The sequence below is a fragment of the Aeromicrobium erythreum genome (assembly GCF_001509405.1).
Taxonomy (GTDB): Bacteria; Actinomycetota; Actinomycetes; order Propionibacteriales; family Nocardioidaceae; genus Aeromicrobium; species Aeromicrobium erythreum.
The window spans coordinates 1,466,455-1,522,495 of record NZ_CP011502.1 but is presented as its reverse complement, the minus strand read 5'-3'; the positions used below and the strand labels follow the sequence as shown (position 1 = coordinate 1,522,495).

The window sequence follows — 56,041 nt, the reverse complement described above, 5'->3', positions numbered from 1 at the left end:
GCACCATCGCCGCGTAGCTGGTCGCGACGGTCGCCACGACGGCGGCGACGAGCAGCACGGCCAGGGCGCCCTGGACCGCCCGGGCCCGGGGCCACCTCGCCACCAGGCGGACGCCCGGGATGGTGCACAGCCCCGCCACGACCGCGTACCCGCTGACGAGCAGCCCGACCCGCCCTTGGGAGACGTCGAGGTCCTCCGCGATGTCGCCGATCAGGCCCACGGGGAGCAGCTCGAAGGTGACGTAGACGAACGTCGCCACGCCGAGCAGGCCGAGCCGCAGCGCGGTCACCGCGTGAGGTCCTCGACGGCCTCCAGGACCTCGGCCAGCTCCGTGAAGCCCTCGTCGGCGAGGAAGTGACCGCCGCCCGGGACCTCGCGGGTGCGCGCGCCGAGCTGTGCGGCCAGCGCCTTCGACGCCTCGGGAGGGACGATCGAGTCGTCGTCGGAGTAGATGCCGACGCGCGCGTCGACCGCCTCGCAGACCCGCGCGACGTCCGCCGGGTCGAGCGGCTCGGCGAGGTAGTCGTCGAGCTCGGGGACCGCGGCGATCGGCCCCTGGAAACCCGAGACGGCGACGAGGCCCCGCAGGCGCCAGGGCGCGGGGCGCGCGGCGAGCCAGCGCAGCACGGTGACCGTGCCGAGGCTGTGGGTCACGAGCAGCGTCTCCTCGTCGACGTCGCCGACGCGCTCGTCGAGGGTGCGCTCCCACGCGTCGCGCGACGGGTTCGTGGAGTCGGGCATGGGCACGACCTCCACGACGTGGCCCTCGGCGCGCAGCTTCTCGGCGAGCCAGGGGAACCAGTGGTCGTGCGGGGCGGCGGAGTAGCCGTGGACGACGTAGATCTTCATGAGGTCCTCCTCAGGACAGGTCGGTGGTGGGGTGGGTCATGAAGTCGAGCAGCACCTTGGGCCTCACCCGCAGGGGGTCGGCCAGGCGTTCGTAGGCGGACCGCACGTCCTCCAGCGGTACCACCCGGTCGACCATCGCGTCGAGGTCGACGTGCCCGGCGACCACCAGGTCGACGAGCTCCTCCCAGTGCCCGACGCCGGACAGGACGCCGACGACGCTCAGGTCACGGACGACGAGGTCGGCGACCGGGACGCCGTCGACGGCGTGGTGCGGGGTGCCGAGCTGCGCCACCCGACCGCCGGACGCGGCCAGCCCGATGGCCGACACCAGCCCCACGGTCGAGCCCGAGGCCTCGACGACGACGTCGAAGGACTCGCCGTGCGACCCGTCCGGGCGCTCGACGGCGACGAGCCCGAGGCTGGCCGCGAGCTCGCGCGCCTCCTTGCGCGGCTCGACGACGAGCACGTCGGCGCCTCGTGCGCGGGCGGCCTGGGCGGCCACGAGACCCAGGGTCCCCGCGCCGACGACAGCCACCCGGTCGACCGCGCGGACGTCGACGCGGTGCATCGCGTGGACGGCGGCGGACGCCGGCTCCAGCAGCGCCGCCGAGGTGTCCGAGAGCGCGTCGGGCACGGCCACCACGGTCGAGACCGGCACGACGACGAGGTCCGCCGCGGCACCAGGGCCGTCTCCGAGCACGCCGATCTCGCGGCGCTCGGGGCAGTGCGTGATCCGTCGCGCCGCGCAGTGCTCGCAGCGCCCGCAGGCCCTGATGTTGTGCCCGGCGACGCGGCGTCCGACCCAGGCGTCGTCCACGTCCGCGCCGACGGCGACGACCTCGCCGGTCCACTCGTGGCCGGGTACGAAGGGATACGAGGCGAGCCCGTCGTGCAGGTAGGAGCTGCTGCCGTCGTAGAAGCCCAGGTCGGTGCCGCACAGGCCCAGCAGGCGCACCCGCACCAGGAGGTCGCCCTGCCCCGGCACCGGGGCGGGGCGCTGCACGAGCGTCACCTCCCGCGGTCCCGGGAGCAGGACGCTGCGGACGGACGTCGGTCCGATCGGCTCGCCCGACGCCCGCACGGCCGGCGACTCGATGCTGCGGCGAGGACGCAGGCCGCGCACGGTCCGGCCGCCGTAGGCGCGGACCAGGGGCATCTCGACCCAGTGGTACAGCGCTCCGGCGCCGAGGACCGTGAGCGCGACCGCACCCAGCAGGTACGCGACCGCTGCCGCGACGGAGTCGGTGGGTCCGTGCAGCACGTGCACGTCCAGCGCGTCGAGGACGATGAAGTGCAGCAGGTAGAACGCGAAGGAGACCTCACCGAGCCAGCGCAGCGGCCTGGCACGCCACACCGAGGGTCGACCGGCCAGGTCGCGCTGGGCGGCCGCGGCGATGATCAGCGCGCAGGGCACGACCAGCACGGCGCGCTGCGCGAGCAGGACGGGCGCGGACAGCGCGAGCACGTAGGCCCCGGCCAGGGCGGCGAAGGACCAGCGCAGGGACAGCCGCGGGAGCGCGTCGCCACGCACCAGCACCGCGAGCGCCATGCCCACGCCGAAGTCGGGGAGTCGGGTCAGCGGCAGCACGTAGGCGAACCAGTACTGCAGGCCCGAGACGTCGGGCTCGTTCGAGAGCCGCTGGCTCCCCTCCGGCAGGAGGGTCGCCACGAGCGGCACGGCCACGACGGCCAGCACCGACACGGCGAGCACGGTGGCGGCCCGTCGGGTCCCCCGGCCGACCACCAGGCCGACGAGGAGGGGGAAGGTGAGGTAGAAGAAGGCCTCCGTCGCGAGCGACCAGCCCGGCGCCAGCACGGAGAAGTTGAGCGGGTAGTCGGGCGGCCAGACCTGCGTCATGGTCAGGTAGGACGCCAGGTCGCGCCACGGCACCGACCCCGCGTGCATCACCAGCACGGCGAGCAGCGCGGTGACGTAGTACAGCGGCAGGATCTTGACGAACCGTCGGCGGTAGAACGACGCGGGACGGTCACCGGCGCTCGCCGACCACGTCAGGACGAAGCCGCTGAGCAGGAAGAAGAACGTGACGCCGAGGCCGCCCGCCTGGGAGAGCCAGTGGTAGTAGCCCTCCTGGACCCCGCGGTCGGCGAACAACGGCAGCTCGGGCAGCGCGCTGTGGAACAGCAGCACGGCGAGCGCCGCGGGGAAGCGCAGTCCGGTGAGCGAGTCCAGGCGGACTCCTGGGCGCGGACGCTCCTGGGCGGCTCGGGCGTCGAGCAGGGCGGTGGCGGTCATCGTGACGCTCCTTGGGTCGGGCGGGTGCGCCGGAGGGTCGGCGGGTCGAGGGTCGCTCCGGCGAGAGAGTGCCGGCGGGCGGCGGCGCGGTCGTAGGCGGCGGCGACGTCGGCGGCCAGCAGGTCGGGGCGACCGCGATAGTCGTTCTCGAGCAGGACGTCACCGTCGCCGACCTGCGCGAGGATCGTGCGGGTGCGGGCCGCGACCTCGTCGGCTCGCACGTCCGTCGGTACCTTCACGTGGACCGAGGGCGCCAGCACGCCGTGCGCGCGGCAGGTGTCGACGAAGGCGAACGGGTCGCGGCCGGCGTCGAGCAGGTTGCCGGTGTCGGCGACCACGCGGACGGTCGACGCGCCGGTGGCCGAGACCAGCGCGACGGCATCGGCGGCGTCGAGCGTCGACTCGGTCAGCACGAGCAGGTCGGCCCCGCCCTCGCCCGCGCAGCGCGCCAGCACCTCCGCCGTCGCGTCGCGCGACGGCGCGTCGACGATCGCGCTCGCCCGGAAGCTGGGCACGTGGACCGCAGAGACCCCGTGGCGGCGGGCGAGCCCGACCGTGGCGAGCAACAGGTCGAGGCACTCCGGCGTCGGACGCCCGTCGCGGTGCAGACCGAGGTCGTTCGCGCGGTTGACCGCGAGGGCGTCGACGACGACGCCCAGACGGCACAGCTCGGCGAGCACCGCGTCGTCGAGGACCGGACCGCGACCGGGCCCGCCGACGTCGAGCTGCACGTGCCGGGTCCCCGCCGCGAGCACGCCGACCACGGCCTCCCGGTGGTCGGGGGCGACCCGCCACTGGGCCACGGCCACGACGCCCGCGCTCACCGCGAGATCCTCATGGCGAGCTTCAGGACCGGTCGACCGTCGACGTGTCGGTCGCCGTCGACCATGGCACGGATCGCGCGGACGGCGTCGTCGAGCGTCACGTGGTGCGTCACAAGGTCGGCCCAGGCCGTCGGGTCGCCGGACACCACGTGGGCCGCCCGCTGGAGCGTGGCCGGGGCGACGCCGCGGTGGCCCACGAAGGTCACCGGTGCCGCGCCTCGGCGGCCCACCGTGCGAGCGACCGGCACGACGGGACGCCCGGCGCGGTTGCGCGCTCGCAGCGCAGCGAGGTCGACGACGTCCTCGACGCCGTTCCAGCGCACCGGCCCAGCGGGCAGGCCCGCGTGCAGGTCGATCGTCAGAGCAGCGCGGCACAGTCCCACCAGCGCAGCCACGGCCTGGAGCGATGCCGTGCGCGGGGTGGCGACGACGGCGGTCACGGGACCTGTGAGCCCGACCAGGACGGCCGGGAGGTCCTGGTCGTCCGCGGCGAGGGCCAGCGTGCCCGGCTCCGGCAGGAGCGGCGGCTCGCCGGGGCGGTGCACGTGGAGGACCCGCAGGTCGGGACGGCGGTGCCGCCACCACCGCACAGCCAGGCGGCCGACCACCCCGCCACCCCAGACCACGAGCGTCGACGGTGCGCCGGCGGCCACGTCGGTCGCGACCCGGTACCCCTCCAGCACGGACGACAGCGGCTCGGCGAGCGCGGCCACGACGGCCGCGTCGTGGTCGGGGCCGGCCGGTGTGGCGGGCCCGGGGCCGGGTGCCCGCACCACGAGCCCGTCGCGCACGGCCGTGGCCGGCACGACCACGCGCTCCGCCCAGAGACCGGCCACGTTGTGGCCGAGCAGGAACGTGTCGTCCCTCGGGTGAGTCGGGTCGACGAGCACGCGCTCCCCGACGCGAGGTGCAGGTCCGGCGACGGCCGGTCCGACGGCGACGACGCGAGCGACCCCCTCGTGCCCGAGCACCTCGGCGGGGTCGGCGCGGAGCCCGCGCAGGATCTGCAGGTCGGTGCCGCACACGCCCACGACCTCCGGGGCCAGCAGCAGCTCACCCGGTCCGGGCGTGGGGGTCGGAAGGCTGTGCAGCCGCAGGCCGGCGGGCGTGCGGACGAGGGCGCGGTGCCGCTCGACGCGCACCAGTGCCGCGGGGCGCCCCGACGCGACGGCTCCCCTGGTCATCGGACCGCCTCCGCTGCTCCGGACACGGCTGCGGCGGCGCCGGCCAGCAGGTCGACGTCACCCGGCACGCAGCACCGCAGGTGCTCGTCGAACCACGCGTCGTCCCGCGGCGGGTCGGCGTACGACGCGGGCACGGCCAGCAGCCCGCGGAGCGTGTGCTCGTAGACGGCGCCGAGTCCCTCGACCACACCGCCGCCGAGGGCCAGCAGGTCGAGGTGCGGGTCGAGGGTCCACAGGGTGCGGACCAGCGCCGCGACCGGGGCCACGGCGGAGCGGAGGACCCCCTGGGCCCAGTCCTCCCCTGCGCCGAGGCCCGCGCGAAGCCTGGCGACCGGGTCCGACGTGGCACCCGCGCGCTGCACGACCAGCCGCGCGATGCCCGGACCGGAGGAGATCGCGGCGAGGTGGGCCGCTCCCCCGCACTCGCAGCGCAGGCGCAGCAGGTCGGCGTCCTCGGCGTCGACCTGGGCCACGAGGTGGCCGACCTCGCCCTGCAGCCCGCGTTCGTCGATCTCGATCCGTGCGCGCGGGACGTCGAGACACCGGTAAGCAATGCCGCTGCTGACGGTCAGGTAGCCCACGTGCCGCACCCCTGCGGGTGCGTGACGCACGGCGAGGTCGGTGACGGCCGCCGTGACGTCGTTGACGAGGTGCCAGGCGACATCGGGACGGCGTCGGGCGAGCGCGGCGCCCAGATCGACGGGGTCGTCGGCCGCCCCCCACAGCGGCGCCGAGCCGTGCACGATGCCGGTGCGCTCGTCGAGGGCGGCGCCGAGCGAGACCGCCACGCACGCACCCGGCGGCGCGAGACGGGCGAGCAGCGCGACGAGGTCGTCCCGCAGCACCGCCACCGGGACTCCAGGGCGCCGCAGGATGCTCGGTGTGGGCACGCGCTCGGTGGGTGCGCCGTCCTCCAGGGGCCGGCTCCTCGTCCAGGTGCCGCCGACGTCGACGGCGAACGTCGCGGTCGCTCGCGTGCGTGCCGTAGGGCCGCGGGTGTCGAGCGCCGTCACGACGGGACCCTCGTGGCGGCGACGGCGCCGGGGACGTCGGGACCGCTGAGGTCCACGACACGTGGCAGCGTCCCGTCGTGGGACGACAGCGTGCCGACCACGACCGTGCGCGCGCCGCTCGCGACCGCGGCCCGGACCCCCGCCTCCGAGTCCTCGAAGGCGACGCACGCGTCGACGGGGACGCCGAGGAGCCGTGCAGCCAGCAGGTAGCCCTCCGGGTCGGGCTTGGGCCGTGCCACGTCGTCGGCCGTCACGAGGACGGCAGGACGCGGGACGCCGGCGGCGTCCAGGCGCCGCTCGGCGAGACGTCGGCCGGCCGAGGTGACGACGGCCCACCGGTCCTCGGGCAGCCCGGCGACGAGGGCCGCCGCGCCCGGGACCTCGACGATGCCGTCGACGGTCTCCTCCTCCAGGGCGGCCAGCCGGATCGCCTCGTCGGCAGCCACGTCGGCGTCCTCGAGGAAGTGGGCGGTCGTGCTGGCCGTCGGACGACCGTGCGCGTAGGCCAGCACCTCCTCCACGTCGAGGCCGTGCCGCCGGCTGAAGTCGGCCCAGGTCCGCTCGACCACCGACGTGGAGTCCACGAGCGTGCCGTCCATGTCGAACAGGTACGCGTCCGCCTCCGCGTGCCGCACGCTCATGCCGACACCCCCGCCGGTCGGCTCTGCGACGTCGGCAGCGTGTCGCCGAGCGGACGGTAGGCGCCGCCGTGGTCCACCACGAGGACCTCACCGGCGAGGTCGGCGGCACGTCGCTCCACGAGGTCGCGGGCGAGCGGGCCGAAGTCGTCACCCGTCATGTAGTCGGCGTAGTCGAAGTCGTCCGGGCGGCGCGCCCTGATGCCCGGCGAGTCCACCATCTGCGCCGGCAGTGCCTGGACGACGCGCACGACGTCCGGGTCCTCCTCCTGCGCGAGCGACTCGACCAGCCCACGGGCCGCGGCTTTCGTGGCCGCGTAGCCGGCCCGCAGCGGGCCCGCGTTGTAGACGACCTCCGAGGAGATGCTGAGCACGACCGAGGGCGCCGCACGTCGCAGGGCGGGCAGCAGGCTGTGCAGCGCCAGCCACAGCCCGTGCACGTTGATGCGCCACTGGTCCTCCCAGTCGCGCTCGGTGGTCTCGGCGAACGGCGCACGTCCGGCGGTGAAGTAGACGGCCGAGTAGCAGAGCAGGTCGACCTCGTCGGGCAGCGAGCGCAGGACGACGCGCGCGGCGTCGGGATCGGCGAGGTCGACCGCGACGTGCTCCAGCAGCTCGGCCCCGGGCCCACCGGACGGGACCGGTTGAGCGTCAGCACCCGGCAGCCGGCAGCGGCCCACGCGTCGGCGACGCCGCGACCGACGCCGGTGGAGCCGCCCACGACCACGGCCGTCGTCATCGCGTCTCCTGCGCGTGGTCCCGGGAGCGCGAGCGCAGCAGCTCCAGCGCCCTCTGCAGCTCGGCGTCGGTGACGTCGTTGACGAAGCGGTGGCCCCCGATCCCGACGGGCAGGGGTAGCCGCTGCTGGCCGTCGCGGTGGCGCACGGTGTCGCGCAGGGCGGACGCCAGCAGCCCCGGCTCGGCCAGCACGTCGTCCCAGGTGGGCAGTCCCAGCTGGCGCATGACGGCGAGGACCCGCGCCGACTGCTCGATCGAGACGTAGCCGCGGAGCTCGCCGATCACGGTGGTCAGCGCCATGTCGACGGCAACGGCCTCGCCGTGAAGCAGGGAGGGGAGCGCGCGCATCTCGATGACCGGGCTGAAGGTGTGCCCGTAGTCGACGCAGCGCTCGAGGGTGGACTCCCAGAGGTTGGGCTGCAGCTCCTCCAGCATCAGGTGGATCGACTCGGCCACGACGGTCGCGGCCGCGGCGTCGAGCTCCGGCGTGCTGCCCAGCAGCCGGTCCTCGAGCAGGTCGCGACCCGAGCGCTCGAGCAGCTCGAACAGCTCTGCCGACTTCATCAGGGCGACCTTGAGCACCTCCGCGAGGCCGTTGGACACGTGCCGCGGGTCGAGGGTGCTGAGCCAGGTGCGGTCCAGGAACGTCGCCTTGGCCGCCGCGTAGGTCCCGACCCGGTTCTTGCCGGCCGCGTAGTTCACCCCCGTCTTGACCCCGACACCGGCGTCCACGAGACCGATCAGCGTGGTCGGGATGCGCAGGTACGGCGTGCCGCGCCGGTACAGGCTGGCCGCGAAGCCGACCACGTCGGTCAGCACACCCCCGCCGACCGCGAGCACCGGCTCACGGCGCCGGTCGATCCCGAAGGCGTTCATGGCGTCGATCACCGCCGAGACGGAGTCCCACTGCTTGACCTCCTCGTCCGCGCGCAGGGCGACGATCGTCGCGGCGACGTCGTGGGCGTCGAACCAGGTACGGATCCGGTCGCCGTGCAGGGCGTCGACCGCGCTGTCGACGACCACGAGTCTGCGCTCCCCCGCGGCCATGGGCGCGTCGGCGCAGCCGTCGAGCAGCGTCGTGTTGTCGACGTCGAACAGGCCCTGGGACCGCACGACGTGGTAGCGGACCTGTTGCACCGCCTCGACCGTCCACGACGCGTCGGCTCCGAGCCGTGGCGTGCGGGTCGGGTCGGGGACGGCGGTCGAGGGCGACGGGAGGTCGCCCCGCGTGCGGTGGACGTGGTGGTGGAGCCCCTGGGTGAGGGCCGTGGCGCTGCGCATCGGTGCTCCTGCTCCGGCCCGAGGGCCCGTGGTCGTGGCGTCGGTTGGTGGTGGTGCGCTGCCGCCCTGCAGAGATCTGCGGGCGACCACACCCGGTCAGTTCATCGTCGTGTGTGCCACTATAGTGGCACACAGCAGTTATGGATGGCGAGTGTGATACTGTCAACACAGGAACGCCACTCCCTGTCGTTCCCCCACCGTGTCCCCGCCGCTGTCCCCGCCGCTGTCCCCACGGCGACCTCTCACCCCGGGAGTGACCATGTCGACCCTCGCCGAACGCCTGAACGCCTGGTTCGCCGACGCCGCCACGCGCGATCCCGTCGGTCGCATGCGCGAGCCCTCCACCGCCGAGGTCGCCCAGGCCATCAGCGAGAGCCCCGAGCACGACGTCACCATCTCGCGCAGCTACCTCGCGGCGCTGCGCAGCGGCGCGCAGACCAACCCCACGGTCTCCGTCCTCTCCGCGCTCGTGCACTACTTCAAGCCGCGCGCGGCGTCGCTGCCCATCTCGATGGCCGCCCTCACCGGCGAGGAGGAGGACGACGCCGGTTGGGCGCAGGCGCTGGCGGACCGCCAGGTGCGCTCGATCGCCATGCGCGCCGGCGAGCTCACGCCGGAGGCACGCAGCCAGCTCCTCACCATCATGGACGCGCTCGACGCGTCCCGACGCGAGACCGGTCAGCCGTGAGGGCCGTGGGCTTCCACGCCCCCGGCGGCCCCGAGGTCGTCGAGGTGCTCGACGTCCCCGAGCCCGACCGGGACGACCTGCTGGTCGTCGACGTCGCCGGCGCGGCGGTCAACCCGGTCGACCTCGCCACCCGCTCGGGCCAGATCCCGACGGAGGGCACCACGCTGCTGGGCTGGGACCTCGCCGGCACCGTGCTCCGCGCGCCGCACGGGTCGGGGTTCGCGGCCGGCGACCGCGTGGCGGCGATGACCGCACCCCTGGGCACCGGGATCGCCTCGATGGCCGAGCGTGTTGCGCTCGACCCCGCCTTCGCCGTCGCGGTGCCGGCGTCGCTCGACCTGCTGGTCGCCGCCGCGCTCCCGCTCGCTGGCGTGACCGCCGTCCAGACGCTGCGCCTCGCCGGCCTGGGCGCGGAGGACCGCGTGCTGCTCGTGGGCGCCCAGGGCAGCGTCGGCTCCCACGTGGCCGGTCGGCTCCTCGCACGGCAGGGACCTACCGACCTCGTGGTCCGACCGGGCGACGCGGACGTGTGGGCCGTGCGCCTCGAGCAGTCCGAGGCCCTCGGCACCGTGCGCACGAGCCCGGACACGATCGGTCCCGGCACCTACGACGTCGTGATCGACACCGCGGGCGTCCCGACGCTGGTGGACGCGGTACGCGAGGGTGGTCGCTTCGTGACCATCACGCCGTTCAGCGCCCCCACGCCTGAGGACCACCCCAGCGTCGACGTGCGGCTCACGAGCGTCGAGATCTCGCGCGAGGACCTCCAGGACGTCGTCGCCCGCGCGGCGAGCGGCGCGGGCGTGCTCCCCGACGTCGAGAGCCTCCCGCTCGAGGCGGCCGGCCGGGCACACGCGCGACTCGAGGCAGGCGGCGTCCGCGGCAAGCTCGTGCTCGTGCCCTGACCTCTGGGTCACCGGGCCAGGGCCGGCGCCCGGCTCCGCAGCGAGCGCAGGGCGCTCGAGAGACGCACGAGGGCGTCGACGTCGTCCTCGTACCTCTCGTGCACGCCCCAGACCACCGGCTCCCCCACGGGAGCTCCTCGCAGCACGGCGTCGAGCGCCTGGGCAGCCTCGGCTGGTCCTGCCGAGTCCTCCGGCGCCCCCGGCACCAGCGCCCCCACGCGGACCAGCCCGTCACGGCACTCGACGTAGCGCCGGTAGGTCGCGAGGGCGTAGCCCGTCGCGACCGCCGGGCCGCGGTAGGTGAGCCCGTCGAGGACGAGGTCGGGATGGATCTCGACCAGACGGGTCCAGAGCTCCCGCAGTCCGCGGCAGCGACGGCGGTGCCCGCGCACCTCGCCCAGCATCGCCACGACGCTGCGCACGGCCGGGAGGCTCATGCCCACGCACACCACGATCGTCGCCACGAGGGCGAAGGCGAGCACGTCCTGGTCGTCGAAGACCTCCTCGCCCGGTCGGGTCGCGACGACGTCGACCCACACCAACCGTGCCACGCAGCTGAGCGCCAGTCCCGCGAGGCCGACCGCGATCGTCGCCAGGGCCACCCGCACCACGCCGGCGGAGCGCCGGGTCTGGCGCCCGGCGAGCACGGCGCAGGCCGCGTAGCCCGCCAGGAGATAGGTGTTGCCGACGTTGTAGAAGGCGCGGACGTGCTCGTCCTGCAGGAACGGGGCCGCGAGGGTGTGGTTGCGCAGCGACGGGTCGATGCCTGCCGTCACGACGAGCAGGCCGCCGACGCAGGCGACGCACAGCAGGACCTCCCAGCGGCGCAGGGCGCGCGCCCCGACGAGCGGCCGTTCGCGCAGGAAGGCGATCATCAGGCACAGCCCCACCAGGATCAGCACGTTGTAGGTGAGCTTCGTGGCGCCGACCGTCGTCCTGGCGTCCACGACCGCGATGACCGGCGGGCGGGAGAGCAGGTTGCCCAGCCCCAGCAGCAGCATCGAGGCGAACAGCGTGAGTCGCATGGGGTCCCGGAAGCTCTGGCGCGCGAGCGCGGGCAAGGTCCAGGCCGCGCCCACCAGCAGGGTCACGACGGCCACCCATCCGAGGTCGTTCACGACCAGCCGTCCCACAGCACGAGGCTGCTCTGCACGGACCGTCCGCCGACCTGCGCCACGTGGTCCAGGCGGCGGGTCATCGACAGCGCCCGGTGCATGATGGTCGACGCGATGACCTCGGCGTCGCGTTCGTCGCGAGCGGTGTAGGAGGTCCTGAGCAGGGGCTGCGGCAGGGCCACGCCGTCGAGGTCCTGAGCCACGATGTGGCCGACCTCGTGCAGGATGATGTGTGCCTGGTGGGCCCGCGAGGTGCGCGACTGGAAGACGATGACGTCCTCGTCCACGCGCGAGACGAGCATCCCCGACGGCCCCGTCGGCTCGAGCTCCCACTCCAGGAGGGCGATGGGCGTCCCCCGCAGCTGACCCAGCCGCTCGCACAGCAGCCCGACCTCGAGGGGAAGCGGGAGGTCGAGCCGGCGCAGGAGACCCCGCAGGTGACGACGCAGGCGTGCGTCGCGCAGCCGTGAGCGGACTGCCCGCACCACTGCCGTCGACGCGTCCTTCACCCTCGTCCCCCAGACGTCTCGTGGACGTTCCCCTGCCGGCACAGGGATGTCGCGACTATAGGACCGCTCACGTGCGCTCGGCGGCGCACGTGCACAAGGTCACAGCGCAGCCGGTCGATCGTCCACCCGCGACAGGAACGCCTCGACGTCGCGCGCCCAGACGACACCCTCCTTGGCCGTGAACGCGTGGCCCGCCGCCGGGTACTCCAGCAGCTCCGCCCCCGGGATGCCAGCCGCGAGCTCGCGCGTCGTGGCGGGGAGCACGACCCGGTCGGCGCCCGCCACGACCACCAGGGTGGGCACGCGGACCTCGGCCAGCCGGTCCTGCAGGTCCACCTGGGTCGCCGCGCGCAGGTGTGCGAGCCCCGACGGGTTCACCCCGCGACCGGCGTCGAGCGCGTCCGACGCGAAGGTGCCGGCGCGGTCGAGCTCGGCGAGCCCGTCGGGCGAGCCGAGCTGGGAGAGCAGGAACGCCCCGAGCCGCTCCGGCGGCCCGCCGGCCAGCTGCTCCCACGTGCCGAGCATCTGACGCAGCTGCACGTCGGGCCTGGCGAAGCCGACCGTGAGGACCAGGGCCGACACACGGTCCGGGTGGCGCAGCGCGGCCTGGATCGCGACCGAGCACCCGAAGGACACGCCCGCGACCGGGACGCGCTGGTGGCCCTCGGCGTCGAGCGCCTCGACGAGACGGTCGGCCAGCACCTCCGGACGCAGGACCGACGGCAGGTCGTCGAGGGGTCCGGACCCGCCCGTGCCGGGGTACCGCGAGCCCACGAACGACCACCGGTCCCCCAGCGCGTCGAGCAGCGGCGAGAAGTTGGCGTCGACGTCGCCGGACGCACCGTGCGCGAGGCCCATCGCCCGACCACGCCCCGCGCACACGTACTCGGCGTCCCCGAGCCGCTCGACGCGCAGCGCGACGGCCGTCACCGGGCCACCGCCGCCGCTGCCGCGCGGGCCTGGTGCCGGGTCCCGAGACGACGCATCGCCGGTTCCTCCACGAGGCGGTGCAGCGCCGTCGCGAAGCCGAGCGTCAGCGCGAAGACCAGCAGCCAGTCCGCGATCGCGAGCGGCACCGAGTACGTGGCGCCGTGCTGCCAGGTGATGCGGACCGTGTACATGACGATCTGCTGCGCCATGTAGAACCCGAAGGACACCTCGCCGAGCCAGACCATCGGCCGCGACGAGACCCAGGTGCCACGGCCTGCGAGGTCGCGCTGGACGGTGGCCACGACGACCATCATGAGCGGCACGAGCATGACGGCCACGAAGCCGAGCACGAAGGGGCCCAGCGAGGCCACCACGTAGCCGACGAGCACCGCCGTCCACGCCACCCACGGCGCGATGGTCGGCACCCGACGCTCCGCGACCAGGCGTGCGAGCAGCATCCCCGCCACGAACTCGAGCAGACGAGGCAGCGGGAGGTTGTAGCCGAACCAGAACTGCAGGTTGGTCACGGGCATGCCGTCGACCCCCGGCCCGTCGGGCAGCGACATCGTGACGAGCGCGACGACCACGGTGCCCGCGACGCACGCCGCGAGGGCGAGCGCGAGGCGGTCGGCCCGAAGCCGCCTGACGAGCGGGACGAGCGCGGGGAAGGACAGGTAGAACAGCAACTCGCTGCAGAGCGACCAGCTGGGCAGGTTGACCGACAAGTAGACGTCGTGGACCGGGATCCAGGAGCTGACGAGGACGAGGTTGGGCAGGTACTCCCACGGCGACCCCGCGAGGGCGAACGCGTACAGGACCATCGTCACGGACCAGGTCACCACGTGCAGCGGGAAGATCTTCGCCAGTCGCTTGCGCACGAAGGCTGCGGTCCCCCGGCTCTCCGAGCACCGCCAGGTCAGCAGGAACCCGCTCAGCACGAAGAAGAACGACACCCCGGTCCAGCCGCCCTGGCCGAGCAGCGAGGCGTACGTGCGCGCCCACCGCCCGTCGGCGAAGGGGTTGAGCCCGAAGTCGACGAGCGAGAGGTGGAACGCGAAGACCGGCAGCGCCGCGAGCCAGCGCAGCCCGGTCAGGCCGGGCAGCGGACTGCGGCGGTCGACGGCGACCGGAGTGGTCGGGCGGAGCACGGGACGCGACACGTCAGTGCGTCGCCCGCTTTCCGCAGGACGTCTCGTGCTTGCATCATCATTCACGCCGATATAGTAGCGAGACCTCTCGCACAAGAGCCAGGGTGACCGTAGACACCCTGGCTCCCGTGCCGTCGAGGATCTGTCAGCCGGGGATGCGGCGCATCCACCCGTGGCGGTCCTCGGCTCGGCCGTACTGCAGGTCGACGAGCGCGGAACGGACGTCCATCGTGATCTTCCCGGCCTCGCCGTCGCCGGCCACGGCCTCGCCACCGTCCCACTTGAGCACGCCCACGGGCGTCACCACGGCGGCGGTGCCACAGGCGAAGACCTCGGTGATGGTGCCGTCGGCGGTGCCCTCGCGCCACTCGTCGATGCTGACCCGGCGCTCGACGACGTCGTGCCCGAGGTCGCGGGCGATGGTCAGGATCGACTCGCGGGTGATGCCCTCGAGGATCGAGCCCGACAGCTCCGGCGTGACGATCGAGCCGTCGGACTGCACGAAGTACAGGTTCATGCCGCCGAGCTCCTCGATCCAGCGCTGCTCGGTGGAGTCGAGGAAGGCGACCTGCTGGCAGCCGTGCTGCGCGGCCTCCTGCTGCGGCAGCAGGCTCGCGGCGTAGTTGCCGCCGCACTTGGCCGCGCCGGTGCCCCCGGCGCCCGCCCGCGAGTACTGCGTCGACAGCCAGATCGAGACGGGCTTGACGCCACCGGGGAAGTAGGCGCCGGCCGGCGAGGCGATCACGCAGTACGTGACGTGCTGGCTGGGGCGCACGCCGAGGAAGGCCTCGGAGGCGAACATGAACGGCCGCAGGTACAGGCTGGTCTCGCCGCCCTCGGGCACCCAGGCGCGGTCGGCGGCCACGAGGGCGTCGACCGACCCGAGGAACCAGTCCTGCGGGAGCTCGGGCAGGGCGAGGCGGTGCGCCGAGCGTTGCAGACGCGCGGCGTTCTCCTCCGCCCGGAACACGCGGACCGAGCCGTCGGCCCAGGCGTAGGCCTTCAACCCCTCGAAGATCTCCTGCGCGTAGTGCAGGACGGCCGTGGCGGGGTCCAGCTGCAACGGTCCGTAGGGCACGACGCGGGCGTCGTGCCAACCCTGCTCGGGCGTCCACTCGGCCAGGAACATGTGGTCGGTGAAGTGGTTGCCGAACCCCGGAGAGGCGAGGATCGCCTCCCGTTCGGCGTCCGTCCGCGCAGCCGGGTTGGTCTCGACGGTGGGGGCGAACGGTGCGGAGGTCATGCTGGACACGGTAGTCCTTTCGAGGTCGTGGAGGCGGGAGGTCAGACCGCCGCTACGCCCTCGGCCGCGGCCGCGCTGGCGCGCGCGGCGATGGCCTCCCCCACCTCCTCGGTGCTGCGGGACTGGGCACCGGCGGCCGTGTCGCGCTCGGCGATGTCGGCCTCGACGGCCGCGCTGATCTGAGCGGCCGCCTGCGGGTGGCCGAGGTGCTCCAGCAGCAGCGCTCCGGACAGGATCGCCGCCGTCGGGTCGGCCTTGGACTGGCCCGCGATGTCGGGCGCCGAGCCGTGCACGGGCTCGAACATGCTCGGGGCGGTGCGGTCGGGGTTCACGTTGCCGCTCGCCGCCAGTCCGATGCCGCCGGTGACGGCCGCCGCGAGGTCGGTGAGGATGTCGCCGAACAGGTTGTCGGTGACGATCACGTCGAAGCGGCCCGGGTCGGTGACGAGGAAGATCGTCGCCGCGTCGACGTGCAGGTAGTCGACGCTGACGTCGGGGAACTCCTCGCCGACGGCCGCGACGGTGCGCGCCCAGAGGTGTCCGGCGTGCACCAGCACGTTGTTCTTGTGCACCAGGGTCAGCTTGCGGCGCGGTCGCGCCTGGGCCCGGGCGAACGCGTCGCGCACGACGCGCTCGACGCCGTACGCCGTGTTGACGCTGACCTCCGTGGCCAGCTCGTGCGGCGTGCCGACGCGGATGGCGCCGCCGTTGCCGACGTACGGACCCTCGGTGCCCTCGCGCACGACCACGAAGTCGATCGGGCCGCGCTCCGTCACGTGCGAGCCCAGCGGCGTCGGCACCCCCGGGTAGAGCGTGCTCGGTCGCAGGTTCACGTAGTGGTCGAGCTCGAAGCGCAGCCGCAGCAGCAGACCGCGCTCGAGCACGCCCGACGGCACGCTGGGGTCGCCGACCGCACCCAGCAGGATGGCGTCCTGGCCACGGATCTCCTCCAGCACGCTGTCCGGCAGGGTCTCCCCCGTCGCGTGGTAGCGACGGGCACCCAGGTCGTAGTCGACCGTGTCGAAGGACAGGTCGTGCTGCGCGGCGACGGTGTTCAGCACCGTCAGCGCCTGGGTCGTGACTTCGGGGCCGATGCCGTCGCCGGGGACGACGGCCAGCGTGTAGGAGCGCGTCATGAGGCTCATCCTAGGAGGCGCGGTCTCAGGATCTGAAACCGCGGTCTCACTCGATGGACGCTCTCAGTTGTCGTCCGGGCGCTCGGCCGGCTCCACGGCGGGCGTCACGGCGTCGTCGCGCAGGTGGGCGGGTCCCCACTCGATCGGGTAGGTGTTCATGGTCTCTCCTGAGGTGGTGCGAGGGTCGGTCCGTCGAGTGACGGACGCTGGACGGTGCGGGCACAGCACCGACCCGACGGCTCCAGGAGGTCGTGTCACCCGGTGATGACCGGATGGTTCAGGAGAGGGGACCAGGTCGTGGTCCCGACGAGAGATGAAGCTGACCTGCTGCGGAACGGTCGGGCCAACGCCTGGACTCCGCGGCAGGGTGTGGCCCTAGGAGGCCCCGCCGCGGCAAGCGATGACTACGAGCTGCTTCCGCATGATGTCGACCACCCTACCCGCCGTCCGTCGCCGCGTCGGGAGCGCCGTGCGGTGTGTCTCGGTCGGTGAGACGTCGCCGCTGGGGCGACGTGACGGCGGTGACACACTGACCGGGTGAGTGCGCCTGCGGAGATCCCCGACCTCGTCGCCCGGTCCCTCGATCTTGCGCGACAGCGAGGGTTCATCACCTCGACGCGGCACGAGACCGGCCGGCTCCTGGCCGCGCTCGCCGCCTCGCGCGCCGGCACGCTGGCCGAGCTCGGCACCGGCACGGGCGTGGGCTCCGCGTGGCTCTCCAGCGGTGCCCGCAAGGAGGCGCGCATCGTGAGCGCCGAGCTCGACCCCTCGCTCGCCGGCGACGTGCAGCAGATCTTCGCCGACGTCGACAACGTCGAGATCGTGGCGGGCGACTGGTCGGCGCTCGAGGAGCACGCCCCGTTCTCCCTGCTGTTCGTCGACGTCCGCGAGGTCATGGAGCAGATCGACGTCCTCGCGAACCTCCTCGAGCCGGGCGGCATCGCGGTCCTCGACGACTTCGTCCCGTCCGTCCACTGGCCGCCGATCGTCGACGGCCAGGTCGACGTGGTGCGCGAGCAGTGGCTCACCGACGAGCGCTTCGCCGCGGTGGAGCTGCTCATCGACGAGGGTGCGTCCCTCGTCATCGCGACGCGACGCTGAGCCCGCGAGGCTCGCGGACGCGGCGCACCTGCACCAGCGGCAGGAACATCTGCACGACGGGCCCGATCACGAGGGCGTAGACCACGGTGCCGATCCCCACGGTCCCCCCGAGCGCGAAGCCCACGAGGAGCACGGTCAGCTCCAGTGCCGTGCGCACCAGCCGCACACTGCGGCCCGTGCGACGCACGAGCCCGGTCCAGAGCCCGTCGCGCGGGCCGGTCCCGAGGTCGGCGCCGATGTAGAGCGCGCCGGCCAGGCCGTTGCCCACGACGCCGAGCAGCAGGAAGGCCACCTGGATGGCGAGGTGGTCGGGCGTGGGCAGCCACGCGAGCGTGACGTCGACCGCGACACCGACGAGCAGCACGTTGAGCACGGTGCCGATGCCGAGGCGCTGGCGCAGCGGCACCCAGAGGAGCAGCACGACGGCACCGACCAGGATCACGACCTGCCCGAAGGTCAGCGGCAGGTGGTGGGTCAGTCCCTCGTGGAACACGTCCCAGGGGTCGAGGCCGAGCCCGGACTCCACCATCAGCGCCATGGTGGCGCCGTAGAGCCACAGGCCGAGGACGAGCTGGGCGAGGCGGCGGGTCATCGCGGCCATGTGCGCGTCCCCTCCTGGTCGTGGCGCGAGGCCGGGGGCGGACGCATGCCGTAGCCGTCGCGGGACACGGCGCGCAGACCGAGCCCCGACGGCACGCACGCCAGGAGCAGCAGGAGGACGAGGAGCATGGGACCAGGGTCGAGCCCGGGTGGCCTCGTGCGACAGAGCCACTTCAGACACGGTGGCTGCGGCCACTTCGGCTGAAGTGGCCCTTTCGCCCGGGTCCATTGAGGCGGCATGCTGGGCGCGTGGACCCCCGTACCTCCGCCTTCCGGCTCGCGGCGCTGATCGGCACGCTCCCCGACGGTCCCGCGTACCGCACGCTCGCCGACAGCATCCGCCTGCTCGTCGTCGACGGTCGACTGCTCGACGGCACCCGGCTGCCGAGCGAGCGCGCCCTGGCCCAGGCGATGGGCCTGAGCCGCACCACCACGACGCGGGCGTACGACGAGCTGCGCCGCCGCGGGGTCCTGCACTCGCGCCAGGGCAGCGGCAGCGTGCTGAGGGTGCCCACCACGTCGGCCACCGCGAGCAGCCTGATCGTCGACCCCGACGACCCCGACACCATCGCGATGACGTTCTCGGCACCGACCGGGCCCTCCGGGCTCACCCGTGCCTTCCAGGCGGCGGCGGAGCAGCTGCCGTCGCTGCTCACGACCACCGGCTACCTGCCCGACGGCCTTCCCGCCCTGCGCGAGCTCGTCGCCGCCGAGTACGCCCGGGCGGGCATCCCGACCGACCCGGACCAGATCATCGTCACCAACGGCGCCCAGGGCGCGATCTCGCTGGTGGGGCGCACGTTCGGTCGACCCGGGGCCGGACTCCTCGTCGAGGGCACGTCGTACCCGCACGGGGTCGAGTCGCTGACCGGGTTCGGCTACCGGACCGCTCCCCTGCCGATCGGTGACGACCCGTGGGACCTGGAGGCGGCGAGCACGAAGGCCCCGCACGTCGACGCCGCGTACCTGATCCCCGACTTCCACAACCCGACCGGTGCGGTCATGCCGGAGGGCACGCGGCTGCGGCTCGCCCGGACGCTGCGACGGCACGACGTGCTGACGGTCGTCGACGAGTCGATGCGTCGCCTGGACCTCTCCGGCGACGGACTGCCGACGTCGTACGCCGCCCACGACCCCGACGCGATCGTCGTCGACTCCCTGTCGAAGGTGCTGTGGGGCGGCCTGCGGATCGGCTGGATCCGCGCTCCGCGGCGCCACGTCACCGCGCTGCTGCAGTCGCGCATGCGTCACGACCTCGGGACCGCTGCGTTCGACCAGCTGGTGGCCGCGGAGGTCCTGCGGCACCACACGCACCTCTTCGAGGAGACCGTCGCCCGGTTGCGCGGTCAGCGGGCGGCGCTGGTCGGCGCGCTGAGCGAGCGGCTGCCCGACTGGGAGGTCCCGGTGCCCCCGGGCGGGCCGAACCTGTGGGTCGGCCTGCCGAGCCGCTCGTCGAGCCTGCTCGTGGCCGCGGCGGCGCAGGAGGGGCTGCACCTCACGCCCGGCCCGCGGTTCACGCTCGGCGCACCGAGCGCCGGCGAACGTCGTCTGCGCCTGCCGTGCACCGCCCCCGAGCACGTCGGCGTCGAGGCCGTCGAGCGGCTCGCGCGTGCGTGGTCGGTCGTGGTGTCGGGGCGGCGTTGCCACACCGCCGGGCCGGCCGTCGACCTCATCGCCTAGTCCCGTCGGGGGCGCGCCACGAGGCGTCCCAGAAGTGCCACTCGCGGTCGGTCGCGTCCGCGTACGCCTCGAGCATCTCGGCGACGTACCGGCTGTCGGCGGCGAGCCGGTCGGCCGTCGCCTCGGCCCGGGCGACCGACGCCTCGAAGGCGGGGTCGTCGTACGTGGCGATCCACGCGCCGTAGGGATGGGCGTCCAGGTCGCCCGCGGTCGACGCGAGGTGCCGCCCGACCTCGGCGTACACCCGGAAGCACGGCAGGACCGCCGCCACCGCGACCTCGACCGGCGACTCCTCGGCATGACGGGCGAGCGCGTCGACGTAGTCGCGGCACGCGCTGGTCGGGACGTGCGTGGCCGGCTCGACGCCGCGCCGGGCGAGCTCACCCACGTGCAGCGAGCGCTCGGCCTCGACGGCACCGGCGGCGAAGCCGGCCCACGCACCGACGTCGTCGACGTCGGGCAGGCGCGACGCGATGCGCGCGAGGGTGCGGGCGTAGCCGACGAGGTAGTGCGCGTCGTCGGCCAGGTAGTGGGCGAAGACGGCGTCGGGCAGCGTGCCGCCGGCCAGGCCGGTGACGAACGGGTGGCGACAGACGTCGGCGTAGCGGTCGGCCACGTGCGCCCAGGCCCGTGCGGAGAACGCGGTCGTCATGCCGTCGTCTCCCGGAGCCGGACGAGGTGGTCGACGGGACCACGGCCGCGACCGACCTGGCGGGCCGCGCCGGACGCGAGCGCCTCGCCGAGGTAGGCCTTGGCGGCCCCGACGGCGTCGGCCAGCGGGTCGCCCAGGGCCAGCCGCGTCGCGACCGCGGCCGAGAGCGTGCATCCCGTGCCGTGGGTGTGGGGCGTGTCGATCCGGGGCGCCCGGAACCACGTGCTGCCGCGACGGTCGACCAGCAGGTCGTCGCTCGCCGGACCGTCGCCGTGACCGCCCTTGAGCAGGACGGCACCAGGCTCCAGCGCGAGCAGTGCCCGCCCCAGCTCGCCGGGGTCGGTCTGCGCGGCGAGGCCCGTGAGCACGGAGGCCTCCGGCAGGTTCGGCGTCACCAGCGTCGCGCTCGGGAGGAGGAGGTCGCGCAGGGCCGCCTCGGCGTCCCGCGGCAGCAGCCGGTGGCCCGACGTCGAGACCATCACGGGGTCCACGACGAGCGCGGGCACGTCGGCGAGAAGCTCGGCGACCAGCTCGACCAACGCCGGCGAGCCCAGCATGCCGACCTTGACCGCCCGGACGTCGAGGTCCTCGAGGACGACCTCGAGCTGGCCGCGGACGACGTCGAGCGGCACCTCGTGCACGGCGCGGACCCCGGTCGTGTCCTGCACCGTCACGGCGGTGACGACGGTCGCCGCGTACGCGCCGAGCGCCGTGGCCGTCTTGAGGTCGGCCTGGATCCCGGCTCCCCCCGACGGGTCGGAGCCTGCGACGGTGAGCACCACCGGCTCGCGACCCGTCATGCCGACACGTCCTCGCGTCGGGCTGCGAGTGCGACGTCGACGACCCGACGCAGCCGGGCGGCGGCCGCACGCGGGTCGGGGTCGGCGCCGACCGCACGCACCACGGCCACGCCGTCGAGGCCGGCCCGCACGGCCGGGCCGGCCGTGGTCTCGTCGAGGCCACCGATGCCGACGACCGGCAGCCGTCCGCCGACCCGTGCCGTCACCGAGGCCACGCCGGCGAGGCCGAAGGCCGGTGCCGTGTCGTGCTTCGTCGGCGTGTCGTGGACGGGGCTCACCGCGAGGTAGGTGCACGCGGCGAGGGCCGACGCGTCGTCGAGCTGCGCGAGGGTGTCGACCGACCAGCCGACGACCGCGTCGGGACCGGCCGCCGACCGCAGCACCGTGGGGTGCGCGTCCGCGCGACCGCCGTGCACCCCGTCGGCCCCCGGGACGACGTGGTCGTTCGCGAGCACGGGCACCCCCGAGCCGACGAGGGCGTCGCGCAGCAGCTTGACCTGGGCCTCGACCTCGGCCGGGGTGGCCTGCTTGTCGCGGACCTGCACGCAGGTGACGCCACCCTCGACCGCGGGGACGACCACGCGACGCAGGTCGGCGCCGAAGGACGGGTCGGTCACGAGGTAGAGGCGCAGGTCGGGGACGCCGCTCATGCCGGCACCGGACGGACGCGCCCGACGAGCTCGAGCCCGTCGGGGTCGGCCAGCCGGTCGACGAGCGCGACCCGCAGGCTGGCCGGACCCTGTGCGACCGCGGCGGCCGACGTGCCCGCAGCAGCCAGCAGTCCCATGGCTCCCGCAGCCGCATCGAGCGGGTCGTCGACGACCGCGCAGGCCGCCGCGACGAGGGCGCTCGAGGAGCAGCCGAGCGCGGTGATCATCGGCATCCACCGGTGCCCGCCGACCACGTGGAGCGTGCGGTCGCCGTCGGTCACGACGTCGACCTCGCCACTCACCACGACGACGCACCCGTGCTCGCGGGCGACGAGCGCGGCCGCGTCGTGCGCGTCGTGCGACGCGGCGAGGCTGTCGACGCCTCGCGAGCCGCCGACGGCGCCGGCGAGAGCCAGCACCTCCCCCGCGTTGCCCCGCACCACGGTGGGCCGCAGCTGCAGGAGGTCGACGACGAGCTCGCGGCGGTATGCCGTCGCGCCCACGGCGACGGGGTCGAGCACCCAGGGCGTGGCGTCGACCTGCGCCCGCTCGGCGGCCAGGCGCATGCCGTCGGCCCACGACGGCGACGGGGTGCCGATGTTGACGCAGACGGCGTCGGCGAGCGCCGCCATGTCGGCGGACTCGTGGGGGTCGTGGACCATCGCGGGCGACGCGCCCGCGGCCGACAGCACGTTGGCTGCCAGGTCCATCGAGACGTAGTTGGTGAGGCACTGCACGAGCGGGCTGCGCTCGCGCAGGGCCGTCGTGACGGCAGACGTCGGATCCATGTGTCTCCCTCGCGCCGGTGCTAACCGGATCAGGTTCGGCGGGTGTCATCTCAGCCCCTGCGGGGCACCCCGGACACGTCGACCATAGCGAAGGCCCCCGTCCGGTGGACGGGGGCCTTCGTGGGTCAGGCGTCAGCGAGCTGCCCCGACGCCGGAGGCGTCAACGAGCTGCCCCGACGCCGGAGGCGTCAACGAGCTGCCCCGACGCCGGAGGCGTCAACGAGCTGCAGAGCCCTCGACGTAGTCGGCGTCCTGCTGCTTCCACGAGAAGTGGGAGCGCAGGACCTTGCCGGTGGCCTCGATCGGGTGCTGGGCCTCCTGCTCGCGCAGGGCGAGGAACTCGGCGGCGCCGTTGTCCTGGTCGTCGATGAACCGCTTGGCGAAGGTGCCGTCCTGGATGTCGGCGAGGACGGCCTGCATGCGCTCCTTGACGGAGGCGTCGACGACGCGGGGTCCGGAGACGTAGTCGCCGTACTCGGCCGTGTCGGAGATGCTCCAGCGCTGCTTGGCGATGCCGCCCTCCCACATGAGGTCGACGATGAGCTTGAGCTCGTGGAGCACCTCGAAGTAGGCGATCTCGGGCTGGTAGCCGGCCTCGGTCAGGGTCTCGAACCCGGCCTGCACGAGGTGCGACATGCCACCGCAGAGCACGGCCTGCTCGCCGAAGAGGTCGGTCTCGGTCTCCTCGGTGAAGGTCGTCTTGATGACGCCGGCGCGGGTGCCGCCGATGGCCTTGGCGTAGGAGAGGGCGAGGTCCCAGGCGCCCTGGGTGGCGTCCTGCTCGACCGCGATGATGTCGGGGATGCCGCGCCCGGCGACGAACTCGCGGCGCACGGTGTGGCCGGGTGCCTTCGGGGCGACGAGGAGCACGTCGACGCCTGCCGGGGGCTTGACGTAGCCGTAGCGGATGTTGAAGCCGTGGCCGAAGACGAGCGCGTCGCCGTCGACGAGGTTGGGCTCGATCGACTCGGCGTACACGTGACGCTGGACCTGGTCGGGGGTCAGCACGACGATGACGTCGGCCTCCTCCACGGCGTCGGCGACGTCGAGGACGCGCAGGCCCTCGGCCTCGGCCTTCTCGCGGCTCTTGGAGCCCGGGGCGAGGCCGATGCGGACGTCGACGCCCGAGTCGCGCAGGTTGAGGGCGTGCGCGTGCCCCTGGCTGCCGTAGCCGATGACGGCCACCTGCTTGCCCTGGATGATGCTGAGGTCTGCGTCGTCGTCGTAGAACAGCTCGGCCACTGGATTCTCCTGGTGTCGTGGTGTGGGTCGGGGGGTCAGGCGCTGTGGTGCCCCGGCACCGTCCGCAGCGTGCGGTCGGTGATGGAGCGGGCGCCTCGTCCGATCGCGACGCGACCGGACTGGGCGATCTCGCGGATGCCGAACGGCTCGAGCACGTTGAGCATGGCCGTGAGCTTGCCGGAGTCGCCGGTGGCCTCGATGGTGACGGCGTCCGTGGACACGTCGACCACCTTGGCGCGGAACAGCTGGACGGTCTCGAGCACCTGGCCGCGGGTCTGCGCGTCGGTGCGGACCTTGATGAGCATCAGCTCGCGCTCCACCGCGGAGGAGGAGTCGAGCTCGACGATCTTGAGGACGTTGACGAGCTTGTTGAGCTGCTTGGTGACCTGCTCGAGGGGCAGCTCGTCGACGTTCACGACGATCGTCATGCGAGAGATCTCGGGGATCTCCGTGGGGCCGACGGCGAGGGAGTCGATGTTGAACCCACGCCGCATGAACAGGCTCGAGACGCGCGCGAGGACGCCGGGCGTGTTCTCGACCAGGACGCTGAGGGTGTGCTGGGTGGTCATGCCGTGTGCCCTGCCTCTCGGTGCCGGTCGCTCACAGGTCCTCGTCCTCCCACTCGGGCGCGAGGTCGCGCGCGATCTTGATGTCGTCGTTGCTGGTGCCGGCGGCCACCATCGGCCAGACCATGGCGTCGCGCTCGACCACGAAGTCGATGACGACGGGCCGGTCGGTGATGGCCATGGCCTGCTCGATGGTGGCGTCGAGCTGGTCGGGGCTGTCGCAGCGCAGACCGACGCAGCCGTAGGCGTCGGCGAGCTTGACGAAGTCGGGGATGCGGCGCGCGCCGATCGACTCCGGGCCCGTGTTGAGGTCGGTGTTGGAGTAGCGGCCCTCGTAGAAGAGGGTCTGCCACTGGCGCACCATGCCGAGCGAGGAGTTGTTGATGACGGCGACCTTGATCGGGATGCCCTCGAGCGCGCAGGTGGCGAGCTCCTGGTTGGTCATCTGGAAGCAGCCGTCGCCGTCGATGGCCCACACGACGGAACCGGGCAGCCCGACCTGCGCGCCCATGGCGGCGGGCACGGAGTAGCCCATGGTGCCGGCGCCACCGGAGTTCAGCCACTGGCGGGGACGCTCGAAGTCGATGAAGTGCGTGGCCCACATCTGGTGCTGTCCGACGCCCGCCACGTAGGTGGCCTCGGGGCCCGCGATGGCGCTGATCCGCTCGATGACGGTCTGCGGCGCGAGACCCTCGCCGGGCGTGTCGTACGCGACCGGGAACTTGTCCTTGACGGCGAGCATCTGCTGGCGCCAGGCCGTGTAGTCGCCCTTCGTGCCGGTCTCGTCGGCCTGCTTGCGCAGCGTGACGACGAGGTCGGCGATGACCTCGCGGCAGTCGCCGACGATCGGCACGTCGACCTCGCGGTTCTTGCCGATCTCGGCCGGGTCGATGTCGGCGTGGATGACCTTGGCGCCGGGCGCGAAGGTCTCCAGCTGTCCGGTGACGCGGTCGTCGAAGCGGGCGCCGAGCGAGATCAGCAGGTCCGACTTCTGCAGGGCGGCGACGGCGGCGACCGTGCCGTGCATGCCGGGCATGCCGAGGTGCAGCTCGTGGCTGTCGGGGAACGCGCCGCGCGCCATCAGCGTGGTGACGACGGGGATGCCGGTGAGCTCGACCAGCATGGCCAGCTCGGCCGCGGCGTCGGCCTTGATCACGCCGCCGCCCACGTACAGGACGGGCCGCTCCGCTGCGGCGATGAGGCGTGCGGCCTCGCGCACCTGCTTGCCATGGGGGCGCGTGGTGGGCCGGTAGCCCGGCAGCGCGAGCTCGTTCGGCCAGTGGAAGGTGGTGGTGGCCTGCAGCGCGTCCTTCGCGACGTCGACGAGCACGGGTCCGGGGCGGCCGGTGCTGGCGATGTGGAACGCCTCGGCGACGACGGTGGGGATGTCGGCGGGGTCGGTCACGAGGTAGCTGTGCTTGGTGATCGGCATCGTGATGCCGCGGATGTCGGCCTCCTGGAAGCCGTCGGTGCCGATGAGGCTCGACGACACCTGGCCGGTGATCGCGACGATCGGCACGGAGTCCATGTAGGCGTCGGCGATGGCGGTGACGAGGTTCGTCGCGCCCGGGCCGGAGGTGGCCATGCACACGCCGACGCGGCCCGTGACCATCGCGTAGCCCTGCGCCGCGTGGCCCGCGCCCTGCTCGTGACGCACCAGCACGTGGCGGATGCTCGAGTCGAACAGCGGGTCGTAGGCGGGCAGGATCGCGCCGCCGGGGATGCCGAAGATGACCTCGACACCCGCGTGCTCGAGCGACCGGACGAGGCTCTGGGCGCCCGTCAGCGTGTCGCTGCTCGGCCTCGTGACCACTTCCGTCATCGCTTCGTCCTCATCTCGTCTGGTCGTGCCCGGTGGGTGTGCTGCGTGCTCGTCGGCCCCGGCGTGGCGCCGGCCGGCGTCCTGTCCCCTCGCATGAAAAAACCCCCCGGCCAATGATGGCGCACGGAGGGTGACGCGAGACGGCGGGTCGTCGCGTCAGTCGTCTACGACAAGGCGGGTGAACGGCACCTCGACAGTCTCGCCCTCCCACGGGGCGTGGTCAAGTTCTGAGACAGGTCGTACCAGCATCCGGACGGCATGGGTGGGGATCAGTGGTGGTCGTGGCGTCATGGGTGCACTACCGCAGGTGGTCTCGTCGTGCTGGTGCGCTGCCGCAGGGGTCGTGACCTTGCTGGTGCGCTGCCTCGGCTGGCGCTGGGTGTGGTCTCCGAAAGGGCCTCGACCGGGCGGTTGGCAGCAGCGTCGGGTTGGGCACTCGGGCTGTGGGTCGCGTGGGACGCAAGGATCTGCGTTCGTGCGTGAGACTCCAAGGCTTCTGCGTTTCCTACGGGATCCCGTCACCAACGCAGAAGCGTTCGACCTTCTACGCGCGAATGAAGAATCTTGGGTGCCCTTTGCGTCGGGGTGGGCAGCGCTTCTCCCTTCTCGTGGCACGGTCCACGAGAAGGGAGAAGCACTGACACGCCTGACCCCGCCGGCGGTGGATATGCCACCTGTAGAGCGCTCCGAAGGTGGCAGATCCACCGATGGGACGCAGAAACGCAGATCCTTGAGTCCATCCCGAGTGCAACCCGCAGCCCGAGACCCCAGACCAGCACGCTCGCCAACCGCCCGGTCGAGGCCCTCTCGGAACGCAGCTCCACGAGAAACCGCGCCGACGCAGCCCCACCTCGAGTCGAAGCCGCGCGGACGCAGCCCCACCCGAGGGAGAACCCACGCCGACGCACCCGCAGGTCGAAGGAAGTCCCACCCTCACCAGGGCGAGACGGCGTAGTCCTTGAGGAAGACGCCGTGCACGTCCTCGCCCGCCTCTCCGCGGACGATCGGGTCGTACACGCGGGCGGCGCCGTCGACGAGGTCGAGGGGGGCCTTGAAGCCCTCCTCGGCCAGCCGGACCTTGGTGGTGTGGGGGCGTTCGTCGGTGATCCAGCCGGTGTCGACGGCCGTCATGAGGATCCCGTCGGTCTCGAGCATCTCCCCCGCGCTGGTGCGGGTCAGCATGTTCAACGCCGCCTTGCTCATGTTCGTGTGCGGGTGGCCCGGTCCCTTGTAGCGGCGGGAGAACTGGCCCTCCATCGCCGAGACGTTGACGACGTAGGTGCGGCGCGCGGGTGAGGCGGCGAGCGAGGGGCGCAGCCGGCTGATGAGGATGAACGGGGCCGTCTGGTTGCAGAGCTGGACCTCGAGGAGCTCGAGCGCGTCGACCTCGGAGACCGTCTGCACCCAGCTGTTGGTGTCGACGACGTCGGGCACGAGGCCGCCCGCGTCGATGCGGTCCAGGTCGGCCGACCCCGCCGTCATCGCCTCCTCGAGCCGCTCGGAGAGCCGGTCGGCGGTGGCCGCGTCGGCTGCCAGCACGGGGTGCGACTCGACCGAGCCGACCAGGGCGGCCGGGTGCAGGTCGCTCGTGTGCCCGAACGTGACGAGCTCCGGTCCCCCGGTCTCCTGGCTCAGCCCGGGCGGCAGCGGCACGCCCTCGGACTCCGCCAGCGGGCCGTAGGCGCCCGGCGACCGCCGGACCGTCTGCGCCGCGTTGTTGATGATGATGTCGAGATGGCCGCGCGCCGCGAGGTCGTCGGCCAGCCCGACCACCTGGGCGGGGTCGCGCAGGTCGATGCCGACGACCCGCAGCCGGTGCATCCAGTCGGCGCTGTCGGGCAGGCTGGCGAACCGACGCACGGCGTCGCGCGGGAAGCGGGTGGTGATGGTGGTCTCGGCACCGTCGCGCAGGAGGCGCAGCGCGATGTACATGCCGATCTTGGCCCGGCCGCCGGTGAGCAGCGCCCGACGCCCGGTGAGGTCGGTGCGTGCGTCGCGCTTGGCGTGGCTCATGGCCGCGCAGTCGGGGCACAGCTGGTGGTAGAACGCGTCGACCAGCGTGAACTTGCGCTTGCAGATGTAGCACCCGCGGGGCACCTGCAGCACGCCTGCCGTCGCCCCGCGCGCGGTCGACGTCAGCGCGATGCCGGCCGTCTCGTCGTCGATGCGCTGCGCCGAGCCGGTCGCCGTGCGCTCGACGACCTCGCGGTCGGCGGCGGCGGTCGCCGCTCGCGCGGCCCGACGCCGCTGCTTCTTGACGTCCTTGTAGAACGCGCCGCAGGCACGACGCAGCGCCACGTACGCCTCGTCGTTCTCGCCCAGGAACTGCGCCTCCCCGAGGACCTTCAGGGCGGTCGCGAGCTCCTCGTCGGTGAAGTCGGGCACTACCCGGTGACGGCGCCGTGCGCCGCGGAGCTGACGAGCTTGCGGTACTTCGCGAGCACGCCGGAGGTGTACTTGGGCGCCGCCGGCTCCCAGCCGACCTTGCGCCGCTCGAGCTCGTCGTCGTCGATCTCGACCTCGAGGGTGCGGTTGGCGACGTCGAGCGTGATCGGGTCGCCGTCGCGCACGAACGCGATGGGGCCGCCGTCGACGGCCTCGGGGGCGACGTGGCCGACGCACAGGCCGGTGGTGCCGCCGGAGAAGCGGCCGTCGGTGAGCAGCAGGACGTCCTTGCCGAGACCGGCGCCCTTGATGGCCCCGGTGATGGCGAGCATCTCGCGCATGCCCGGTCCGCCCTTGGGGCCCTCGTTGCGGATGACCACGACGTCGCCGGAGGTGATCGTGCCGTCCTCCAGGGCGTCCATCGCGGCGCGCTCGCCGTCGAAGACGCGCGCGGTGCCGCGGAACACGTCGGAGTCGAAGCCGGCGCTCTTCACGACGGCACCCTCGGGCGCGAGCGACCCGTGCAGGATCGTGAGCCCGCCGGTCTTGTGAATGGGGGCGTCGAGCGGGCGGATGATGTCGCCGTCGAGGCCGAGGTCGATGTCGGCGAGGTTCTCGGCCATGGTCCGACCCGTGACCGTCATGACGTCGCCGTGCATGAGCCCGGCGTCGAGCAGCGCCTTCATGATGACCGGGATGCCGCCGACCTTGTCGACGTCGTTCATGACGTAGCGGCCGAACGGCTTGAGGTCGCCGAGGTGCGGGACCTTGTCGCCGACGCGGTTGAAGTCGTCGAGGGTGAGCGGCACGCCCGCCTCGCGGGCGATCGCCAGGAGGTGCAGCACGGCGTTGGTGGAGCCGCCGAGCGCCATCACGACGGTGATGGCGTTCTCGAAGGCCTCGAGCGTCATGATGTCGCGGGCGGTGATGCCCCGGCGCAGCAGCTCGACGACGGCCTCGCCCGACTTGGCGGCGTAGTCGTCGCGACGACGGTCCGGGGCGGGCGGCGCGGCCGAGCCGGGCAGGCTCATCCCGAGCGCCTCGGCGGCGGACGCCATCGTGTTGGCGGTGTACATGCCGCCGCAGGCGCCCTCACCGGGACAGATCGCCCGCTCGATGCGGTCGACCTCCTCACGCGTGATGAGCCCCTTGATGCAGGCGCCGACGGCCTCGAAGGCGTCGATGATCGTGACGTCCTTGCCGTCGACGTTGCCGGGCATGATCGAGCCGGCGTAGAGGAACACGCTGGACAGGTCGAGGCGCGCGGCGGCCATGAGCATGCCGGGCAGGCTCTTGTCGCAGCCGGCCAGCAGCACCGAGCCGTCGAGCCGCTCCGCCATCATCACGGTCTCGACGGAGTCGGCGATGATCTCGCGGCTGACGAGCGAGAAGTGCATGCCCTCGTGGCCCATGCTGATGCCGTCGGAGACGCTGATGGTGCCGAACTCCAGCGGGTAGCCGCCGGCCGCGTGCACGCCCGTCTTGACCGCCTTGGCGAGCCGGTCGAGCGAGAGGTTGCAGGGGGTGATCTCGTTCCAGCTGGACGCGACGCCGACCTGCGGCTTCGGCCAGTCCTCGTCGCCCATGCCCACCGCGCGCAGCATGCCGCGGGCGGCGGTCTTCTCGAGACCGTCGGTGACGTCGCGGCTGCGGGGCTTGATGTCGACGCCGGGCTCGGGCGTCGGGGCGGGGCGGCGTTCGGGGGTCTCGCTGGACATGGGCTGATCCTACGACCGGGCGGCTCGGCGGCGTCCGCTGGTCAGGTCGCCGCATCGTCGGCCCGCACGAGCAGCCGCGCAGCGAGGTGACGCAGCCGCTGCTCGTCGTCGCGGCGCGCCACCTGGAGCCTTGCGCTCATGGCCTGCGGCGTGATCCCCAGCTCCTGGGCAGCGGCCCGCTGCGTCGCGTGTCGCTCGAGCACGTCGACCGCCTGCTGCCCGTCGGCCGACCGGTCGGCGACGAGCCGCGCCAGCACCTGCAGCGCCGTCTCGGCGTCGACGCCGGCCTCCTCGTCACGACCCGTCCCGACGTCGAGGGCGACGCCTGCGGGGCAGCGCGCCGCGCGCTCGACCGCCGTCCGCGCCGCGTACAGGGCAGGGCCTCGCGCGGCCCGCACCGACGTCGGCACGGGGGTCTCGACGTCACCGACGCCGATCCCGATCCACCAGCGCTGCGTCCGGGCGACCAGCGCCACGACGTCGACCGCGGCCACGGGATCGTCGACGAGGGCCTGCACCTCGTCGCCGACGGTGCGCTCGAAGCCTCGCACCGTCGGCGTCGCATCCAACGCGCGCAGGAGGTCGGGGACCGCGTCGGCGGCCTGGCGGCTTCGGCGCTGGTCGAGGGTGAGGGCGAACATGACGTCACCCTATCAATGCTTGAGACTTGATTCACGTGTATCAAGCATGAGGACTTGATGTGTCGTCACGTCCGGGAGGACGTCCGAGGCTCGTGGCACGATGACGGCGGAGAGGAGCACCATGACCGACCGGCCCGCCGACCCCTCGGCCGACGCCCCGTCCGGGTCCACACCGCCCGTGGACCCTCCCGTCGAGGCGATCGAGGTCGAGCTGAGCATCCTCGCGGAGGCCCGCAACGAGGTAGGTGCGGCCGACCACAAGGCTTCGATGGTGCTGGCGGTGCTGGGCATCGGCTTCGGAGCGCTGCTCGCCGGGCTCATCGCGCGCGACTGGAGCCCCACCGAGCTCGACGTCCCCGGGCGGACGGTCTGGTACGTCGGCGCCCTGCTCGCCGCCGGCTCGGTCGGCGCGGCGGCGCTCGCCGTGTGGCCGCGGTTCACCGTGCCGCCGCCCTCCCCCCAGGTCTACTACTGGGGCCACGTCGCCGCGTTCGGCTCGCGGGAGGCCCTCGACGCCTCGCTCGACGCCCAGCCGCCGACCCTGCCGGCACGGACCCGGCACCAGCTCTACGAGCTGTCGCGGATCGTGGCGCGCAAGTACCACTGGGTGCGCGTGGCGATGCGTCTGGCGGGGGCGTCGGTGCCGTTCTTCGTCCTCGCGGCGCTGGTGGGCTACTGACCCGGCGCGGGGGGCGTGAGCACGGTGCCGTGCAGCAGCAGGTCGTGCGCGTGCAGGACGGCATAGGCGCCGCTACGACGCAGGTTCTGCGAGACGGCGGAGGCGCTGATGCCCTCCTCGTCGGCGAGGTCGGCCTGGGTCCGACCGTCGAGCACGCCGCGCAGCAGCCGTCGCGACCGCGGCAGCATGCCGCTGACGATCTCGTCGCGCAGGAGCAGGAAGGCGTCGACGTGGGCGGGGTCGGGGTGCTCGGGGGCGCGCGGAACCCCGTCGGCGACGACGTACCAGGTGCGCAGGGTGCGGTCGCGGCCGGTCTCCCGCGCCTTCGCCTCGTTGATGGCGTCGCGGGCGGCCCACCAGCCCGGACCGTCCTGGAGCAGTCCGACGGCACCGTGCCCGAGGTGCTGCACCGGCCCCACGCCGATGCCGGTGCGGGCGTCCAGCTGCTCCGGGAGCTCGAGGCGCAGCAGCAACGACGACCTCAGGGCCTGCTCGACGGTCGCGTAGCGCGCCTGCGCCTCGTCGCCGACCGTGGGCTCGAGCGGCTGCTCGGCGGGCACGGACCGGTTGACGGCGGCCAGCGCGTCCGTGAACGCCCGGTGCACCCAGACGCGGTCGGCGTGCCGGCGCGAGCCCACGAGGTCGACGATCATCGTCACCCGCGTCGACAGCCCCGTCATGAAGATAAGTCTATGCCTTCAGGTAAGACAGAACCTGTTCCTGACATCATGGCCTCATGCACATCGCCTGGGCCGTCGGGAAGACCTTCGCGCACCACGACCCCGACCTCCCGCTGCTCACCGCGGCCATGACCGCCCGCGGCCTCGACGCGCAGACCGCCGTCTGGGACGACCCGGACGTCGACTGGGGCGCCTACGACCTCGTCGTCGTGCGCTCCTGCTGGGACTACGTGCCACGGCGCGCCGAGTTCCTCGCATGGGCCGACGCGGTGCCGCGGCTCGCCAACCCCGCCGCCGTGCTGCGGTGGAACACCGACAAGACCTACCTGCGCGCCCTCGACGAGGCAGGCGTGGCCGTCGTGCCCACGGCGTGGTCCGTGCGGTCCGTCGACGACCTGCCGGCGGCCGAGGAGTGGGTGGTGAAGCCGACCGTCTCCGCCGGCGCGGCCGACACCGCCCGCTGGAGCGACCCGGAGCAGGCCGTCGCCCACAGCCGTCGCCTGCTCGACTCCGGTCGCGCCACCATGACGCAGCCCTACGTCGACGCCGTCGACACCGAGGGCGAGACCGGCATCCTCCTCTTCGGAGGCACCGTGTCGCACGCCTTCCGCAAGGGTGCCCTCCTCACCCGCGGCGACGACCCCCGCAGCCTCCCGGAGCTGAAGGAGGACATCGGGCCGCGTGAGCCGTCGGCCGACCAGGTGGCCTTCGCCCAGCACGCGGTGCACGTGGCGCGGGAGCTCACCGGCCACGAGCTCCTGTACGCCCGGGTCGACGTCGTGACCGGACCCGACGGACGTCCGCGCCTCATGGAGCTCGAGCTGACCGAGCCGTCGTTCTTCCTGCCGCACACCGCGACGGGCGCCGCGACCTTCGCCGACGCCCTCGTGGCACGGCTGTCGGGATGAGGACCACGCGGTCGAGTTCCGCCGAACGCGTTGCGGACGGCCCCGCGAGCGGGCAGGATCGTCGCCCGTGAGCCAGACCCCGGGCCTCGTGCGCTTCCACGACGTCATCAGCGCCGACGGCACGCGGCTGCGCGCCTGGACCAACGACGCCGACGGACCGACCGTGCTGCTGTGCAACGGCCTCGGCACCAACCCCTACGCCTGGCCGACCCTGCTCAACCCCGACTGCGGCGTGCGGGTCGTCTCCTGGAACCACCGCGGCGTCGGCGGCTCGGCACGTCCGGCGGACGGTCGTGTCGACCTCGACTCCTTCGTCGAGGACGCGCTGGCCGTGATGGACGACGCGGGCCTGGAGTCGGCGCCCGTCCTGAGCTGGTCGACCGGCGTGACGGTGGCCTTCGAGCTCGCCGGGCGTCACCCGGAGCGGGTCGAGGGCATCCTGGCCGTCGCCGGCGTCCCGGGCAACACCTTCGGGACGATGCTCGCTCCCCTGCACGTCCCGCCGTTCCTCGCCCGACAGCTGATGGTCGGCCTCGCCCGGGTGACCACGGTGACGGGTCACGGTCTTGCACCGGTGACCCGCAGGCTGCCCTGGACCCGTTCGACGACGGACCTGCTGCGCCGAGCACGGCTCATCGACCCCGCCGCCGACACCGCCGACCTGCAGGCCATGGTGAAGGAGTTCTTCACCACGCACCCCGCCTGGTACGCCCGGCTCGCCCTCGGCGTGTCCAAGCACGCACGGGTGCGCCTCTCCGCCATCGACGTGCCGACCACGTTCGTGGCGGGACGCTGGGACGTGCTCACCGGGGCCCGCGACATGTACACCGCCTCGCAGAACGTCCGCAGGTCCCGCTTCCGCGAGCTCGACGCGACCCACTTCATCCCCGTCGAGCACCCCGACGTCGTGCTCGAGGAGCTGCAGCTCCTCCTCGAGCGGATCGAGGCGCTGCGCGGGACGTGAGACCGTCCGTCGTCAGGCGGGGTCGTCGGCCCACGACGTGCGACCGTCGCCGGTGATCGGGATCGCCGGCCCCGGCGTGACGCGAGGGCGGAACGTCGCCTCGCCCAGACCCCGCACGCGGGCGAGCCACTCCCGCGCGCGCCGACCGCCCTCGCTGACGACGTAGCCCTGCACGTCGAGCCCGGCCGCCACCCCGAGGTCGACGGTGCGGGCGGCGTAGACGCCCTGGGTGACGACGATCGCGGTGTCGGCCTCGAAGACGTCGCGGGCGCGTCGCATGGTGTGCCACGTGCTGAAGCCGGCGTAGTCGGTGAACACGTCGGCGGCCGGCACGCCGGCCTCGAGCACCGCGTCGCGCATGGCGTCGGGCTCGTTGTAGCTCGGCGTGCCGTTGTCGCCCGAGACCAGGATCTTCTCGACCAGCCCCCGGTCGTAGAGCTCGAGGGCGGCACGCACGCGCTGCTCGACGGGGCGACCGAGCGAGCCGTCGGGGTACACGCCGGCGCCCGGGACGATCGCGACCTGAGCCGGGTCGAGGTCGTCCGGCTGACGGGTGATCCGCTCGGACGTGCGACCCACGACCAGGAGGTTCGCGACCACGACCAGCGCGATGCCAACGACGCCGAGGGCGAGGACCGAGATCACCAGCACCCGCGACCACGACCTCGGTCGTCGGCCGACGTCCTCACCCTCGTGCGTCGTCACGGGGTGCTCAGGCGAGCTTCTCGAGGATCAGCTCGCGCACTCGCCCGGCGTCGGCCTGGCCGCGCATCTCCTTCATGACGGCACCGATGAGCGCGCCGGCCGCCTGGACCTTGCCGTCGCGGATCTTCTGCGCGACGTCGGGGTTCGCGGCGATCGCGGCGTCGACGGCCGCTCCGAGCGCACCGTCGTCGGAGACGACCTCGAGCCCCCGGGCGGACACGACCTCCTCGGGCGAGCCCTCGCCCGCCAGGACGCCCTCGAGCACCTGGCGCGCCAGCTTGTCGTTGACCCGACCCTCGTCGATGAGCGCCTGGACGCCGGCGACCTGCTCGGGCGTGACACCCAGCTCGTCCAGACCGACGCCCGCCTCGTTGGCACGTCGGGCCAGCTCGCCCAGCCACCACTTCTTCGCCGCGGCCGGCGTGGCGCCGGCCGCCACTGTCGCGACGACCAGCTCCAGCGCCCCCGCCCCCACGGTGTCGCGCATGTCGAGGTCGGAGAAGCCCCACTCGGCCTGCAGCCGCTTGCGACGCTCTGCCGGCGGCTCCGGCAGGGTGCCGCGCAGCTGCTCGACCCAGTCGCGTGACGGCGAGACCGGTGCGAGGTCGGGCTCGGGGAAGTAGCGGTAGTCGTCGGCGTCGGACTTCGGGCGTCCCGGCGAGGTCGAGCCGTCGGCCTCGTGGAAGTGCCGGGTCTCCTGCAGGATGCTCTGGCCGGCGTCGAGGACGCCCGCGTGCCGTGAGACCTCGAAGCGCACCGCGCGCTCCACCGAGCGGAAGGAGTTGACGTTCTTCGTCTCGCTGCGGGTGCCCAGCGTCGCGGAGCCCTTCGGCTTGAGCGAGAGGTTGACGTCGGCGCGCAGCGAGCCCTGGTCCATCCGGGCATCGGAGACGTCGAGCGCCACCATGAGGTCGCGCAGGTGCTGGACGTAGGCGCGGGCGACGGCAGGCGCCTTCTCGGCGGGCACCTCGATCGTGCGCGTGACGATCTCGATGAGCGGGATCCCGGCGCGGTTGTAGTCGAGCAGCGAGTGGTCGGCGCCGTGGATGCGGCCCGTCGCACCGCCGACGTGCAGCGACTTGCCGGTGTCCTCCTCCATGTGGGCGCGCTCGACCTCGATGCGGAAGGTCTCACCGTCGACGTCGAGGTCGACGTAGCCGTCGAACGCGATCGGCTCGTCGTACTGCGACGTCTGGAAGTTCTTCGGCATGTCGGGGTAGAAGTAGTTCTTCCGCGCGAACCGGCACCACTCGGCGATCTCGCAGTTGAGCGCGAGCCCGATGCGGATGGCCGACTCGACGGCCTTCGCGTTGACGACGGGCAGCGCCCCCGGCAGGCCGAGGCACACCGGGCACACCTGCGTGTTCGGCTCGGCGCCGAACGTCGTGGCGCAGCCGCAGAACATCTTCGTGTTCGTGCTCAGCTCGACGTGTACCTCGAGCCCGAGCACGGGGTCGTAGCGCTCGATCGCCCGCTCGAAGGGGACGAGCGCGGGGGTGGTCTGCGTGCTCATCGGGCGGCTCCCGCGTCGATGTCGGACAGGACGGGTGCGTCGACGAGCCGCTCCAGGGCGGCTCCGACGTTGTACAACCGGTCGTCGGCCTGCGCCGGGGCGAGCACCTGCACGCCCACGGGCAGGCCGGTGTCGCTGGCGAGCCCGACGGGCAGGCTGAGCCCGGGCACGCCGGCCAGGTTGGCCGGGATCGTCGCGACGTCCTCGAGGTACATCGCGAGCGGGTCGTCGCTCTTCTCCCCCAGCCGCCAGGCCGTCGTGGGCGCCGTGGGCGAGACGAGCACGTCGACCTGCTCGAAGGCGGCCGCGAAGTCGCGCGCCACCAGGGTGCGCACCTTCTGCGCCGAGCCGTAGTAGGCGTCGTAGTAGCCGCTCGACAGCGCGTACGTGCCGAGGATGATGCGGCGCTTGACCTCGTCGCCGAAGCCGGCGTCGCGGCTGGCCGCCATGACCTGCTCGGCACTCGCGAGCTGGCCGTCGGGCGTGACCCGCAGTCCGTACCGCATGGCGTCGAAGCGGGCCAGGTTGCTCGAGACCTCGCTCGGCATGACGAGGTAGTAGGCGGCGATGCCGTGCTCGAAGCTCGGGCACGAGACCTCCACGACCTCCGCCCCGGCCTGCGCGAGCAGCTCGACCGTCTCGTCGAAGCGCTGCTGGACGCCGGGCTGGAAGCCCTCCCCGCCCAGCTCCTTGACCACGCCGACCCGCAGTCCCGTGACGTCGCCGCGGCGTGCGGCGTCGACGACCGACGGCACCGGGGCGTCGAGGCTGGTGGAGTCGCGCGGGTCGTGGCCGGCGAGCACCTCGTGCAGGAGGGCGGCGTCGAGCACGGAGCGGGCCATCGGACCGACCTGGTCGAGGCTGCTCGCCATGGCGATGACGCCGTACCGCGAGACTCCGCCGTAGGTCGGCTTGACGCCCACGATGCCGGTCATGGCGCCGGGCTGGCGGATCGAGCCACCGGTGTCGGTGCCCAGCGCGAGCGGTGCCTCGTAGCCGGCGACGGCAGCGGCCGACCCGCCGCTCGAGCCGCCGGGGATGCGCTCGGTGTCCCACGGGTTGCGGGCGGGCTTGTAGGCGGAGTGCTCGTTGGACGAGCCCATCGCGAACTCGTCGAGGTTGGTCTTGCCGAGGATCGGCAGCCCGGCGGCGCGCAGCCGCGAGACGACGGTGGCGTCGTACGGCGGCACCCAGCCCTCGAGGATCCGCGAGCCGGCCGTCGTGGGCTGGCCGACGGTGTTGATGAGGTCCTTCACGGCCACCGGCACGCCCGCCAGCGTCGGGAGCGTCTCGCCGGCGGCGCGGCGCGCGTCGACGTCGGTCGCGGTGGCCAGCGCCCCCTCGGGGTCGACGTGCAGGAAAGCGCCGAGCCGGTCGTCGACGTCGGCGATCCGGTCGAGGTGGGCCTGCGTGACGTCGACGGACGTCAGGCTGCCGTCGCCGAGCGCCTCGGCGATCTCGGCGGCCTTCAGGCGGATGGGGTCGCTCATGTCAGTCCTCCCCCAGGATCTGCGGCACGAGGAAGCGCTGCTCCTCGCTGGCCGGCGCGCCCGCGAGGGCCTCGTCGGGCGTGAGACCGGGGCGGACGACGTCGTCGCGGAAGACGTTGTCGATCGGCACGGGGTGGCTCATGGCGGGCACGTCGGCGCTCGCGGCCTCCTGGACCGCGGCGACGTGGTCGAGGATGGCGGGCAGCTCGGCGCCCAGCCGATCGAGCTCGTCCTCGCTGAGCGAGATGCGCGCGAGGTTCGCCAGGTGGGCGACGTCCTCACGCGAGATGGCCGACGACATGCGTCTCCCTTGCGGCTGGGGTGCGGGTACCGACCCATCGTAGTGAGGAGTCACCTCACGTTCACCGGCCTCCCCTACGCTGCGCGTCGTGCTCGAGACCCTCAGCCCCGTGCAGCTCTCCGCCTTCTCCGTCGACGACTCCGACGACGACGACCCCGTCCTCCTCGACGCCAGCGGCCTGGCCGTCGACACGTGGCGCGAGGGCTACCCGTACGCCGAGCGTCTGGACCGCGACACGTACGAGCTGGAGAAGCGTCTGCTGCAGATCGAGCTCATCAAGCTGCAGAGCTGGGTCAAGGAGTCGGGGCAGCGCCTCGTGCTGCTGTTCGAGGGACGCGACGCGGCCGGCAAGGGCGGCACCATCAAGCGCTTCACCGAGCACCTGAACCCCCGCGGCGCGCGGGTCGTCGCGCTGGTCAAGCCGACCGACCGCGAGCAGGGCCAGTGGTACTTCCAGCGCTACGTCTACCACCTGCCGACGTCGGGCGAGATCACGTTCTTCGACCGCTCCTGGTACAACCGGGCCGGCGTCGAGCGGGTGATGGGCTTCTGCACGCCCGAGCAGTACACGGAGTTCCTCAAGCAGGCCCCCGCGTTCGAGAAGATGCTCGTCAACGACGGCATCCACGTCGTGAAGTTCTGGTTCTCCGTGTCGCGGGCCGAGCAGCTCACGCGATTCACGATCCGCCAGATCGACCCGGTGCGTCAGTGGAAGCTCTCCCCCATGGACCTCGCGTCCCTCGACAAGTGGGACGCCTACACCGAGGCGAAGGAGGCCATGTTCCGCCGGACGGACACCAAGCACTCCCCCTGGACCGTCGTGAAGAGCAACGACAAGAAGCGCGCCCGTCTCGAGGCCATGCGCCACGTGCTGCACCGCTTCGACTACCCCGGCAAGGACCACGACGTCGTCCGCACCCCCGACCCCCTCGTCGTCGGCGCCGCCGCCGACCTCTTCGACCCCGACTCCGCCGACGTGGACTGAGCGCGTCTCCGGCTGGGGCGCGCTGCCTGCGGTCGTCGTGACCTTGCTGGTGCGCTGCCCGCGTGGGTCTGTGCTTGCGGCTGCGCCGCCGCAGGGGGTCTGACCTTGCTGGTGCGCTGCCTCGGCTGGCGCTGGGTGTGGTCTCCGAAAGGGCCTCGACCGGGCGGCTGGCGACGGCGCTGGGTTGGGGTCTCGGGCTGCGGGTCGATGCTGGGTGTGGACGCAAGAAGCTGCGTTCGTGCGTCGGAGGTCAAGGATGCTGCGTTTGCTACGGGATCCCGTCACCAACGCAGAAGCGTCCGACCTCGAACGCACGAAGGAAGAATCGTGGGTGCCCTTGGGGGTGGGGCGGGCAGTGCTTCTCCCTTCTCGTGGCACGGTCCACGAGAAGGGAGGATCTCTGCTCCGTCTGACCCCGCCGGCGGTGGATCTGCCACCTGTAGAGCGCTCAGAAGGTGGCAGACCCACCGTTGGGACGCGCGAACGCAGAGTCGTGGCCCGAGAACGCAGAAACGAAGAATCGTGCGTCCAAAGGCGAGCTCAGGCCAAGCCCCGAGACCCGGAGCCGGCCCCAGGCCCACTGCCGGTCGAGGCCCTTTCGGAGGCCACCCCCAGCGCCAGCCGAGGCAGCGCACCAGCAAGGTCACGACCCCCTGCGGTAACGCACCAGCAAGGTCACGACCCCCTGCGGTAACGCACCAGCAGGCCGGGACCCCCGCAGGCAGCGCACCAGCCAGCCCACGACGACCCTGCCGCGAACCGGCCGGACTCAGCCCTCGGTGGGCGCCTCCTCCGTGGTCGCCTCGTCGGCGGTGGCCTCGTCCCCCGCGTCAGCGTCCGGCTCCTCGCGCGGAGGGCCCTCGGCGAGCAGCGTCTTGAAGGCTGCCTCGTCGAGGATGGGGACGCCGAGCTGCTCGGCCTTGTCGGCCTTGGAGCCGGGGTTGTCGCCGACGACGACGTAGTCGGTCTTCTTGCTCACCGACCCGGCGGCCTTGCCGCCGTGCTCGAGGATCGCCTCCTTGACGGAATCGCGGGTGAAGTCCTCGAGGGAGCCGGTGACGACGATCGTCAGCCCGTCGAGCGTGCCGCCGCCGGTGGACGCCGCGCCGGGACCCGGGTGGTCCGGTATCGCGAACCGGACGCCGGCCGCGCTCCAGCGGTCCAGGATCTCCTGGTGCCAGTCGACGGCGAGCCACTCCAGCAGCGAGTCGGCGATGATCGGGCCGACACCGTCGACCTGCGCGAGCGTGTCGCGGTCGGCCGCGCGGATCGCCTCGAGGGAGCCGAAGTACTGCGCCAGCGCCCGTGCTGCGACCGGGCCGACGTGGCGGATCGACAGTGCCACGAGCTGGCGCCAGAAGTCCTTCGTCTTGGCCTTCTCGAGCTCGTCGACCAGCGTGAGGGCCTGCGCCGACGGGTGCAGGACGCGGTGGTTCTTGCGCACGCCCGCGGCCCGACGCTCCGCGGGCGACGCGTCCTCGAAGCCGGGCGGGTAGGTGACCTCGACCCGCTGGAAGGGTGCACGTCGTACCGGCTCGCCCGTCCGCTCGTCGATGCGGGGCTCGCCGGTCTCGGCGTCGCGCACGACCACCTCGATCGGCACGAGCGTGTCGAGATCGAGGTCGAACAGACCCGCCTCGCTACGCAAGGGCGGCTCCTCCGGCACCGTCGGCTGCGTGAGCGCGGCGGCCGTGACCTCGCCGAGCGCCTCGATGTCGAGCGCACCCCTCGACCCGACGTGCTCGACCCGGCCGCGCACCTGCGCCGGGCAGGTCTGCGCGTTCGGACAGCGCAGGTCGATGTCGCCCTCCTTCATGGGCCGCAGCGGGGTGCCGCACACCGGGCAGTCGTCGGGCATGACGAACTCGACCTCGCTGCCGTCGCGCAGCTCCGCGACCGGGCCGAGGACCTCGGGGATGACGTCGCCGGCCTTGCGCAGGACGACCGTGTCACCGATGAGCACGCCCTTCTGCCGGACGACGTCCTTGTTGTGCAGCGTGGCCTGCCGCACGACGCTGCCGGCGACCTGCGCCGGCTCCATGACGGCGAACGGCGTGGCCCGACCGGTGCGGCCCACGGAGACGACGATGTCGAGCAGGCGGGTGTGCACCTCCTCGGGCGGGAACTTGTAGGCGATCGCCCAGCGGGGCGCGCGACTCGTCTCGCCGAGCTCCGGGTGCAGCGCGAGCTCGTCGACCTTGACGACGACACCGTCGATCTCGTGCTCGATGGCGTGCCGGTCCTGGCCGAGCTCGGCGACGCGGGCGAGGAGGTCGTCGACGGAGTCGTAGACCCGCGAGTGCGGGCTGGTGGGCAGACCCCACGACCCGAGCAGGTCGTAGACCTCGCTCTGTGCCGCGACCGGCGGACGCTCCCACGCGCCGATGCCGTGCACGTAGAGGGACAGCGCCTCGATCCGCGCCTCCCCCGCCTCGCGCTCGAGCCCGTCCTTCTTGCCCAGCAGCTGGCGCAGGCCGCCGCTGGCCGCGTTGCGCGGGTTGGCGAACGCCGGGAAGCGTCGGGCGGCGGCGGCCTCGGCCCGGTCCTGCTCGACCCCTCGCCCGGTCATCTCGGCCACGACCCGCTCGCGCAGGTCGGCCTGGAGCGCGTTGAGCCGCTCGAACGCGGCGACCGCGATGAAGACCTCCCCGCGGACCTCGACGATCGGCGGGTGTCCCTCGCCGTCGAGCCGCCGCGGCACGCCGGGCAGCCGCACCGCGTTGGTGGTGACGTCCTCGCCGACCCTGCCGTCGCCGCGGGTCGCGGCGCTGACGAGCCGGCCGTGCTCGTAGCGCAAGGAGAGCGCCAGGCCGTCGATCTTGACCTCGGTGAGCCACCGGACGTCGCGCCCCGCCGAGGCACGCGTCTTCTCGCACCACGCGGTGAGCTCCTCGGGCGAGAAGACGTTGTCGAGGCTGAGCATGCGCTCGGCGTGCTCGACCGGCGCGAGCTCGGAGCTGCGGGCAGCGCCCACCGAGAGGGTCGGCGAGTCCTGACCCTGGACCTCGGGGTGCAGCCGCTCGAGCGCCTCGAGCCGGTGCATCCAGCCGTCGTAGGTCTGGTCGTCGACCCGGGAGTCGTCGTCGCCGTAGTACGCGTCGCGGGCCTCGTTGATGCGCTCGACGAGCTGCTCGGCCTCGGCACGCGCCTGGTCGAGGGTCAGGTCCAACGGGTTCTGCGGGGCCTCGGTCACGTCGTTCATCCTAGGACCGACCTCCGACGTCCACCCCTCGTCGACGAGCCGACGGACGCGCCGCGGGTGCGACGTCGGCAGCGACCTGACACGGTGGACGCATGAGCCCCCGACGCCTCGTCCCGATCGTCCTCGGAGCCCTGCTCGTCGTGGCGGGGCTCGTCGGGTTCTTCGTCCTCGACGGGCTCGCCGCCGACCTCGCGTGCGGGGTCGCCGTGGTGGTCGGCATCGCCGTGGTGCGTCTCGGGTCGCGGCCCGACCCTGACGAGATCGTCTAGCGCGACCTCAACGTGCCAGTCCCACGGCCTCCGCGAGCACGCGGCGCGCGAAGGCGGGCGACGCGCCGGCGAGGCCGCAGGCCGGCGTGACCACGACGCGGTCGTGCCAGGCGTCCTCGCCGAACCCGAGCCGTCCGGTCCAGTCCTCGATCCGACGCCGGGCGGCGGCTGGGTCGAACGCGACGTCGGTCGACGGCAGCGCCCCGACCCAGAGGTCCAGCCCCGCCTCGAAGGCCTCGGCCCAGGCGTCCGCTGCACCGCTGGTGGCCGCCTCGACCAGGCCGAGGTCGAACGCGACGGCGTCGAAGCCGGCTCCGCGCAGCAGGGAGACGGGGACCGCGGGCGCGCAGCAGTGCGCCACCGGCGTCGCCCCGGCGTCGCGGACGGCGTCGACGACGAGCCGCAGTAGCGCGTCGGCCTCGGGCAGGTCGACGGTGCGGTAGCGGCCGAAGCCGGACGACGTCGGCACCTGCGCGGCCAGCACCGCGGGCAGGGCCGGCTCGTCGACCTGCACCACGAGCGGCGAGCGCGGGAAGCGCCGACGCAGCGACGCCACGTGGTCGCCCACCCCCGACGCGAGCGCGTGCGCGAGGTCGCGCCGTGCCCCGTGGTCGGACAGGACCTTCTCGCCCCGCTGGAGCTCGACGGTCGCCGCCAACGTCCACGGTCCGGCCACCTGCTGCTTGACGGTGCCCTCCCGGTCCTGGGCGACCTCCTCGAGGACGTCGAGGTCCTGCGCGAGCAGGGAGCGGGCCCGACGGTGGTCGACCCCCGAGGCGTCGAGCAGACGCCACCCGGCGGGCTGGAGGTCGGCGCCCAGGCCGTCGAGCACGGCGAGCGACCTGCCGACCATCTGGGCGGCGACGCCACGCGCCGGGAGCTCGGGCACGAAGACGAGGTCGTCGAGCGTGCCGAGCACCATCGCGGCGCTCTCGGCGTAGTCCTCGCCGGGCAAGGAGCCGATGCCGGTCGCCCTCACCTGCCGTCCCCGACGCCGACCTCGACGCGCGACGTGGCCGTGATGGTGGCGGAACCGACCACGCGGGTGCCCACGTAGACGACGACGGCCTGACCGGGCGCGATGCCCTCGGCGGGGTCGTGCAGCCGCACCCGGACGAGGCCGCCGTCGACCTCGACGACGGCGCGGTGCTCGGCGCCGTGGGCGCGCAGCTGCACGGTGCACTCGAGCGGACCGTCCGGCGCCGGGCCGCACCAGAGCGGGCGGTCGGCCTCCAGCACGTCGACGAGGAGACGCTCGCGCGGGCCCACCGTCACCGTGCCCGAGACCGGCTCGATGTCGAGCACGAAGCGCGGCTTGCCGTCGTCGGCCGGCACGCCCAGCCGCAGGCCCCGGCGCTGGCCGATCGTGTAGGCGTAGGCGCCGTCGTGCTCGCGCAGGACGGTGCCGTCCTCGTCGACGATCGTCCCGGGGCGGGGGCCGAGCCGCTCGGCGAGCCACCCGGCGTTGTCGCCGTCGGCGACGAAGCAGATGTCGTGGCTGTCGGGCTTCGTGGCCACCTGCAAGTCGCGACGGGCGGCCTCGGCGCGCACCTCGGTCTTGACCGAGCCCCCGAGCGGGAAGTGCGAGTGCCGGAGCTGCTCCTGCGTGAGCACGCCCAGCACGTAGCTCTGGTCCTTGCCCGCGTCCTGGGCCCGGTGGAGCTCGACGTCGCCGCTCGCCCCGGTCTCGAGGAGGGCGTAGTGGCCGGTGACGACGCCGTCGAAGCCCAGCGCGAGCGCGCGGTCGAGCACGGCGGCGAACTTGATCTTCTCGTTGCAGCGCAGGCACGGGTTCGGGGTGCGGCCGGCCGCGTACTCGGCGACGAAGTCGTCGACCACCTCGTCGGCGAACTCGGTGCTCATGTCCCACACGTAGAACGGGATGCCGAGCACGTCGGCGGCGCGGCGGGCGTCGCCGGCGTCCTCGATGGAGCAGCAGCCCCGCGCACCGGAGCGGTACGACCGCGGGTTGCGGCTGAGCGCGAGGTGCACGCCGGTGACGTCGTGGCCGGCCTCGACCGCGCGCGCCGCGGCGACGGCGGAGTCGACCCCGCCCGACATGGCGGCGACGAGCCGTGCCATCAGCGTCCCCTGACGAGGGAGGCCGTGACGGCGCGATCGCGCACCTGCGGGAGCGCGGCGAGCAGCCGGTCGACGTCGGCCTCGGTGGAGGTGTGACCCAGGCTCAGCCGCAGCGACCCGCGGGCGGCGGCGTCGTCGTAGCCCATGGCGAGGAGCACGTGGCTGGGCTGCGGGACGCCCGCCTGGCAGGCCGAGCCCGTGGACACCTCGATGCCCTGGGCGTCGAGCAGCATGAGCATGGCGTCGCCCTCGCAGCCCGGGAACGTCACGTGGGCGATGTTCGGGAGCCGGTGCTGCGGACCGGGCTCCGGGTCGCCGTTGACGACGGCGTCGGGGACGGCCTGCAGGAGACCGGTGACCAGCCTCTGCCGCAGGCGCTCGATCCGCGCCGAGACCTCGGCCTGTCGCTCGACGGTGATCTCGAGCGCCCGCGCGAACGCGGCGATCAGCGCCACCCCGACGGTCCCGGAGCGCAGGTCGCGCTCCTGCCCGCCACCGTGGACGAGGGGCACGGGGGCCACCTCACGACGCACCAGCAGCGCACCCACCCCCACGGGCCCGCCGAGCTTGTGCGCGGTGACCGTCATGGCGTCGAGCCCGGAGGCGGCGAAGTCGAGCGGGAGGTAGCCGGCGGCCTGCACGGCGTCGCTGTGCACCGGGATCGCGTGCTCCTTCGCCAGCGCGACGACGTCGTCGACCGGCTGCACGGTCCCCATCTCGTTGTTGGCCCACATGGTCGTCACCACCGCGACCGACGCCGGGTCGGCCTCGATCTGCTCGCGCAGCCGCTCCACGACGACCCGTCCCTGTCGGTCGACGGGGGTCGTGTCGATGCGGGCACCCTCGTGGGCGGCCAGCCACGTGACGGGGTCGAGCAGGGCGTGGTGCTCGATCGAGCTGAACAGCACGCGGTCGCGGGCGGGATCGACGTCGCGTCGGGCCCAGTACAGGCCCTTGATGGCCAGGTTGTTCGCCTCGGTTCCCCCGGAGGTGAACACGACCTCGGACGGGCGGGCGCCGAGGCACTCCGCGATCACCTCGCGCGACTCCTCCACGACCCGCCGCGCGGCGCGGCCCGAGGCGTGCAGGCTCGACGCGTTGCCCGTGCGGGCCAGCTGCTCGGTGAGCACCTGCGCGGCCTCGGGGTGCATCGGCGTGGTGGCCGCGTGGTCGAGGTAGACCACGGAAGCCGGCGCGCTGTTCTCGGACGTCATGACGTCACCAGGGTAGACCGGCGCGCCACCGCGTCGTCGCGCGCTGGCGGCGACGTCGCGCTCACCGCCCGCAGACGTCGGCCAGCGCCCGCGCCGCGTCGGTGAGCTGCTCGTCGGTCACCGAGCGCCCGAAGGTGAAGCGCACCGCCGTCTGCGCCACCTCCGACGGCACTCCCATGGCCACCAGCACGTGGCTCGGCTCGTCGCTGCCGGCGTGGCACGCCGACCCGCTGGAGCACACCACACCGCGGCGCTCGAGGTCGAGCAGCACCGACTCGCCCGACCGTCCGGGGAGCACGAACGACGCGTGCCCCGGGAGACGACGCACCGGGTGTCCCGTCAGTGCGGCGCCCGGGACCGACTCCAGCACCGCCGCGACGAAGCGGTCGCGCCGCGCCGCCACCTCCGCCGCCGACGTGCCGGCCGAGCGCGTGAGCCGCAGCGCAGCCGCGAGACCGACGGCACCCGCCACGTCCTCGGTGCCGGAGCGTCGACCGCCCTGCTGGCCGCCGCCGTGGACGAGCGGCTCGACGCGCACGCCCCGACGCACCCACAGCATCCCGACGCCCTTCGGTCCGCCGAGCTTGTGCGCCGAGAGGCTGAGCGCCTGGACGCCGAGCACTCCGACGTCGAGCGTCAGCCCGTCGTGGTCGGGCCAGGCCGCCGACTGGACCGCGTCGGTGTGGAACGGGACCCCGTGTCGCGCCGCCACCTCCGCCAGCGCGGCGACCGGCTGGACGGTGCCGACCTCGTTGCTGGCGTGCTGCACGCTCACCACGGTCGTGTCGTCGCGCAGCACCGCAGCCAGGTGGCCGGGGTCGACGAGACCGTCGCCGTCGACCTCGAGCTCGGTGACGTCGTAGCCGATGCGGCCGAGCCAGCGGGCAGACTCCAGGACCGCCGGGTGCTCGACGGCGCTCACGACCACGTGGCGTCCCCGCGGCTGGGCGAGTGCGATGCCCTTGACGGCCGTGTTCGCCGCCTCGGTCCCCCCAGAGGTGAACGTGACCTCGCCGGCGCGCGCACCGAGAGCCTCGGCGACGTCGGCGCGCGCCTGCTCCAGGCCGGCACGGGCGGCGTCGCCGATCTCGTGGTGGCTCGACGGGTTCCCGAACGCCGGACCGAGGTAGGGGCCCATGGCGGCGAGCACGTCGCGGCGCAGCGGCGTGGTGGCCGCCTCGTCGAGGTAGATCACGTCGCCGGTCCCGCCACCTGCGACCCGGCACCTCCGGCCCCGCCGACCTCGACGTCGAGCCCGAGGTCGAGCGCGCGGACGGAGTGGGTCAGGGCACCGACGCTGATCACGTCGACGCCGGCGCGCGCCACCTCGCCGACAGTCTCGAGCGTGATGCCGCCGCTCGCCTCGACGATCGCGCGACCCGCGACGAGCGCGACCCCCGCCCGCAGCTCGTCGGGCGTGAAGTTGTCGAGCATGATCGTGTCGACACCGCCGGCCAGCACGGCCTCCACCTGGTCGAGACGGTCGACCTCGACCTCGACGTGGGTCGTGTGCGGCAGCTGCTCGCGCGCCTGACGGATCGCGGCGGTCACGTCGTCGACGAGCGCGAGGTGGTTGTCCTTCGCCATCACGGCGTCGGAGAGCGAGAAGCGGTGGTTGCGCCCGCCACCGCAGCGGACCGCGTGCCGCTCCAGCGCCCGCAGCCCGGGCGTGGTCTTGCGGGTGTCGACGATCCGGACGCCCGTCCCCTCGACCGCCTCGACGTACCGGGCCGTGAGGGTCGCGATGCCGCACAGGCGCTGGACGAGGTTGAGGGCCACGCGCTCCCCGCGCAGCACGGCCCGTGCGGGGCCCACGACGGTCGCCAGGACGTCACCCGCGGCGAACGGTTCGGCGTCGGCGCGCAGGACCTCGACCACGGCCGCCGGGTCGACCGCGGCGAACGTCTCGACGAGCACGTCGCCGCCGGCCATGACGCCGGCCTCGCGGGCCACGACCGACGCTCGGGCAACGGCGGTCGCCGGCACGAACACCTCCGACGTGAGGTCGCCGGACGGCGCGTCCTCGTCGAGGGCGAGGTCGACGACACGTCGCACCTGGCGTCGGGTCAGCACGCGGCACCTGCCGTCGCCCCGACTCGACGCGGAGCGGTGGTCCGGGCGAGCACCACGGCACTGTGCCGGGCCACCGGCCCCGGAGCGGGAGCGTCGGTGCGGAAGTGACCACCGCGCGACTCCCGACGCTCCAGCGCCGAGACGACCAGCGCCCGCGCAACGGTGCGCAGGTTGGCGTCCTCGACCGCCTTCACGTCACCACCCGAGGGGACGCTCGTGTCGACCCGCTGCAGGGTCTCCACCGCGTGCCGCAGTCCGACCTCGTCGCGCCGCAGCCCGGCCGTGTCCCACAGCAGCCGCTGCAGGTCGGTCCGGATGAGCGGCAACGGGTCGTCGGTGTCCGCGGAAGGCACGAGGACGGGTGCCGCCCAGCTCTCGTCGACGTCGTCGGCCGCACGCGGCGCGGCCACCGCGGCCTCGACCACCCGCCGTCCGTACACCGCCCCCTCGAGCAGGGAGTTCGACGCGAGCCGGTTGGCTCCGTGCAGCCCGTTGCAGGCGACCTCGCCGACGGCCAGCAGACCCGGCAACGACGTGCGTCCCCAGAGGTCGGTCCGCACGCCGCCCATGAAGTAGTGGGCTGCCGGGGCGACGGGGACCGGCTCGCGGCCCCAGTCGAGCCCGAACGAGCGCACCGACGCGTCGATGGTCGGGAAGCGGCGGGCGAGGAAGTCGGCCCCGAGGGCGGTGGCGTCGAGCAGCACCGGCGCACCGCCCTGGCGAGCCATCTGCTCCGCGATCCCCCGCGCCACGACGTCACGAGGGGCGAGCTCGGCGTCGGGGTGGACGTCGAACATGAACCGGTGGCCGTCCGCGGCGCGCAGGACGGCACCCTCCCCCCGCACGGCCTCGGACACGAGCGGACTGCCCGGGACCGCGAGGGCGGTCGGGTGGAACTGGTAGAGCTCGAGGTCGGCGGCGACCGCACCCGCACGCAGCGCCATCGCCAGGCCGTCGCCCGTAGCGACGGCGGGGTTGGTCGTGTACGGGTAGAGCTGCCCTGCTCCCCCGGTGGCGAGCAGCACCTGGTCACCGTGCAGCACCGTGCCGTCGAGGAGCACGACGCCCCTGACGACGCCCCCGTCGACGACGAGGTCGACGGCCATCGTCCGCTCGCGCACGTCGACGTCGCTCGCGCGCACCCTCTCGACCAGGGCGTCGGAGATGGCCGCACCCGTCGCGTCGCCACCGGCGTGCAGGATCCGCCCGTGGGAGTGGGCGGCCTCCAGGCCCCGGGCCAGCTCGCCCTGGTGCACGTCGAAGCGCACTCCGCGCCGCACGAGGGCGGCGACCGCGTCGGGACCAGCGGCGCAGAGCACCTCCACGGCCGCCTCGTCCGACAGCCCGGCACCGGCGGCCAGCGTGTCGGCCACGTGCGACGCGACGCTGTCGGCGGGGTCGGTGACCACCGCCACGCCGCCCTGCGCCCAGCTGGTGTTGCTGGTGACGAGGTCGGCCTTCGTGAGCAGCGTGACCCGCACCCCGGGACGAGCTGCCGCCTCCAGCGCCGCGGTGAGTCCGGCGACGCCGCTGCCGACGACGACCACGTGCCTCACGTCAGGCACCCCTCCCCGAGACGGGGACCGGGGAGGCGTCCTTCGGTCGCGCGGCGAGCATGCGCTCCAGGGCGACCTTGGCGTCGCGCGCGACGTCGTCGGGCACGACGATCTCGTTGCGCACCTCCCCCTCGAGCAACCCGTCGAGCACCCAGGCGAGGTAGCCCGGGTGGATCCGGTACATCGTCGAGCAGGGGCACACGACGGGGTCGAGGCAGAAGATCGTGCGGTCGGGGTGCTCGGCCGCGAGCCGGTTCACGAGGTTGACCTCGGTGCCGATGGCGATCACGTCGCCGGGCTGGCTGGCCGCGACGTACTTGCGGATGAGGTCCGTCGAGCCGGCCGCGTCGGCAGCGTCGACGACCGGCATCGGGCACTCGGGGTGCACGACCACCTTGACGCCGGGGTGCTCCGCGCGCGCCTGCTCGATCTGCGCGACGGTGAACCGCTTGTGCACCGAGCAGAAGCCGTGCCACAGCAGCACCTGCGCGTCGTGCAGCTGCTCCTCGGTGTTGCCCCCGAGCGGCTTGCGGGGGTTCCACATCGGCATGCGGTCCAGCGGCACGCCCAGGGCCTTGGCCGTGTTGCGGCCGAGGTGCTGGTCGGGGAAGAAGAGCACGCGGTGCGCCCGCTCGAACGCCCACTCCAGCACCGTGGCGGCGTTCGACGACGTGCAGACGATGCCGCCGTGCCGGCCGCAGAACGCCTTGAGGGCGGCCGAGGAGTTCATGTAGGTGACCGGCAGGACCGGCACCTTGCCGTCGGCGTCGGGACCCATGCCCGTGACGGGGTCGGCGTAGACGCGCTCGAGCTCCTCCCACGCGGTCTCGACCGACTCCTCGTCGGCCATGTCGGCCATGGAGCAGCCGGCGGCCAGGTTGGGCAGGATCACGTGCTGCTCCGGCCGCGCGAGGATGTCGGCGGTCTCGGCCATGAAGTGCACGCCGCAGAAGACGATGGTCTCGGCGTCGGGGCGGGTGAGCGCGGCGTTGGCGAGCTGGAAGGAGTCGCCCACGAAGTCGGCGTGCTGCACGACCTCGTCGCGCTGGTAGAAGTGCCCGAGCACGACGAGCCGGTCGCCGAGCGCCTCCTTCGCCGCGCGGATCCGCTCGTGCAGGTCGGCGTCGTCCATCCGCTGGTAGGCCACGGGCAGCTGGCCGGGACGCACCACCGGCTCGGGCACGACGTCGTCCTCGGACGCCCCGGGGCCGTAGCCCGGCACGAGGTCGAAGAGCCACGGGCCCTCGGCGAGCTCGGCGTCGCACGTGTCGCCGGGCCGTGCGGTGACGACGTCGTGGACGGAGCCGGTGGGGACGGGACCGGTGGACAGGGTGCTGGTCATCGGATCTCCTCGGGGAGAGCCGCGCGCCGGTACAGCGCGGGCGGACGGTGGCTCGTGCCGGTGAGGTAGGAGCCGGTGGCGGTGACGGTCCCGCTCGCCAGGACCTGGCGGCGGAAGTTGGCGGGGTCGAGCGAGCGGTCGAGCACGGCCTCGTGCACGGCGCGCAGGTCGGCCAGCGTGAACTCGGGCGTGACGAAGGCGAACGCGATCGGCGAGTACGTGATCTTGGCCCGCAGACGCGCCAGGGCGTAGCGGAGGATCGTGTCGTGGTCGAAGGCGAGCCCGCGCACGTCGTCGGCGACGAACCACTCGACGTTCTCGCCGTCGGTGGCCCGGGCGTCCTCGTCGGGTCGCACCAGCGCCCAGTAGACGATCGAGACCACGCGGTCCTCGGGCGAGCGGTCGACCGCGCCGAAGGAGTAGAGCTGCTCGAGGTGTCGCGGCGCGAGGCCGGTGGTGCGCTCGAGCGTGTGGCGCGCCGAGGCCGCGAGGTCCTCGTCGGGGCGCAGCGGGCCGCCCGGGAGGGCCCAACGCCCCTCGTACGGCTCGCGGATACGGCGCACGAGCGGCAGCCACAGGGTCGTACGGCCCGTCGTGGGGTGCGGGCGCAGCGCGAAGATGACCGTGGACACCGCCAGGCTGACCTGGTCGGTGTCGGTGTCGACGTCGGTGCGCATCGCCGCTCCCTTCGGGTTGACCTGACCTTAACCCCACCTTCTGGTCGGCTCAACTCGAAGTGCGGCGCATCTCACCCCTCGGGCAACCGCCAGGATGGGAGTCATGCAGATCCGCCGCCTGACCGAGGCCGACGAGGACGTCATGCGACGCCAGTTCACGGAGGCGTTCGGCGCCTTCGACCCGCCGGAGCCGCCCGTCCCCCTCATCGTCGACGGCAAGCGCTGGTGGGGGGCGGAGGTCGACGGGCGCATCGTCGCGACGGCGCTCGATCGCGAGTACATGTCGTGGTTCGGCGGCGTCCGCGTACCGACCGCGGGGATCGGCGGGGTCACGGTCGCGCCCGAGCACCGCGGAGCCGGTCTGCTCCGTCCGCTGTTCACGGCCATGCTGGCCGAGGCCCGGGAACGTGGCGCGCTCGTCTCGACGCTGTACGCCACCGCGCCGGCGCTCTACCGGCGGTTCGGGTTCGAGACCGTCTCCTCGCTCGACGACGTGCGGCTGCCGACCCACGCGCTCGCCGTGGGCGGCAGCACCCCCGTGCGGCGGGCCACCTCGGCCGACGACGACGCGATCCGCGCCGTCCACGACCGCGCGGCAGCCCGCGAGAACGGACCGCTCGCCCGCACCGGACCACTCTTCACGGAGTCGCCGACCCTGCGCGTCAGCGGCGTGAGCGTCGCCGAGCGCGAGGGCGAGGTCGTCGGCTACGTGTCGTGGGACCGCGGCCGCGGGTACGGCGCCGAGGGCGAGCTGGTGGTCGGGCAGCTGATGGCCGACGACGCCGACGCGTTGCGCTCCCTGCTGAGCCTGCTGTCGACGTTCGCGTCGGTCACCCCGACCGTCCGGATCCGCACCAGCGGCGTGCCGCCGTGGCAGCACCTGCTGCGCACGGCGCACCCGGAGACGGTCTCGTCGGCCCCCTACGCGCTGGCGGTGCTCGACCCGGCCGCCCTGGCCCTGCCGCGCGTGCACCCCGGCATCGACACCCGCCTCCCGTTCTCGGTCGACGGGCGCTCCCTCACCCTTGCGGTCGCCGACGGCTCGGGGCACGTCGAGCCCACGGGCACGACGACCGGCGGCCGCACGTTCACCCGCGGCGGCCTGGCGCTCACGTTCGCGGGCGCCGCGACCTCGGCCACGCTGAGGTCCCTCGGGCACGTCGAGGGCGACCCCGCCGACGACGTCACCTGGGACCTGCTGTTCACCCGCGGCCCGGTGACGGTGCACGACTACTTCTGACCTCGTTGTCGCGCACAACGCATCGCGCCGGTCGTTCAGCGAGGCGACGGCCCGGTTCAAACGCAGCGGTGTGAGTTATCGCCTTACATCTCGGCAAGAGGCATGTTCAAAACTCGCCAGGGAAGTCACACGAGAGCAAGCGGGCTACGAAGGTTCCACCGTAGGATCCACGCGTAGCGTTGCGCGGCAGCGACGCCCGAGACAGAGCCTAGGGCAAGAGCCGAGAACGATGACCGCACACGGCCCGCTCAAGCAGTCTGGATCTCCGCCAAAGTGCATGCCATAGCGAGTGGAGCATCCGGATGATGAGGCACGCCTCGCACCTTTTCGCCGGATTCAGAGTGCACCTTCTCCAGTCGGGACACGGAAAGTCAGTTGGTCCTTGTATTGGTCAGATGGGTTCCGATGTAGCCGATGTATATCTTGCGAGTGTTTTCCAGATCTGCATAATAGTACATGCGTGGCGCATTCTGATCGCGGTGCGTCGGTGCAAAGTGCGCCGCCATGAAAATCTTTCCTGACGCCTCCACGTAGGTTGGCACTGGGAAGGTCCGCTCCCGTCTCATTCGCGAGTTATTCTGCACGGAGTCGCTTTCGTTCGGCCGGTGTCTCTGAATGGGGCATTTACGACCGACAACAGTGCTTGACCCCAGGTACATATGCAAGTTGCCACTGAAGTTCGACTCAAGACACTCCACAGCGTAATCGCGCAGTACCAGAATGTACTCCCAAAAGGCGGCGGCATACGTTCCATTTGGATCGACTGCATCGATCTGGTCAGCGCGGTCGATGGCTTTGCTGACATCCGTTAGTTCAATGTAGTCGAGAACATAGGAAAACCTCTCCCTATCCGTAAGTCTCTCGATGATCTCTGTGACGCTACCGGGCTCGGACTCCCAGGAGTTCTCAGCCTCTTCAACATAGGAGAAGCGGTCGGGCCTCTCTGCGCGCCAGCGCTCAAGAGAACGGGTCTTTTTCTCCGCGTCTCTCCGCGCCAGATCCGCCAGCGTTCGCTCGAACTGCTCAGCTTCTAGTTGCTTTCGAAGTTCGACGACCTGATCTTCCAACCTCTCGCGTTCCCCTTGTAGCTTCGAAGCGTTCTGCAGAGCCGACTTCGCGATCGTCTCCTGCTGTTCAAACTTCTCAGCGATAACCTGCAGGGCGGCCTCGTCGACATCATCGCGCCCTGCGATGCGTTTGACGACAGTTTTGAGCTTCTGCAACCACGAGGGCTCGAAATCCGAATGCTCAGCGGGAGCGGGTGTTTCCTTGACGATCTCGTCGAGAGATGGCTTTGTGATTTCGATGGGTCGGATCAGTTCGCGCTGCAACACGCGTGCTGTGCGTACGAGTTCCGAAGGGAGATCAGCTTCGAGAAGGTTGAGCCGCGGACCCGTAGCGACCGCTTTCACAAGGCGCTCGGAAAACCGAAGATTTTGGCCGAGGCCCTCACTCATGGTCCGCGACGTAAGGATTCTGTGTCGTCGCGCATCGACCCAGTCACCAAAGTCGACTCCGGGCACAAAGGTCCGGAGCGATCCGATGGGGACTGAATGAGCGGGCCCGATTCTCTCATTTAGCGTGGCCAGGGACTCTGCGTCGAGTACGAAGAAGGACGCGCACCCTACTGCGTCACGCGTGAGCGTTGCGACGGCTCTGGCCCACTTGTCAGGGGACACTCCGGGGACGGGCGCTGCCACGACGACCGATAGATCTCGATGCTCATCGGTGATGTAAGCCACTAGGTCATCGACCTCAGGTACTCGCAGCCGTCGAGGCTCAGAAAGTACTGGCACGGCGCCGTCAAAGGCATCAACCGCCTGTAGCGTATTTCTCACAACCTTCGGAGTTCCAGGTTGCGCGTGTCGACCATTTTTTCCGACGCCTTCGCTCTCAAACCAGAGCACCTGTCGCAAGCGCCGCGCTCGCGGCGAGGACATCGCGTATAAGCGCGTGGTCCAGATCCCATGCCTGTTTGTCTCGACATACTCCAGAAGCAGTCGACTCAGATGGCCGTCCACGTCTTCTTGTTCAACGACGGTGAGAGTGGAGTCAGGACCGAGGGTGTAGGTTCCTGGACCGTCCCAATCGGCCGACCGTAGAGTTTTTCGCGGGTCCCGCACCATAGAGACGAGCCAGCTACGGAACTGCTCTCGGGCTACCCGGACCGCATCCTCGCTCTCGGAGAGCCTGAGAACCGACCTATATCCAACTGCCATATCAATCTCCACTCCGCGCTTCTTGAATGCTAACCTTCCAGACATCCTCACCGGTGAGTTTTCCGCGAGACGTCACTTTTGTCGCCCGATCGAAGGTCCGGTGATGCTCACCGGAAGTCGCGCGAGCGGTGCCGACCGATGGCCCCCGCCGTCTCGGGGTACAGCGACTCGATCCGCTCGATCCGCTCCGCGCGCAGGTTCGTCGCACCCTCGACGTTCTCGACGACCCCGCGCACGACCACGCCGGCCGCGTTCTGCAGCACCCGACGGTGCTGCGCCCAGACATCGGCGAACACGACCACGTTGAGCATGCCCGTCTCGTCCTCCAGGTTGAGGAACGTGACGCCCGACGCCGTGTACGGACGCTGCTTGTGGGTGATGAGCCCGGCCACCCGGATCCGCCGACCCGTGCCGAGCGACGCGCACTCCTGCACCGCGCGGACGTCCTCGCGCACCAGCAGGGGACGCAGGTGCACGAACGGGTGGTCGGTGGGTGAGATGCGCGTGGCCCACAGGTCGGCCGTGGTCAGCTCGACGTCGCTCATGCCCGGCAGCATCGGCGGCGGCGCCTGCACGGCCGTGCCCTCCAGCAGGTCGGGCGCGTCGGTGTAGCCCGCGTTCCACAGCGCCTGGCGTCGGCTGAGGCCGAACACGTCGAACGCCCCTGCCGTGGCCAGGGCCTCCATCTGCGCCACCGACAACCGCGTGCGGCGCACCACGTCGGCCATGTCGGTGAACGCACGCTCCGCCCGGGCCGCCACGACCCGCTCGGCGTCGGCCTGCCCGATGCCCTGCACCTCCGTGAGCCCCAGCCGCACCGCGTGGTGGCCGTCGCGCCGGTG

At 72.7% G+C, this 56,041-nt stretch carries 53 protein-coding genes and 1 riboswitch (2 of these 54 running past the window's edge); of the genes, 10 read left to right on the top strand and 43 right to left on the bottom strand.

The annotated features are described in order from the left end of the window. The 9 genes in view from Aeryth_RS07160 to Aeryth_RS07120 are tightly spaced (at most 55 nt apart) and all read right to left on the bottom strand, a layout consistent with a single transcriptional unit that may run on beyond the window. Window positions 1-289: the 5' end (the start) of an MFS transporter gene (locus tag Aeryth_RS07160; protein ID WP_067856520.1), read on the bottom strand. Its footprint begins 932 nt before the window's first position; 289 of the gene's 1,221 nt are visible here — the first part of the coding sequence; it begins with the start codon at window positions 287-289; the stop codon falls past the left edge of the window. Beyond that, window positions 286-849, bottom strand: coding sequence for an RBBP9/YdeN family alpha/beta hydrolase (locus Aeryth_RS07155; RefSeq protein WP_067856517.1), 564 nt, complete (start codon window positions 847-849; stop codon window positions 286-288). The genes Aeryth_RS07160 and Aeryth_RS07155 overlap by 4 nt, the downstream gene beginning before the upstream one ends. A 10-nt stretch (window positions 850-859) precedes the next feature. Next, complete coding sequence (locus tag Aeryth_RS17355; RefSeq protein WP_083516323.1) at window positions 860-3,103, bottom strand: acyltransferase family protein; 2,244 nt, start codon at window positions 3,101-3,103, stop codon at window positions 860-862. After that, window positions 3,100-3,927, bottom strand: coding sequence for a sugar phosphate isomerase/epimerase family protein (locus Aeryth_RS07145; protein ID WP_067856514.1), 828 nt, complete (start codon window positions 3,925-3,927; stop codon window positions 3,100-3,102). The genes Aeryth_RS17355 and Aeryth_RS07145 overlap by 4 nt, the downstream gene beginning before the upstream one ends. Further along, window positions 3,924-5,111 carry an alcohol dehydrogenase catalytic domain-containing protein gene (locus tag Aeryth_RS07140; RefSeq protein ID WP_083516322.1) on the bottom strand — a complete coding sequence of 396 codons (1,188 nt, stop codon included), beginning with the start codon at window positions 5,109-5,111 and terminating at the stop codon, window positions 3,924-3,926. Before Aeryth_RS07140 ends, Aeryth_RS07145 begins: the two co-directional genes overlap by 4 nt. Continuing rightward, window positions 5,108-6,124, bottom strand: a complete 1,017-nt coding sequence (locus Aeryth_RS07135; protein ID WP_067856507.1) for an ROK family protein — start codon at window positions 6,122-6,124, stop codon at window positions 5,108-5,110. Before Aeryth_RS07135 ends, Aeryth_RS07140 begins: the two co-directional genes overlap by 4 nt. After that, window positions 6,121-6,765, bottom strand: coding sequence for an HAD-IA family hydrolase (locus Aeryth_RS07130; RefSeq protein WP_067856504.1), 645 nt, complete (start codon window positions 6,763-6,765; stop codon window positions 6,121-6,123). The genes Aeryth_RS07135 and Aeryth_RS07130 overlap by 4 nt, the downstream gene beginning before the upstream one ends. Next, window positions 6,762-7,442 carry an SDR family NAD(P)-dependent oxidoreductase gene (locus Aeryth_RS07125; protein ID WP_202967716.1) on the bottom strand — a complete coding sequence of 227 codons (681 nt, stop codon included), beginning with the start codon at window positions 7,440-7,442 and terminating at the stop codon, window positions 6,762-6,764. The genes Aeryth_RS07130 and Aeryth_RS07125 overlap by 4 nt, the downstream gene beginning before the upstream one ends. A gap of 55 nt (window positions 7,443-7,497) precedes the next feature. Then, window positions 7,498-8,781, bottom strand: coding sequence for a sedoheptulose 7-phosphate cyclase (locus tag Aeryth_RS07120; RefSeq protein WP_083516321.1), 1,284 nt, complete (start codon window positions 8,779-8,781; stop codon window positions 7,498-7,500). Window positions 8,782-9,040: 259 nt separating this feature from the next. Between Aeryth_RS07120 and Aeryth_RS07115 the strand changes: the two genes are divergently transcribed. Then, window positions 9,041-9,469 (top strand): hypothetical protein, encoded by a 429-nt coding sequence (locus tag Aeryth_RS07115; protein WP_067856500.1) that lies wholly within the window; start codon window positions 9,041-9,043, stop codon window positions 9,467-9,469. After that, on the top strand, window positions 9,466-10,374 hold the full coding sequence (locus tag Aeryth_RS07110) for a zinc-binding dehydrogenase (RefSeq protein WP_067856498.1): 909 nt from the start codon (window positions 9,466-9,468) through the stop codon (window positions 10,372-10,374). Before Aeryth_RS07115 ends, Aeryth_RS07110 begins: the two co-directional genes overlap by 4 nt. Window positions 10,375-10,382: 8 nt before the next feature. On the opposite strand, the gene Aeryth_RS07105 is transcribed toward Aeryth_RS07110, so the two are convergent. From Aeryth_RS07105 to Aeryth_RS07080, 6 genes are all read right to left on the bottom strand, one after another. Continuing rightward, window positions 10,383-11,507, bottom strand: coding sequence for an MAB_1171c family putative transporter (locus Aeryth_RS07105; protein ID WP_067856495.1), 1,125 nt, complete (start codon window positions 11,505-11,507; stop codon window positions 10,383-10,385). Next, complete coding sequence (locus Aeryth_RS07100; protein WP_144433710.1) at window positions 11,489-11,998, bottom strand: hypothetical protein; 510 nt, start codon at window positions 11,996-11,998, stop codon at window positions 11,489-11,491. The genes Aeryth_RS07105 and Aeryth_RS07100 overlap by 19 nt, the downstream gene beginning before the upstream one ends. Window positions 11,999-12,097: 99 nt before the next feature. Next, window positions 12,098-12,928, bottom strand: a complete 831-nt coding sequence (locus tag Aeryth_RS07095; RefSeq protein ID WP_067856489.1) for an alpha/beta fold hydrolase — start codon at window positions 12,926-12,928, stop codon at window positions 12,098-12,100. Then, window positions 12,925-14,088 (bottom strand): acyltransferase family protein, encoded by a 1,164-nt coding sequence (locus tag Aeryth_RS07090; RefSeq protein ID WP_067856488.1) that lies wholly within the window; start codon window positions 14,086-14,088, stop codon window positions 12,925-12,927. The genes Aeryth_RS07095 and Aeryth_RS07090 overlap by 4 nt, the downstream gene beginning before the upstream one ends. Window positions 14,089-14,221: 133 nt before the next feature. Further along, window positions 14,222-15,319: a branched-chain amino acid aminotransferase gene (locus Aeryth_RS07085; RefSeq protein WP_067856485.1), complete on the bottom strand. Its 1,098-nt coding sequence runs from the start codon at window positions 15,317-15,319 to the stop codon at window positions 14,222-14,224. Between the two features lie 41 nt (window positions 15,320-15,360). Then, window positions 15,361-16,455 carry a 3-isopropylmalate dehydrogenase gene (locus tag Aeryth_RS07080; protein ID WP_067856481.1) on the bottom strand — a complete coding sequence of 365 codons (1,095 nt, stop codon included), beginning with the start codon at window positions 16,453-16,455 and terminating at the stop codon, window positions 15,361-15,363. A gap of 537 nt (window positions 16,456-16,992) precedes the next feature. On the opposite strand from Aeryth_RS07080, the gene Aeryth_RS07075 reads away from it, so the two are divergent. Then, the gene (locus Aeryth_RS07075; protein WP_067856479.1) at window positions 16,993-17,556 is read left to right on the top strand and encodes an O-methyltransferase; all 564 of its coding nucleotides are present in this window, start codon (window positions 16,993-16,995) and stop codon (window positions 17,554-17,556) included. Here the strand turns inward: Aeryth_RS07075 and yczE are convergent. Further along, window positions 17,537-18,157, bottom strand: coding sequence for a membrane protein YczE (yczE, locus tag Aeryth_RS17915; protein WP_067856476.1), 621 nt, complete (start codon window positions 18,155-18,157; stop codon window positions 17,537-17,539). The genes Aeryth_RS07075 and yczE overlap by 20 nt on opposite strands. Beyond that, window positions 18,145-18,285: a hypothetical protein gene (locus Aeryth_RS17910; protein WP_158509192.1), complete on the bottom strand. Its 141-nt coding sequence runs from the start codon at window positions 18,283-18,285 to the stop codon at window positions 18,145-18,147. Before Aeryth_RS17910 ends, yczE begins: the two co-directional genes overlap by 13 nt. Before the next feature lie 120 nt (window positions 18,286-18,405). On the opposite strand from Aeryth_RS17910, the gene yczR reads away from it, so the two are divergent. Next, window positions 18,406-19,836: a MocR-like transcription factor YczR gene (gene yczR / locus Aeryth_RS07065; RefSeq protein WP_067856474.1), complete on the top strand. Its 1,431-nt coding sequence runs from the start codon at window positions 18,406-18,408 to the stop codon at window positions 19,834-19,836. On the opposite strand, the gene Aeryth_RS07060 is transcribed toward yczR, so the two are convergent. The 10 genes from Aeryth_RS07060 to Aeryth_RS07015 all read right to left on the bottom strand — a co-directional run bounded on the left by Aeryth_RS07060 (window position 19,826) and on the right by Aeryth_RS07015 (window position 31,100). Beyond that, complete coding sequence (locus Aeryth_RS07060) at window positions 19,826-20,488, bottom strand: TenA family protein (RefSeq protein WP_067856471.1); 663 nt, start codon at window positions 20,486-20,488, stop codon at window positions 19,826-19,828. The genes yczR and Aeryth_RS07060 overlap by 11 nt on opposite strands. Then, the gene (gene thiD, locus Aeryth_RS07055; protein ID WP_067856468.1) at window positions 20,485-21,288 is read right to left on the bottom strand and encodes a bifunctional hydroxymethylpyrimidine kinase/phosphomethylpyrimidine kinase; all 804 of its coding nucleotides are present in this window, start codon (window positions 21,286-21,288) and stop codon (window positions 20,485-20,487) included. Before thiD ends, Aeryth_RS07060 begins: the two co-directional genes overlap by 4 nt. Continuing rightward, entirely contained in the window at window positions 21,285-21,938 is a 654-nt protein-coding gene (locus tag Aeryth_RS07050) for a thiamine phosphate synthase (protein WP_067856465.1), read from the bottom strand. Before Aeryth_RS07050 ends, thiD begins: the two co-directional genes overlap by 4 nt. After that, window positions 21,935-22,726, bottom strand: coding sequence for a hydroxyethylthiazole kinase (gene thiM, locus Aeryth_RS07045; protein ID WP_067856461.1), 792 nt, complete (start codon window positions 22,724-22,726; stop codon window positions 21,935-21,937). The genes Aeryth_RS07050 and thiM overlap by 4 nt, the downstream gene beginning before the upstream one ends. Further along, window positions 22,715-22,808: riboswitch (TPP riboswitch) on the bottom strand. Its footprint overlaps the gene before it by 12 nt. Before the next feature lie 134 nt (window positions 22,809-22,942). Continuing rightward, a complete protein-coding gene (gene ilvC / locus Aeryth_RS07040; protein ID WP_067856459.1) occupies window positions 22,943-23,968 on the bottom strand; it encodes a ketol-acid reductoisomerase in 1,026 nt (341 codons plus the stop codon). Window positions 23,969-24,003: 35 nt separating this feature from the next. Next, a complete protein-coding gene (ilvN, locus tag Aeryth_RS07035) occupies window positions 24,004-24,537 on the bottom strand; it encodes an acetolactate synthase small subunit (protein WP_067856456.1) in 534 nt (177 codons plus the stop codon). 31 nt (window positions 24,538-24,568) lie between these two features. Continuing rightward, window positions 24,569-26,356: an acetolactate synthase large subunit gene (locus Aeryth_RS07030; protein ID WP_067856453.1), complete on the bottom strand. Its 1,788-nt coding sequence runs from the start codon at window positions 26,354-26,356 to the stop codon at window positions 24,569-24,571. Window positions 26,357-27,289: 933 nt separating this feature from the next. After that, window positions 27,290-28,741, bottom strand: coding sequence for an SDR family NAD(P)-dependent oxidoreductase (locus tag Aeryth_RS07025; RefSeq protein ID WP_067856450.1), 1,452 nt, complete (start codon window positions 28,739-28,741; stop codon window positions 27,290-27,292). Further along, window positions 28,741-30,459 (bottom strand): dihydroxy-acid dehydratase, encoded by a 1,719-nt coding sequence (gene ilvD / locus Aeryth_RS07020; RefSeq protein ID WP_067856447.1) that lies wholly within the window; start codon window positions 30,457-30,459, stop codon window positions 28,741-28,743. Before ilvD ends, Aeryth_RS07025 begins: the two co-directional genes overlap by 1 nt. Window positions 30,460-30,500: 41 nt before the next feature. Then, window positions 30,501-31,100: a hypothetical protein gene (locus tag Aeryth_RS07015; protein WP_067856445.1), complete on the bottom strand. Its 600-nt coding sequence runs from the start codon at window positions 31,098-31,100 to the stop codon at window positions 30,501-30,503. Window positions 31,101-31,221: 121 nt separating this feature from the next. On the opposite strand from Aeryth_RS07015, the gene Aeryth_RS07010 reads away from it, so the two are divergent. Next, a complete protein-coding gene (locus Aeryth_RS07010; protein WP_067856443.1) occupies window positions 31,222-31,779 on the top strand; it encodes a Pycsar system effector family protein in 558 nt (185 codons plus the stop codon). On the opposite strand, the gene Aeryth_RS07005 is transcribed toward Aeryth_RS07010, so the two are convergent. After that, the gene (locus Aeryth_RS07005) at window positions 31,773-32,459 is read right to left on the bottom strand and encodes a sigma-70 RNA polymerase sigma factor region 4 domain-containing protein (RefSeq protein ID WP_067856441.1); all 687 of its coding nucleotides are present in this window, start codon (window positions 32,457-32,459) and stop codon (window positions 31,773-31,775) included. The two genes, Aeryth_RS07010 and Aeryth_RS07005, sit on opposite strands and share 7 nt — an antisense overlap. A 56-nt stretch (window positions 32,460-32,515) precedes the next feature. Here Aeryth_RS07005 and Aeryth_RS07000 point away from each other — a divergent pair, with 56 nt between their 5' ends. Together Aeryth_RS07000 and Aeryth_RS06995 are read left to right on the top strand one after the other, a co-directional pair. Then, window positions 32,516-33,367: an ATP-grasp domain-containing protein gene (locus tag Aeryth_RS07000; RefSeq protein ID WP_067856438.1), complete on the top strand. Its 852-nt coding sequence runs from the start codon at window positions 32,516-32,518 to the stop codon at window positions 33,365-33,367. A gap of 67 nt (window positions 33,368-33,434) precedes the next feature. Further along, window positions 33,435-34,331, top strand: a complete 897-nt coding sequence (locus tag Aeryth_RS06995) for an alpha/beta fold hydrolase (protein ID WP_067856436.1) — start codon at window positions 33,435-33,437, stop codon at window positions 34,329-34,331. Between the two features lie 12 nt (window positions 34,332-34,343). Here Aeryth_RS06995 and Aeryth_RS06990 read toward each other — a convergent pair whose 3' ends face one another. From Aeryth_RS06990 to gatC, 4 genes are read right to left on the bottom strand one after another with little or no spacing between them, the layout of a single operon-like run. Continuing rightward, entirely contained in the window at window positions 34,344-35,036 is a 693-nt protein-coding gene (locus tag Aeryth_RS06990; protein ID WP_067856432.1) for a SanA/YdcF family protein, read from the bottom strand. Window positions 35,037-35,043: 7 nt separating this feature from the next. Then, a complete protein-coding gene (gene gatB, locus Aeryth_RS06985) occupies window positions 35,044-36,549 on the bottom strand; it encodes an Asp-tRNA(Asn)/Glu-tRNA(Gln) amidotransferase subunit GatB (protein ID WP_067856429.1) in 1,506 nt (501 codons plus the stop codon). Then, on the bottom strand, window positions 36,546-38,039 hold the full coding sequence (gene gatA, locus Aeryth_RS06980) for an Asp-tRNA(Asn)/Glu-tRNA(Gln) amidotransferase subunit GatA (protein WP_067856428.1): 1,494 nt from the start codon (window positions 38,037-38,039) through the stop codon (window positions 36,546-36,548). Before gatA ends, gatB begins: the two co-directional genes overlap by 4 nt. Before the next feature lies 1 nt (window position 38,040). Beyond that, a complete protein-coding gene (gene gatC, locus Aeryth_RS06975; protein ID WP_067856425.1) occupies window positions 38,041-38,340 on the bottom strand; it encodes an Asp-tRNA(Asn)/Glu-tRNA(Gln) amidotransferase subunit GatC in 300 nt (99 codons plus the stop codon). Window positions 38,341-38,428: 88 nt separating this feature from the next. Between gatC and ppk2 the strand changes: the two genes are divergently transcribed. After that, window positions 38,429-39,325: a polyphosphate kinase 2 gene (gene ppk2 / locus Aeryth_RS06970; protein ID WP_067856422.1), complete on the top strand. Its 897-nt coding sequence runs from the start codon at window positions 38,429-38,431 to the stop codon at window positions 39,323-39,325. A gap of 769 nt (window positions 39,326-40,094) precedes the next feature. Here the strand turns inward: ppk2 and ligA are convergent. After that, complete coding sequence (gene ligA / locus Aeryth_RS06965) at window positions 40,095-42,527, bottom strand: NAD-dependent DNA ligase LigA (protein WP_144433708.1); 2,433 nt, start codon at window positions 42,525-42,527, stop codon at window positions 40,095-40,097. A gap of 92 nt (window positions 42,528-42,619) precedes the next feature. Between ligA and Aeryth_RS17905 the strand changes: the two genes are divergently transcribed. After that, on the top strand, window positions 42,620-42,796 hold the full coding sequence (locus Aeryth_RS17905; protein ID WP_158509191.1) for a hypothetical protein: 177 nt from the start codon (window positions 42,620-42,622) through the stop codon (window positions 42,794-42,796). 7 nt (window positions 42,797-42,803) lie between these two features. Here Aeryth_RS17905 and Aeryth_RS06960 read toward each other — a convergent pair whose 3' ends face one another. From Aeryth_RS06960 to Aeryth_RS06925, 8 genes are all read right to left on the bottom strand, one after another. Next, window positions 42,804-43,775, bottom strand: a complete 972-nt coding sequence (locus tag Aeryth_RS06960; protein ID WP_067856419.1) for a uroporphyrinogen decarboxylase/cobalamine-independent methonine synthase family protein — start codon at window positions 43,773-43,775, stop codon at window positions 42,804-42,806. After that, window positions 43,772-44,878 carry a tRNA 2-thiouridine(34) synthase MnmA gene (mnmA, locus tag Aeryth_RS06955; RefSeq protein WP_067856416.1) on the bottom strand — a complete coding sequence of 369 codons (1,107 nt, stop codon included), beginning with the start codon at window positions 44,876-44,878 and terminating at the stop codon, window positions 43,772-43,774. The genes Aeryth_RS06960 and mnmA overlap by 4 nt, the downstream gene beginning before the upstream one ends. Beyond that, window positions 44,878-46,092, bottom strand: coding sequence for a cysteine desulfurase family protein (locus tag Aeryth_RS06950; protein ID WP_202967715.1), 1,215 nt, complete (start codon window positions 46,090-46,092; stop codon window positions 44,878-44,880). The genes mnmA and Aeryth_RS06950 overlap by 1 nt, the downstream gene beginning before the upstream one ends. Before the next feature lie 61 nt (window positions 46,093-46,153). Beyond that, on the bottom strand, window positions 46,154-47,287 hold the full coding sequence (locus Aeryth_RS06945; protein ID WP_067856413.1) for a cysteine desulfurase family protein: 1,134 nt from the start codon (window positions 47,285-47,287) through the stop codon (window positions 46,154-46,156). Continuing rightward, complete coding sequence (nadC, locus tag Aeryth_RS06940; RefSeq protein ID WP_067856410.1) at window positions 47,284-48,165, bottom strand: carboxylating nicotinate-nucleotide diphosphorylase; 882 nt, start codon at window positions 48,163-48,165, stop codon at window positions 47,284-47,286. The genes Aeryth_RS06945 and nadC overlap by 4 nt, the downstream gene beginning before the upstream one ends. After that, entirely contained in the window at window positions 48,159-49,721 is a 1,563-nt protein-coding gene (gene nadB, locus Aeryth_RS06935) for an L-aspartate oxidase (protein ID WP_193786280.1), read from the bottom strand. Before nadB ends, nadC begins: the two co-directional genes overlap by 7 nt. A gap of 1 nt (window position 49,722) precedes the next feature. Then, entirely contained in the window at window positions 49,723-51,063 is a 1,341-nt protein-coding gene (gene nadA, locus Aeryth_RS06930; RefSeq protein WP_067856404.1) for a quinolinate synthase NadA, read from the bottom strand. Next, window positions 51,060-51,740, bottom strand: a complete 681-nt coding sequence (locus Aeryth_RS06925) for an NUDIX hydrolase (protein ID WP_067856402.1) — start codon at window positions 51,738-51,740, stop codon at window positions 51,060-51,062. Before Aeryth_RS06925 ends, nadA begins: the two co-directional genes overlap by 4 nt. Window positions 51,741-51,843: 103 nt before the next feature. Between Aeryth_RS06925 and Aeryth_RS06920 the strand changes: the two genes are divergently transcribed. Then, window positions 51,844-52,980, top strand: a complete 1,137-nt coding sequence (locus tag Aeryth_RS06920) for a GNAT family N-acetyltransferase (RefSeq protein ID WP_067856399.1) — start codon at window positions 51,844-51,846, stop codon at window positions 52,978-52,980. Window positions 52,981-53,351: 371 nt separating this feature from the next. Here Aeryth_RS06920 and Aeryth_RS17640 read toward each other — a convergent pair whose 3' ends face one another. Together Aeryth_RS17640 and Aeryth_RS06910 are read right to left on the bottom strand one after the other, a co-directional pair. After that, window positions 53,352-55,250 carry a hypothetical protein gene (locus tag Aeryth_RS17640; protein WP_144433707.1) on the bottom strand — a complete coding sequence of 633 codons (1,899 nt, stop codon included), beginning with the start codon at window positions 55,248-55,250 and terminating at the stop codon, window positions 53,352-53,354. A 56-nt stretch (window positions 55,251-55,306) separates the two neighbouring features. Continuing rightward, window positions 55,307-56,041, bottom strand: partial view of an error-prone DNA polymerase gene (locus Aeryth_RS06910; RefSeq protein ID WP_067856395.1) — the 3' end only. 2,793 nt of this gene lie beyond the right edge of the window; the window shows 735 of its 3,528 coding nt (coding positions 2,794-3,528); its start codon lies beyond the right edge, outside the window — the gene reads right to left on this strand; the stop codon is at window positions 55,307-55,309.

Excerpts from the sequence above, each read along its gene's own strand:
- Aeryth_RS07120 (WP_083516321.1), bottom strand. The coding sequence starts at position 8,781 with ATGCGCAGCGCCACGGCCCTCACCCAGGGGCTCCACCACCACGTCCAC.
- thiD (WP_067856468.1), bottom strand. The coding sequence starts at position 21,288 with ATGACGGGTCGCGAGCCGGTGGTGCTCACCGTCGCAGGCTCCGACCCG.
- Aeryth_RS07010 (WP_067856443.1), top strand. The coding sequence starts at position 31,222 with ATGACCGACCGGCCCGCCGACCCCTCGGCCGACGCCCCGTCCGGGTCC.
- ilvD (WP_067856447.1), bottom strand. The coding sequence starts at position 30,459 with ATGTCCAGCGAGACCCCCGAACGCCGCCCCGCCCCGACGCCCGAGCCC.
- Aeryth_RS07130 (WP_067856504.1), bottom strand. The coding sequence starts at position 6,765 with ATGAGCGTGCGGCACGCGGAGGCGGACGCGTACCTGTTCGACATGGAC.
- Aeryth_RS07115 (WP_067856500.1), top strand. The coding sequence starts at position 9,041 with ATGTCGACCCTCGCCGAACGCCTGAACGCCTGGTTCGCCGACGCCGCC.
- Aeryth_RS07050 (WP_067856465.1), bottom strand. The coding sequence starts at position 21,938 with ATGAGCGGCGTCCCCGACCTGCGCCTCTACCTCGTGACCGACCCGTCC.
- thiM (WP_067856461.1), bottom strand. The coding sequence starts at position 22,726 with ATGGATCCGACGTCTGCCGTCACGACGGCCCTGCGCGAGCGCAGCCCG.
- Aeryth_RS17905 (WP_158509191.1), top strand. The coding sequence starts at position 42,620 with ATGAGCCCCCGACGCCTCGTCCCGATCGTCCTCGGAGCCCTGCTCGTC.
- ligA (WP_144433708.1), bottom strand. The coding sequence starts at position 42,527 with ATGAACGACGTGACCGAGGCCCCGCAGAACCCGTTGGACCTGACCCTC.
- Aeryth_RS07140 (WP_083516322.1), bottom strand. The coding sequence starts at position 5,111 with ATGACCAGGGGAGCCGTCGCGTCGGGGCGCCCCGCGGCACTGGTGCGC.
- Aeryth_RS07155 (WP_067856517.1), bottom strand. The coding sequence starts at position 849 with ATGAAGATCTACGTCGTCCACGGCTACTCCGCCGCCCCGCACGACCAC.
- Aeryth_RS07000 (WP_067856438.1), top strand. The coding sequence starts at position 32,516 with ATGCACATCGCCTGGGCCGTCGGGAAGACCTTCGCGCACCACGACCCC.
- Aeryth_RS07060 (WP_067856471.1), bottom strand. The coding sequence starts at position 20,488 with ATGACGACCGCGTTCTCCGCACGGGCCTGGGCGCACGTGGCCGACCGC.
- Aeryth_RS17910 (WP_158509192.1), bottom strand. The coding sequence starts at position 18,285 with ATGCTCCTCGTCCTCCTGCTGCTCCTGGCGTGCGTGCCGTCGGGGCTC.
- Aeryth_RS06925 (WP_067856402.1), bottom strand. The coding sequence starts at position 51,740 with ATGCGCACCGACGTCGACACCGACACCGACCAGGTCAGCCTGGCGGTG.
- Aeryth_RS07085 (WP_067856485.1), bottom strand. The coding sequence starts at position 15,319 with ATGACCTCCGCACCGTTCGCCCCCACCGTCGAGACCAACCCGGCTGCG.
- Aeryth_RS06920 (WP_067856399.1), top strand. The coding sequence starts at position 51,844 with ATGCAGATCCGCCGCCTGACCGAGGCCGACGAGGACGTCATGCGACGC.
- ilvN (WP_067856456.1), bottom strand. The coding sequence starts at position 24,537 with ATGACCACCCAGCACACCCTCAGCGTCCTGGTCGAGAACACGCCCGGC.
- Aeryth_RS07005 (WP_067856441.1), bottom strand. The coding sequence starts at position 32,459 with ATGACGGGGCTGTCGACGCGGGTGACGATGATCGTCGACCTCGTGGGC.
- nadA (WP_067856404.1), bottom strand. The coding sequence starts at position 51,063 with ATGACCAGCACCCTGTCCACCGGTCCCGTCCCCACCGGCTCCGTCCAC.
- gatC (WP_067856425.1), bottom strand. The coding sequence starts at position 38,340 with ATGTCGTCGGCCATCTCGCGTGAGGACGTCGCCCACCTGGCGAACCTC.
- gatB (WP_067856429.1), bottom strand. The coding sequence starts at position 36,549 with ATGAGCACGCAGACCACCCCCGCGCTCGTCCCCTTCGAGCGGGCGATC.
- Aeryth_RS07015 (WP_067856445.1), bottom strand. The coding sequence starts at position 31,100 with ATGTTCGCCCTCACCCTCGACCAGCGCCGAAGCCGCCAGGCCGCCGAC.
- gatA (WP_067856428.1), bottom strand. The coding sequence starts at position 38,039 with ATGAGCGACCCCATCCGCCTGAAGGCCGCCGAGATCGCCGAGGCGCTC.
- Aeryth_RS06950 (WP_202967715.1), bottom strand. The coding sequence starts at position 46,092 with ATGACGTCCGAGAACAGCGCGCCGGCTTCCGTGGTCTACCTCGACCAC.
- Aeryth_RS17355 (WP_083516323.1), bottom strand. The coding sequence starts at position 3,103 with ATGACCGCCACCGCCCTGCTCGACGCCCGAGCCGCCCAGGAGCGTCCG.
- Aeryth_RS07030 (WP_067856453.1), bottom strand. The coding sequence starts at position 26,356 with ATGACGGAAGTGGTCACGAGGCCGAGCAGCGACACGCTGACGGGCGCC.
- mnmA (WP_067856416.1), bottom strand. The coding sequence starts at position 44,878 with ATGGCACGGCTCGTCGCCGCCATGTCGGGCGGGGTCGACTCCGCCGTC.
- yczE (WP_067856476.1), bottom strand. The coding sequence starts at position 18,157 with ATGGCCGCGATGACCCGCCGCCTCGCCCAGCTCGTCCTCGGCCTGTGG.
- Aeryth_RS07080 (WP_067856481.1), bottom strand. The coding sequence starts at position 16,455 with ATGACGCGCTCCTACACGCTGGCCGTCGTCCCCGGCGACGGCATCGGC.